The organism is Agarivorans sp. OAG1, from assembly GCF_037076485.1.
Classification (GTDB): Bacteria; Pseudomonadota; Gammaproteobacteria; order Enterobacterales; family Celerinatantimonadaceae; genus Agarivorans; species Agarivorans albus.
The window spans coordinates 944,014-1,001,684 of record NZ_AP028990.1 but is presented as its reverse complement, the minus strand read 5'-3'; the positions used below and the strand labels follow the sequence as shown (position 1 = coordinate 1,001,684).

The following is a 57,671-nucleotide window of genomic DNA, read 5'->3' as shown; positions in this document are numbered from 1 at the left end:
GGACGTTTGTACAAATGGCGAATCATCGCCCACTCCACCAGCGCACCCAGCGCTGCAGTGACAATAAACGCCAGCAGCATTGCCACAAAAAAGTAGCCATCAAATAGACCCGGAAGGTAATTGCTAAATAGCTGTGAAGTAAGGTAAGTAATGTAAGCTCCTAGGATCATAAACTCGCCATGGGCCATATTAATTACGCCCATTTGACCGAATATAATGGCTAGACCTAGGGCCATAAGAACAAATACAGAAAACAAAATAAGACCGGCAAATCCCTGCATGGCGAAAATGGCGGTTAGCTCTGAGCTGGTATAATCGGCAAACATATTCAGTCCCTCTTAAAAGCTAGCGAAAGAACAAGTGGCCCAGCGAGCTGAGCCACCTACAGCGGTTACTGATAACCTTTAGGGAATGGGTTTGGTTCAATTAAGTCTGCGGTTTCATAAACGATGTCGTATTGACCATCAGCTTGAGCGTGACCAATTCGCGTTTTAGACCATAGGTGATGGTTTTCGTGAACTTTCACATAACCTTCTGGCGCAGTGGTTAGCTCTAGGTTTGGCGAAGCAGCACGTACTTTGTCGATATCAAACGAGCCGGCTTTTTCTACCGCAGCTTTCCACAACCATGGGCCTAAGTAGGCAGCTTGGGTTACGTCGCCAATTACAATGTCGTCGCCCCAGCGCTTTTTAAAGGCTGCTACAAACTCTTCATTGTTTTGGTTGGTTAAGCTTTGGAAGTACTTCATGGCAGCGTAAGCACCTTGAATATTTTCACCGCCAATGCCCAAGATCTCGTCTTCGGTTACCGAAATAGTTAGTACCAGTGGCTTCTCTTTGTTCATATCGATGCCCGCGGCCTTAAGCTGCTTGTAGAAAGCAACGTTAGACCCACCTACTACAATGGCGTAAATCACATCAGGCTTTTTAAGCTTAATTTTGTTGATAACCGAGTTGAACTGAGTATGACCCAGTGGGTAGTACTCTTCGCCCACTACTTTTAAACCCAGTTTTTCAATGTGTTTGCGGGCAATTTTGTTAGAAGTACGTGGCCAAATGTAATCAGAACCCAGTAAGAAGAAACTCTTGGCATCTTTGGTATCGGTTACCCAATCAATCCCTGCAATAATTTGCTGAGTAGCTTCTTGGCCGGTGTAAATTACGTTAGGAGATTGCTCTAAACCTTCGTAAAACGTTGGGTAGTAAAGCATGCCGTTATATTGCTCAAACACTGGTAATACCGCTTTACGAGAAGCAGAAGTCCAGCAACCAAATACCGCCGCTGCTTTATCTTTAACTAATAACTTCTTCGATTTTTCGGCAAAGGTTGGCCAGTCACTGGCACCATCTTCTTGAATGTATTCAATCTGGCGCCCTAATACGCCGCCCATTGCGTTAATTTGCTCAATGGCTAGCATCTCGGCTTGCACCGAGCCAGTTTCACTAATGGCCATGGTGCCAGTTACCGAGTGCAGAATACCAACCTTCACCGTGTCGTCGGTTACGGCTAAGCCGGTAGTATTTACTTCAGCGGTGCTAGGCGCTGCTGCAAAGCTTAGTTGTGAAACCAGCATTGCGGCAGGCAATGCCATCATTCCTTTTAACAGATTACGGCGTAGCGAATTGCTTAAGCCTGTTTTCTTGAGATTTTGCATAGTGGTATCCCTACTGAGTGTGTAAGACAAAGTGTCCGTACTTGGTGAATACCATGATGCGAAATTGCAAGGCTGAGCAAAATTCGCCGTTCACCCTAGCGACCTACGTCATTTGACGCATAGCGGTGAATAAGAGATTGATTTAGGGTCAAGATATTAAAGAGAGTGGCAAACCGCTACCAACAAATAACTCAGTTAAACAAGCATAACAGTCTGATTTTAATAACCATTTTAACAAAAGGGTGATAAAGCCACGGCGCGAAAAATGCTTATAAAACCTGTGAATTCGCAAAGGAAGGCGTTTAAGGGATGAAAGACCAGCATGTATTTAAAGCCCGTAGAAACTATAACCGCTGGGTAGCCAACCAAACTTTAGAAGATTATGCGCTAAGGTTTACTTCTAAAAATGCCCGTAAGTGGTCGGTTGCACGCGTCTCCAATACCGCTTTGGGCGCAATATCTTTTTTAGCCCTAGAAGCCATTGGTGGTGCACTAATTCTTAACTTTGGTTTCAACAATTCTTTAATCGCCATATTGCTGGTTTCGGCAATTATATTTTTCTGCGGGCTGCCTATTTCTTATTACGCAGCACGCTATGGCGTCGACATCGATTTGCTTACGCGCGGCGCGGGTTTTGGCTACATAGGCTCTACCATTACCTCTCTCATTTATGCCTCGTTTACCTTTATCTTTTTTGCCATTGAGGCGGCCATTATGGCCTCGGCTTTAGAGCTGTTATTTCACATTCCTTTAAGCATTGGCTACTTAATTAGTGCCGTTGTAGTAATCCCCTTAGTGACACATGGGATCACCTTTATTAGCCGTTTTCAACTGTGGAGCCAACCCATATGGCTGGTACTACAGCTGGCTCCACTTATTTTTATTTTGTGGCATGAGTCCAGTGCTATTAACAACTGGCTACAGTTTGAAGGCAAGCTAGAGAGCGGCAATTCAGGTGAGTTTAACCTGCATTTATTTGGTGCAGCGTCGGGGATCCTTTTCTCGTTAATGGCGCAAATTGGAGAGCAAGTAGACTTCTTACGTTTTATGCCCGAGGCCAAGAAAAAACACCGAGCCTGTTGGTGGGTAGCCTTGTTATCGGCGGGTCCAGGTTGGATTATTGTTGGTGCACTAAAAATACTCTTAGGATCGTTTTTAGTGGTACTAGCCATTAATGCCGGAGTGGCCGAAGATGTGGCCGGAGATCCTATTCAAATGTACCAAGTGGCCTTTTCTTATATGGCTCAATCCCCATTGCTTGCGCTCTCCTTGGCGGGTATTTTTGTTTTGGTTTGTCAGCTTAAAATTAACGTAACGAACGCCTATGCCGGCTCTATCGCATGGTCAAACTTCTTCTCTCGCTTAACTCATAGCCACCCTGGTCGCGTAGTGTGGCTGGTATTTAACGTGATTATTGCCCTGCTGATTATGGAGTTAGGCATCTATGCCGCGTTAGAAGACATCCTCGGCATTTACTCGAATGTGGCGGTTGCTTGGGTTGGCGCATTGGTAGCCGATTTAGTGATAAACAAACCCTTAGGTTATAGCCCCAAGCACATTGAGTTTAAACGCGCCCACCTCTACGACATTAACCCGGTTGGGGTTGGCTCCATGGTGATTGCATCTGTTTTGAGCATTTATTGTTATACCGGAAATGCCGGCGACACAGCCCAAGCGCTGGCGCCTTACATCGGCTTAAGCACCGCTTTTGTGTGCTCTCCTATCATCGCTATTTTAACCAAAGGCCGCTACTACCTAGCTAGAGAGCCCAATCTACTGCAGGCTCACCAAGGAGAATGTACGGTTTGCCAAAACCATTTTGAAATAGAAGACTTAGCCAGCTGCCCAGCCTATGGCGGCGCAATATGTTCGCTATGTTGCACCCTAGATGCGCGCTGCCATGATCAATGCAAAGAAAACGCGCGCTTTGGTCAGCAACTAAGTCAATTTGTTAGCCTGGTGCTTCCTAAAGCCGTGTCATCCTTAATGAATACTCGCCTGCTGAATTTCTCTGGCTTAATGGCGCTCATTGCCTTGCTCATTGCCAGCTTGTTTTACCTAGTCTATTCGCGGATCCCGGTAACCGAATTTGCCACTAAAGCGGCAGTTTCAGCAACCTTAAGCCACGTATTTTTCTTATTGATGATTATCGTTGGCGTGCTGGTTTGGCTATTTGTTTTAGCCAACGACAGCCGCCAGTTTGCATTAGATGAATCGCAGCGCCAAACCGAGTTACTTAGCCGCGAAATATCTGCCCACGAGGTGACCGACCAAGCCTTGCAGCAGGCCAAAGAAACGGCCGAATCAGCCAACCAAGCTAAAAGCCGCTATCTCACTGGCATTAGTCATGAACTTCGCACCCCGCTTAACTCGGTGCTGGGTTACGCACAACTCTTAGAAAAATCGCCAAGTTTAGCGCCCGAGCACAGCGCTAAAGTCTCGCTTATCAAACGTAGCGGAGAGCACCTCGCCGATATAATTGAAGGCCTATTAGATATCTCGCGCATCGAAGCAGGCCGCATCGAATTACAACGTGACGAAGTGGCCATTGGTGAATTGCTGGATGACTTGGTAGATATGTTCAGCCTTCAAGCCAAAAGCAAAGGCATTTCCTTCGTTTACAATCCCAGCCCTTACCTGCCCAACTGGGTAACCGCAGACGAAACTCAATTGCGGCAAATACTCATCAACCTATTGTCCAACGCGGTTAAATTTACTCAACAAGGCTCGGTAACCTTAGACGTTTATTACCGTAATCAAGTCGCAGAATTCACCATTACCGACAGCGGCGTAGGCATTAGCGAACAAGATATCGAGCGAATATTCAAACCCTTTGAGCGAGTAGAGAAAAGGGACATACCCAGCTCTCCCGGCACCGGCTTAGGCTTAACCATTACTCAGTTACTTACCGACATAATGGGCGGCAACATTAGTGTAAGCAGTGAGATTGGCAAAGGTAGCAGCTTTAAACTGAGCATCATGCTGGCTAGCTTAAACAAAGATCAGCAGCCGCAGTCTGTGCAAGCGCCAGTAAACTCTATCAAAGGCCCTAGCAAAACCGTAATGGTGGTAGACGATGACCCTAATCACCGTAACTTAGTATCAGAAATACTATCGCCACTGGGTTTTGTGGTTCATGAAGCCAATGATGCTTTGTGTTGTTTAAGCAATACCTACTTAAGCGCCATTGATCTGTTTTTGCTCGACATCTCCATGCCAGATATGAATGGCTGGCAACTGCTTAAAAAACTTCGCAGCAATGGCATTAATGTACCGATCATCATGGTTTCGGCCGATGCCACAGAAGCGCCTTATTTTAATGCCGCTGAAGAAATTCACGAGCCAGCGTTACACAATGACTACCTGGCTAAGCCCATGCGCGATAACGCGCTACTAGAAAAAGTTGCCAAAGCCTTAGCCATAGATTGGAACTACCAAAACACCAGTACGCAAAGCGCCTCGCCCGAGCCGCAAGCGCTAAACATTCAACTAAACCAAAGCCAACGCGAACAGCTGCAAGAAATCGCCGAAATGGCGCAACTAGGCTTTGTACAAGGGATTGATAGACTAATAAAAAACCTAGAGAAAGACAGCGCGTTACACACCATAACTCGCGCCCTAAGAAAGGAATTAGAACAGTATCAATTTGCCAGCATTACCGCTTATTGTGAAAAGGTCGTAATCTAATGAACGCCACAAACTCAAAGGGACTAATCCTCGTTGTTGACGATGCTACCGAATCGGTGGCGATGCTTAACACCGCTTTAATTGAACAAGGCTACACCGTGTTAATTGCCATGGATGGGCAACAAGCTCTCAACATTAGCCAACGCATTACTCCAGACTTAGTACTCATGGACGCATTAATGCCAAATATGGACGGTTTTGAAGCCTGCCAGCAACTTAAAAAAAATACTCAACTTAGCGATATTCCAGTGATCTTTATGACCGGATTAAGCAGCAGTGAGTCGGTGGTTAAGGGGCTAGAATCTGGCGGAGTAGACTACATCAATAAACCAGTAAAACTTGATGAACTGTTTGCCCGGATAAAAGTACATATTAGCAATGCTCGCCTCACCCGCAGCGCCCATGGCGCCCTAGATGAAATAGGCCAAGCTAGCTTTACCGCCAATAGCCGAGGCGAAATGATTTGGGTAAGCGCCAAAGCAAGCGAAACATTGGCATCGCAGCAGGACTTATCCACCACAGCAGCTGAGGTGATTTGCCCTCAACTTAAGCAGTGGTTAGCCCATACACCTGCTAAACACAGCATGTTGTCGCTTAAAAACCTCAACACAGCGTTGCAAGTTCGCTACTTGGGGCAATCGTCACCGGGTGAGCACTTACTTCGCTTGGTAAATAACGACGACCAAAGCCAGCGCGACTCCTTGCGCCAGCGCTTCAGTTTAACCGAGCGCGAATCAGAAGTAGTGCTGTGGCTAGCTAGAGGCAAAACCAATCGAGAAATCGCGCAAATTTTAGACATGAGCCCACGTACCGTAAACAAACACCTTGAAGCGGTGTTTACCAAGCTGGCAGTGGAAAACCGAACCAGTGCAACAGCCGTTTGTTTGGCCCACTTAAACGATAGCTAACTTAAACTTTGCGGCTATTTGAGCGCTTTAGCGCAACTTAAAAAACCTAATTAGCCTTGCGCTTGGGCTCTCTATAACTGCTTTGTTGTAAACAAATGCAGACTACACTCAGCAACTCTCTAGCAGCTAAATAGCCATTTTTGTGCACTTGAATTTTTAAAATCTCCTTGCCCGCACTACGCTTATTAGGGTCTGTTGAACTTTCGCGGTTAAATTTTGTTCGAGATAAATTTATTTTAGGCGCGGCAAGGAGTGTGCTGCCTAGTTATTCTAAGCTAATACTCCTTAACAAAGCATAAAGCGGTTTTAGCCGAACCCTTCGGGCAGTGTTTGTGGCTCGTTTCTACTGCGTTATCGGCTTCTCATTTAGCTTAGCTACACATCAAAGCATCTGGCTGAATGAATAAGCCACAAACTGCTGCAAACATCAGCTCGAAAGATCCACAGACCCTAGTCAGCAAGGAGGCTTTATGAAGATTTCCCAAATCCGCATTGAGCAGCAACCCGACCACGCTATTCTTCGGGCCGATTGCGCTGGCTTCGACTTATGGTACAAATTCCCCGCCCCGCTACAACCTCGCTTAAGTGCCGACCCATTTATTGCCGCTTGTTTACTGATTTGCATGGCAAAAAACCAAGACTTGCAGCTAGAAGACAGCGCAACCTACTCCCCTACCTTGCTACGCAACCTCGAACAGCTGCAGGACATTTTTGCTTATTGGCAAGACTACCTTGGCCACAACATGCGCCATATTAAGATAAAGGGCGGCACCGCTAAGGAAGAGCCGTTTCCTTGCAATGATAAAGTGTCGTTTTTCTCTGGAGGGGTCGACGGTTACCATACTTACCAACAAAACCAACAAGACATCGATTACCTTCTATTTGCCAAAGGCATTGATATGCAGCTGTCTAGCGACGAGCTATACCAACAAGCCTTTGCGTGTAATCAACAGTATTTGGAAAAACACCACAAGCTACTTTATCCAGTCGAAACTAACGTTAGGTTTTTGGGTTACCACAACCAATTAAAATGGGGCGTATGTTTTGGTGGCGGCCTGTCCAGCATTGCGCTCGCCTTGGGGGTAAAGAAGTGTTTTATTGCCGCTGGATTAACCTACCAAAACAATGTTCCCGAAGGCTCTAACTACATTACCGACCATTTATGGAGTAATCACCACACCCAAATTGTCCATCATGGCGCCGAGGTAAGACGTATCGACAAACTTAAACAACTCACTCAAGACCAAGACTTTTTAAAAATTTTAAGGGTTTGCTGGCACGACCATGGCTACAACTGTGGTGAATGTGAAAAATGCCTTCGCACCATGAGCAGCCTGCGTTTATTAGGTATAAAGACCGACTCTTTTCCCCCGCTTAGCGACCAATTAGTTAAACAAAAACTGCGAGACCAAAAGCTTTATAACATTCACGATGTACAGTTTCTTGAGGAAAACCTCGACCAAGCCATCGCGGTAGACGACACAGTGATGATCGAAGCGCTGCAGCACATCAAACATGATTTTGATATGCGCGCTTTAATCAAACAAGCCGACGAACTTATCCTGCATGGCTATGCCCACAAGCTAAAACAATTATTCGTGCGGCATTAAAATCGATGAAAATCCACCAGCTCAACTTAGAAAAGCATAACAATTACCACAAAATATCGGCCATGCTGGGCCCTTTTCCCTTGTGGTTTAAAACCAGCAGTGAGTGCTTAATAGCCTGTAACGACGCCAGCCCATTTTTGTGCTCCGCGCTCATTCCTGCCATGCTTTTGGGCGAAGACATAGAGATCGACCGCCGGTATTACGTATCGGCAAGCTTGTTAGAAAAACTGCCGCTTATTCAAACCATGATGCACGCTTGGAACCCCATTTTTAAGTGCATTAAGGTAAACGCTAATACCCAAACCTTTAAGCCATCAGCTAGTCAATTAGGCCACAGCGCCTTTTTCTCTGGCGGAGTAGATGGCACCTACAATCTGATTAAGCACCAAGAGCAACTAGACAATTTAGTGCTAATTAATGGCTTCGACTTCTCCATGCCCCAGCCAGCCTGGCAACAGCTGGTCGCCCGCTGCCAAAAAACCGCCAAGCTGTTTAACAAAAGGCTAATTTGCGTAGAAAGTAACTTAAAAGAGTTTACCGGTTGGACAGGCCTAGCCCGCTTTGCCAACTTTGGCGCGTCTTTAGCCAGTGTTAGCTTGCTGCTCAATCCTAAAAGCATGGCAATTAGTGGGGCAGTTACCTACGATGCGATTAACCCTTCTAACAGCCACCCGTTGTTAGATCCCTTATGGTCTAGCGAGTCCTGCCAAATTTCACACCTTGGCTTAGAAGCCGATCGAGCCGCTAAAATCGCCTTAATCAAACACTACCCAGAAGCCTTAGACAACTTATGGGTATGCTGGGAAGACCCAAGCAGCAACTGTGGGCGCTGCTCCAAATGCCACCGCACCTACATGGCTCTGCAGCTCAATAACATTTCCCACTTTCAGTTCTCCCAAGAAGTCGAGTTTTCCGCACTAAGTAAACTTAGCCCCAAAAGTGACGAAGACCTTTCATTTTACGAATACCTCTACCAACTGGCGATAAAGCAGCACAACCGCCAATTAAGCCAAGTACTACGTAAGATAATTTGGCGTTATCGCGCCAAAGCCTTTGTACGCGAAACCGACCGCCTGCTATTGCATTCTGTTTGCAGCAAGTGGCGACAAAAGAAAATAGCCCATCATCAACTAGCCGACGTAAACGTATTTCCCAAATACAGTGACGCCATCCAACTAGAGCGCTTACATCAGCGAATAAAGCAAAACCCACGGTTTATCTCTAGCGTTAACATCGGCACTGTTTTTGATTAAACGCATGTAGCTTCGGCGGCACTGAGCAGCAACCATCCTCCTGCTTACTCTTAGCTTTAGTAAGTTCAAACCAATAAAGTACTGTGATTTTACACATGTAAATTGCTGTTCCTTCTTTCCCCAAATGCATTCCGTATTTCGTGCTGATGTTTTTGTTACTTTTGAAACTAGATGGCTGATGTAGTTTAGGAAAGATGGTAATCTTGGATTTATCAAATGCGTGAAAGAGGAAAAATCCCGTGTTTAAACAAGGAAATTTTCCTATTAATAAGCTGTTACATGCCCAAGCAACTAATGGAGTACTAAATGGAAGAGATTACTATAACGATAGATATGCTTTGGCTAGTTCTAATCGTTGCCGTACTTGGTCTTCTTGTTGTGGGAGCAATTGTATTCTTTGCGTGGAAGGCATTTTCTGATGACTCCCGAGGTTTTGTAAATTATGAATACTATTTGGATTTCCTAAGCACACACAAAATACGTTCTAACCTACCAGTATATGTGAATGAGGCTTATGCGGATTATCTCCAAAAAAGGAACGAATTTTGGTCAACTTATGGTCAGGTAGTTGTTGCAGTTTTTATAGTAATTATTCTCGCAATATTGATGCTAACCAAAACTATTACGGCGGAAGCGGGGTTGCCAATACTTTCAGCAGTTTCTGGCTTTGCTATAGCAAAAGGAGTGAGTTCATCGAAAAATTCACCCACAAACCCTAATGACCCAAACAATGGGTAAGCATGTAACAAGTAAAGGCAGCGGACGCTAAAAGCGCCGCTGCTTTAAGCGTTAGTTTACTAGGTGATAAATGGACTATATGAGCATGGCTATAGGTTTTCTTGCAGGTACGGCCACTGGTGCTGCAGGAACTTATTTTGGTAATAAATATACAGATATCCGCAAAGCTAAAGAGAGTAAAAAAACAGAGGAATCATTCTATAAAAAATTGTGGAATGAGCACGAAAAATTACTCTCGGAAATGAAGTCTGACTTGTCTAACCCGGATTTTAGTTACCACCGTGAATTTTATGTTTTGAGCAAAAGCTGGATGTTTAACGCTTCTGGTCCACATCTATCCTATTACCTCGAAGAGCATGATTCGCTAGAGCAGCAGCTAAAGTCACTTGCAGCCAAAGGGCTAATTATTGATGTAACGGAATTTGGTAAAAACGTCACAAAATATCAGTTCACAGACCAATTTGCCGAACACTTAAAATCTTAAACTAACAAGCAGGTCAAGGAGAGTTCGGTGAAACTTCCAACTCATACGAAAAACGCTTTATTGGCGACCCTGAAAATCAAAGAGCTTGGGGTTTCTATTGAAACACAACAAAAAATAGGTGTGTTTGCTGTTACTTGGGGAATGTTCGAGTCACATTTAGAAAGAGCTGTATGGGTTCTACAAAATGAACAAGTTGAAGGTGTTAGACCTTCAACGGATAAAAGCTCCGCTCATAAGTGGATCGAAATATTAGAAAAAGGTAGTAATGAATTAACGTCTAAAGCAAACGAAGTTTTGAAAATAGCTGCAACAGCAGCAAAAGACTTAATGAGTTATCGTCATTCGTTATTTCATGGGTATTTAGTTCCATTAGGTGACACAGCAATGTTTATTAGAAATCCTAGCTGGCATGGAGAAGTAAGAAATAGAGAATGCGGTGATGCACACCTTGACGATAATATTATTGATTTAGCAATTGATGCTTCATGGGTTTTATTCAGTATAATCATGTCGATTACCAAGTTAAATGAAGAACCTACTTCTAAAGCAGTAATTGAAAGCTTTGAAAAAGAAGCAAAGAGAATTCGTAGTAATGCCAATGAAGTCAGGCATATAGCGGCTCTAACGAATCACGAAAAGTATTAGTAGTTGAGGCCCTAACAATCCAATTCAGCAGGACAAAAAACAGTTGGTTTTGCTCCTGTGTCGCTAATGTTAACCAACAAATAAAAGGGACAAAGTCACTTTAAATACCCTTGCTTCCCTATCTAAGCTCTTCTTTCCAAAACAAGCAACTTACTATTCGAAACCAATCACGAACAAAAAGACCCAGCGAAGGCTGGGTCTTTTGATTTACTGATTTGCTTATTGGGCGATTAAATCTTTATAAGCGATGGTTTTACCTTGTGGCTTCTCGTTGGCTAACTTGGCTTTAGGTGAGCCAGGTTGGTTTAGCCAGTAAGAGGCATCTTGCTTAGGGTTAAGTTTAGGACCACACTCACCTTGCGCACCGCTGCGCTCTAAGCGTGTTAACACTTTGTCTTGTGCAGCGGCTAGGCCGTCCATTGCTTGTTGTGGAGTTTTCTCACCACTGGCGGCTTCAGCCACATATTGCCACCAAAGCTGTGCCAGTTTTGGATAGTCTGGCACGTTGGTACCGGTTGGTGTCCATTGTACCCGCGCATCGCTGCGGTAGAATTCCACCAAACCACCTAGTTTAGGTGCGGCGTCGGTCATCGCTTGCGAGTTAATATCCGACTCACGAATAGGCGTTAAACCCACCAAGGTTTTCTTAAGCGATACTGATTTAGACACTACAAACTGAGCGTACAACCAAGCGGCTTGGCGTCTGTCTAGCGGCGTTGAATTTAGGAACGTCCATGAGCCGGTATCTTGATAACCCAGCTTCATGCCCTCTTCCCAGTATGGACCGCGTGGTGAAGGTGCCATGCGCCATTTTGGCGTGCCATCTTCATTAACGACCGGTAATCCCGGTTTGGTCATGTCAGCAGTAAAGGCTGTATACCAAAAGATTTGTTGCGCCACACTGCCTTGGGCAGGAACTGGGCCTGCTTCACCAAAGGTCATGCCTGGGGCTTCGGGTGGCGCGTATTTTTTAAGCCATTCTACATATTTAGCGGTGGCATAAACGGCCGCTGGGCCATTGGTGGCACCACCACGTTCTACGCTTGAGCCAACAGGGTTACAGCCTTCTACCCGAATGCCCCATTCGTCTACCGGCACACCATTAGGAATGCCTTTGTCGCCCGCACCCGCCATAGATAGCCACGCATCGGTAAAGCGCCAACCTAATGATGGATCTTTTTTGCCGTAATCCATGTGGCCGTAAACACGCTCGCCATCAATGGTTTTTACTTTTTCTGAGAAGAATTCGGCGATATCTTCATAGGCAGACCAGTTTAGCGGTACACCTAGCTCGTAACCGTATTCGGCTTTAAATTTCTCTTTTAGATCGGCACGTTCAAACCAGTCGGCGCGGAACCAATATAAGTTAGCAAACTGTTGGTCTGGTAGCTGGTAGATTTTTCCATCTGGCCCAGTGGTAAAACTTAAGCCAATAAAATCTTCTAGATCTAAGGTTGGCAGGGTTACGTCTTTACCCTCGCCTTTTATAAAGTCACTAATGGGTACCACTTTGCCGTAGCGAAAGTGGGTACCAATTAAGTCTGAATCGTTTACGTAGGCATCATAAATATTACGACCCGACTGCATTTGCGTTTGCAGTTTTTCTACTACATCGCCTTCTTGGATCAAATCATGATTAACCTTAATACCGGTTATCTCAAAAAATGCCTTGGCTAAGGTCTTACTTTCATATTCATGGGTGGTAATGGTTTCTGAGGCTACATTAATTTCCATACCACGAAATGGTTTTGCCGCTTCTGTAAACCAAGCCATCTCATCCATTTGCTGCTGCTGACTCAAGGTAGAAGGCGTAAACTCTTCTCCCACCCATTGTTTAGCGGCATCACTGTATTGATCTGCTAAGGCTAAGCTACTACATCCGGCAATGACCATTGCTACACTAAGACGAGCTAGCTTAAACACTGATTTTTTGTTGTAGGGCATTTCTTCATTCCTTTTGTTTTTTTAAAGTGCATGTTGTTTTTTGAGGCACCTCTTGATGCCTTTGCACATCCATTTTTGCTCTCGAGTTTTGTGTTGCTTACCCCCATCTCATTACGATAAACAGCCACACCACAGCTACCGCAAAGGGCAGCCAAATGCTGAGTTCGGTCATCCCGATAAATCCAAGATGAATAAACGCACTGCTTAACAAGCCAATAAACAATCGATCGCCACGGGTAGTAGCTATCGGTAAAAAACCTTTTCGCGCCACGCAGGGGCTTTTTAGCTCCCAACAGGTCATCACAAACAAAATGCAGGCGATGCCGGTAAAAAATAATGCTGATGGAGTTGTCCATGCCATCCAGTTCATGTTGTTTCTCCTATACCCGTCCGAGGGCAAAGCCCTTGGCTACGTGGTTTCTAACAAACCAAATTACTAATACGCCCGGCAAAATAGTGAGCACACCCGCTGCCGCTAGCACTCCCCAATCAATGCCCGAGGCACTCACTGTTCTGGTCATTACTGCGGCAATCGGTTTAGCGTCTACCGAGGTTAAGGTTCTAGCTAACAGCAGCTCTACCCAACTGAACATGAAACAGAAAAAGGCGGTTACCCCAATGCCCGAGCGAATAAGCGGAATAAAAATTTTGGCGAAGAAGCGAGGAAAGCTGTAACCGTCGATGTAGGCGGTTTCGTCTATCTCGCGTGGCACACCCGACATAAAGCCTTCGAGGATCCACACCGCTAGCGGCACGTTAAACAAACAATGCGCTAGGGCCACAGCGATGTGGGTATCAAACAAACCCACCGATGAGTAAAGTTGGAAAAACGGCAGCAAAAATACCGCTGGCGGCGCCATTCGGTTCGTTAGCAACCAAAAGAACAGGTGTTTGTCGCCAATAAAACGAAAGCGCGAAAAGGCGTAAGCTGCCGGCAGCGCTACCGCTAAGGTAATCACCATATTGAGTGACACGTAGTAAATCGAGTTCACATAACCCATGTACCAGCTGGCGTCGCTAAAAATGGTGGAATAGTTAGCAAAGGTAAAATGCTCTGGCCAAAAACTAAGCCCGCCGAGTATTTCTTGATTACTCTTAAACGACATAATCACCAGCCAATAAATCGGTAACAGCAGGAACAAGATATAGGCACTCATCCCTAGTGTTTTTTTCATATTCATAATTGCATCCTTTCGCAGTACTTACTTGCTGTCGTTATGAGTCATAGCGGTGTAAAACAGCCAACTGACTAACAAAATGATTAAGAAATAAATGATCGAGAACGCCCCTGCTGGCCCAATATCAAACTGGCCTACCGCCATTTTGGTGAGGGTTTGGCTGAGGAAGGTGGTGGAGTTACCCGGCCCGCCGCCAGTAAGTACAAAGGGCTCGGTGTAAATCATGAAGCTGTCCATAAAGCGCAGCAGTACGCCAATTAGCAATACGTTTTTAAGCTTGGGAAGCTGGATAAAACGAAATACTGCCCAGTTGGAAGCGCGGTCTATTCGCGCTGCTTGATAATAGGCATCGGGAATAGCCCGTAAGCCGGAGTAACACAGCAAGGCAACCAGCGATGTCCAATGCCATACGTCCATCAGCAATACGGTAAACCACGCATCCATAGGGTTGGCAGCATAGTTATAATCGATGCCTAGGCTATTAAGTGCCCAACCAAATAGGCCAATATCGGCGCGACCAAAAATTTGCCAAATAGTACCCACAACATTTAGTGGCACCAGCAGTGGTAAGGCTAATACCAGCAAACACACTACCGAGCCGGGGCCACGGGAGGGCATCATTAAGGCCACCAAAATACCTAAGGGAATTTCGATTAATAACACCGAACCAGAGAAGATAAATTGGCGAATTAAGGAGTCGTGCAAACGGGTATCGTTAAGGATTTCGCGATACCATTCGGTGCCCACAAAGTAACGGGTATTGGCATCAAAAATATCCTGTATCGAATAATTCACCACGGTCATTAAGGGCACAATGGCGCTAAAGGCCACCAGCGCAAACACGGGCAGTACCAAGTACCACGCTTTATTGGTATAGGGTTTAATCATGATGTGCTTCCTTGGCGATCAAGTATTCGTCGATATAGAGCATCAACCATTGCTCGGGAAAACTGATATAGGCGGTTTGATGAGGGACTTTTTGGTCTTCTTGCAAGCGGGCTTTAATCACCTGCTCACCCAGTTTTAAACTTAGGATTTTGTAGGTGCCTAGGTCTTCAACAAACAGTACTTCTGCTTGGTAGGCATCGCCATTGGGTTTATCCCATACATGCACAAACTCGGGACGAATACCCACTTTTAAGTTGGTAGATTGGCTAGCATTAACCGCGTTTAGCTCGTGTTCATTTAAAGCAATACTTTGCTCACCAAAGCATACGCCCTGCTCGCAGCGTTCAACTTCCATTAAATTCATGCCTGGGCTGCCAATAAAGTAGCCCACAAAGGTATGATTAGGCTGCTCGAACAGCTCTCGAGGGGTGCCAAACTGCACCACTTGGCCGTTGTACATCACCGCAATTTTGTCGGCAAAAGTAGAAGCCTCTAGCTGATCGTGGGTGACGTACACCATGGTGATATTAAACTGCTCATGAATTTGCTTGAGCTTGCGGCGCAGCTTCCATTTAAGGTGGGGATCGATAACCGTAAGTGGCTCATCAAACAAAATGGCCGATACGTCGTCACGCACTAAGCCGCGGCCCATCGAGACTTTTTGTTTTTCGTCGGCACTTAAGTTGGCGGCCTTTTTATTGAGCACCGCGGTGAGATCGAGGATCTCGGCAATTTCGCCCACTTTAGACTGCACCTTGGCTTTACTAGCGCCCATGTTGCGCAGTGGAAAGGCCAAGTTATCAAACACCGTCATGGTGTCGTACACCACCGGAAACTGGAATACTTGGGCTATGTTGCGCTCTTGCGGCGGAATGTCGTTTACTCTTACGCCATCAAACAAGACCTCACCGTCTGAGGGTTCTAGCAAGCCTGAGATAATGTTTAATAGGGTAGATTTGCCGCAACCAGATGGACCCAGCAAGGCGTATGCACCGCCCTTTTGCCACACATGGTTCATTTCGCGAATCGCATATTGCGGTTGTTCGGCCTGTTTGTCGTAACAATGCGCTAAAGACTTAAGTTGGATCTCAGCCATGATAATGATCCTCTATACGACGGCTTGACGCTTGAATAAGCTCACCGGCATGGTCGAATACATGCAACTTATGGGTTGGCACATAAATTTTTATTTTTTCGTCTACGTGGTAGGAATGAACGCCGGAGAGATGCAGCACTAATTGGAAGTGCTCGTTACGCACGTGCAAAAAGGTTTCGGAGCCGGAGATTTCTGCTAGCTCAACTTGAACCGAAATCTCTAAATCGTCATCATTTTTGGGCAGTAAACTTAAATGGCTAGGGCGAATGCCAAACTGGTAGTTCCCTTCTCCCAAGGCTTTTAAGTCGGCATTTAGCGGGAAGTGCACTTTGTCATCAAAGGTCACTTCGGTGGCGCTCATTTTGCCGGCAATAAGGTTAATTGGCGGCTCGTTAAACAAAGCTGCTGCCGTAACATTGCAAGGCGAATGGTAGGTATCGGCCGTTGGGCCGCTTTGAATCACCCTGCCTTCGTGCAAAATAGTGGTGGTACCGCCTAGTGCGAGTGCTTCATTAGGTTCGGTGGTGGCATACACCGCAATGGTATTGCGCTGCGCAAATAACTCGCGCATTTCTTGGCGCAGCTCTTCACGTAACTTGTAATCTAAGTTCACCAAGGGCTCATCAAATAAAATGATGTCTGCATCTTTAATTAAGGCTCGCGCCATAGCGGTACGTTGCTGCTGTCCACCAGAGAGCTCCAAAGGCAAGCGAGACAAAAATGGCGTAATGCGCAGCATTTCGGCCGTTTCCATTACCCGCTTCTTAATGGTGGTTTCCGACTCATTGGCTAAGCGCAAAGGCGAGGCAATGTTGTCGTAAACGCTCATGTTGGGGTAGTTAATAAACTGCTGATAGACCATCGATACATTGCGCTCTTGCACCGATACGCCGGTAACATCTAGGCCATTCATTAACACTCGGCCTGTATTAGGTTTATCTAATCCGGCCATTAGCCGCATTAAACTGGTTTTGCCTGATAAGGTGCGGCCCAGTAGTACGTTAAACGAGCCGGGCTCAAAATTGAGATTGGCTTGGTTAATGTAATACTGGCCATCGACCATCCTTGTTACGTTTTCCAATGTCAGTGACATAGGCGGGGGATCTCCTTATTGTTCTGTGCTGAACAATGTTCGCACTCTGTTCAAATTCGCAAATCTACGAAGCTTATTGCCAGAGTTATGCCAAGCTCACCAATAAAAATTAACCCATTGTTTTAATTAAACTTAATAAACATAACAGCATTTACTTTAATAAAAACATGTTCATTTAGTGTGATCAATGTGAACATTTTGTTAATCGATTTTGACCAATTAATGTTCGTATGCGAAAGTGCCTGCCTAACACTGTTCACTGCTAAACAATGTGATGCTGATTTAAGGATTGAGATGAGCGAGAAATCACAGTGGTATATAGAGCATGAAGCCCTAATTAAGAGTTCTTGGCAGCGCTGTCGAGAATCTGGCTTAACCCATCATAGTGAGCCAAACGTAGAGCATAAGTCTGCGGGGGATTTGTCGTGCCTATTGGAACAGCATCATCAATTACTTGAGACAACCCACCATCAAGTACTGCCGTATTACGAGAACTTGCTAAGCAACAGCAATAGCCAAGTTATGCTGGCAGACCATCAAGGCTATGTATTAAAAAGTTGGGGGGAGCAACGCTTTAAACAGCAGCATCAAGAAATCTTCTCACCAGGCACTGGCTGGCAAGAACCGGTGCTAGGCACCAACGCCATTGGCACCGCCTTAAAAACCGGTAGCGTAGTGCAAATTCATCATGACGAGCACTTTTTAGTGGCCAACCGCTTTATGACTGGTTCGGCAGCGCCCATTTATGGGGTTGATAGGGAAATGGTGGGGGTGATTGATATCTCTAGCGATACTTATCTGCCGGAATCTCATACCCTAGGCATGGTTAAGATCATGTCGCAAGCGGTTGAAAATCAACTGATTATTTCCCACTTCAATAGCGAGCACTTTTTGCTGCGTTTTAATACCAGCCCGGAGAACATTGATAGCCAATGGTCGGCACTGATTGTATTTGATGAAACCGGCTTAGTGATTTCGGCCAATCGCCGTGCAGAATTAGTGCTAGCCACCGACTTAAAGCTGGTGAACATAAGTGAGCTATTTGAAGTAAGCGTTAACCAACTGATTAACCAGCCTGAGAGCTTTCAAGTTCCGTTGATTACACGTCAGCAGTTTAGGGTGCATGGCGTTTTACATAAACCTAAGCAAGCAAAACCACGAGTATTAGATTTTAGAACCTTGCTTAAGCCCGAGCAGAACAAAGCGCAACACTTTTCAGAAAAACAAGCATTCTTGCTCGACGACCTTAATTTAGGCGACCCGGTAATGGCTAAGGCCGTGGCACAAAGCAAACGCATTGTAGATAAAGAGATCCCCATTTTGATCCGCGGAGAAACTGGGGTAGGAAAAGAGGTGTTTGTAAAAGCGCTGCACCACTCAAGCCAGCGCAGCAAACAAAATATGGTAACGGTAAACTGTGCGGCGATTCCCCAAGAGTTGGTGGAATCGGAACTGTTTGGTTATGAAAAAGGCGCGTTTACTGGCTCTAGCAGCAAAGGCTATATAGGGCTGATCCGCAAGGCAGATAAAGGCACCCTCTTTTTAGATGAAATTGGTGACATGCCCTTGAATGTACAAGCGCGCTTATTAAGGGTGCTGCAGGAGCGCAGAGTTAACCCCTTGGGCAGTACCGAGTCTTACCCGGTAGATTTTAAGCTAGTTTCAGCGACGAACCGAAACTTAAAAGACGATGTAGAAGCAGGCAGTTTTCGTCAAGATTTATACTACCGCGTGAGCGGCTTAAACATTGAACTACCGGCGCTTCGCCATCGGAGTGATCGCCAACACCTTATCCAATTTTTGCTAAATTACTATGCAGAAACACCGCAAGATGCCTTAATTACAGAACGTGCAATGCATAGCTTTTGCCAGCACCCTTGGCCTGGCAACATTCGCCAGCTAGTGAGTGTTATTCAAATCGCCCAAGCGATGTCTGATAATCAAGCCATCGATTTACAGCACCTTCCCGACGACTTTTTTGCCGACCTTGATGGCCAAGTCACTAACGTAGAAGTGTTTACCCCAAGCTCTTCGCAAACTAACTCTGAGCCAGAACAAGTTAAACCGCCAAATAGTGATGACATAGTCGCGGTTTATCAGTTACTTTCTTGCAATATATCCAAGACAGCTCAACAGCTTGGTATCAGTCGCAATACGGTTTACAAGCGCTTACGAGAATCTGGATACAAATAGCCTTAGATGCCGCTCTCACCATCTTTTAGCTAAAGCATTAATATATAAAAGATTATATTAATATTATTTAACGCAAAACTAGCTTATCTGCTAAAGCTTTCCACTTTTCTCTATGTCATATTCACCTCTTTAGAGGTATTCAGTAAATCGAGAACAAGCAATCTCGCACTTTCAAATACCCGCTAAGCCTTTGGCAATTTAACCAGTTCTAACTCACTGACAATTTAAGGAGTAAATAATGTCAGAAATGCAAAATACAGTCACTGAAGCGCCTCTATCTGCTAGCGATGAAGCCGCTAAAACCAGCGCATTAATTGGCTATGGTTTAATGATTCTAGGTTTGTTTACCGGTCTGTTTTGGATCGTGGGCGCTATTTGGGCCATGGTGAAAAAAGCGGATGCAGCAGGTACCCTGTTTGAGGATCACTACTCAAATATTATTAAAACCTTTTGGTGGGGGTTTGGCCTATCGATTATTGGCTTTGTACTAGCATTTGTAATCGTAGGGTATTTTGTACTGTTAGGAGTTTGGATTTGGTCAATCTACCGAATCATTAAAGGCCTAGCGAAGATAACCTCTAACAAGTCATACTACTAGCATACAAAAAAGGGAGCACAAGGCTCCCTTTTAAATCTGCTCACAGCTCTAGTTTAGAACATCCAATTGCACTTGATAGTTACAAGCGCCACCCTCTAGATCTAACCTATAACGGTCTTCCTTGTATTCGACCGCATCAATGTCATTCCAGTTAATGATACTAATACTTGGTGTTGCAGGCGCTATTGGGGTGATTTTTAAGTTACCCGCAATAATAGAACCGTCGGCTTGTACAATCGGCTCTTCTGGCAGGTTAATTTGCCAAATAGTAGAAACTGTGTCGGCTACAACACATTGGTCAGTGACCATAACTTGATCAGCACTAAAACGAATCTCACGCTGCCACGAGGTAATTGAATCATAGGCGGGATACACACCGGTTAGGTCCATATTTATGGTTGTAACATCACCATTAACCTGATGAGTCATACTGCCCTCGGTACCGCGCTTCTGCGGAATGATTTCTCCAGCCTCTTCAAAACGTAAGATGTTGTGCTGATCACTAAGTTGATGAATTCCGCTGTGTGACCAAATATTTTGGGTTACGGCTAAAAACTCATTTTTAAACAAGGTGAATGAGCCTTGGTCTTGGTGGGCATGCGATTCATCGTAAATACCCGCCACAGCAGATAACCAGCTTGCATCGGCATCCCAAGACGATCGAACAAATAGGTGGCCTGCGCTAGAAGAGTAATACAGCAAATCACTTGGCACTATTTGATTGAGCTCTTGCTGTAACAAAGTAGTATGCAAGTTGAAACCATAGCGCATCGGGTTAACTGAATTATTAGCTAACCACCAACTGCCACGCTTCGCTGCGTCACTGCCAATATTTAACGAGGCAGCCCGCTGTATTAAGCTTTCGTGATAATCAAATAGTACCGGCAAAGATACCCGAGATTGGTCGCCAATTGGCGCAAAATGCGTTAAGTCTGGAGTTGTAGCGTGGATCCAGTAATCGATGGTTTGTTTTGTATGCAAAGACTCAAGTGATAGGTCTTCCCCGGTAGAGTCTCGCCAAATGATGTACAGTTCAAATAGCTTACCCTGAGCTACTCCATAGCCAGTCCCCTCACGGCTACCACCACCCGCAAACTGCGCATAATACTCCACTAGCTTCGGCAGTTTGTCATCTCTGAGTAGATTGAGCCAAGTTTCGTTTTCGTCCACTAAACCCCAAGTCATGGTGGCTTTTAAGAAACTGAAGTGATAATTGTTGCCTGGATTAGTGGTTGCCCAGCCGCTCCAAGGGAAACTATTACCGCCCCACTGTGCATCTGCATGGTTCCACACATTCCAAATAGCCTGCTCAGCGTAGTTTTTCCAACGCGTTTTTTGGCTATCGCTAAGCAAGTCATAACCATAGTCGTAAACGTAAGCCAGCTCAGAGATAAAATCGCCTACGTAAAGATAAGAATCAAACGAAGTTTTTGGTTTGTCGTTTGCAGCAATCAGGGCTTCTGCCGCAACGACTTGCTCTTCTACATCTTCAATTGCTAACTCAATGTATTTTTTATCTTGAGTCAGGTAATACATGTAAACCGCATCGGTAGGCGAAAATCCATACCCCGGATTACCATCAACCGCTTGGTCGACCCAACTTGCAAAGCGGCTATAATCTTGCCCGGCAAAGCGTAAGTGTTCTATCGATGCCAGAGACAGTTTGTGGTTAGTGGCAGCTGGCGCTAATACTTCAACTTGAATATCTGCTTGCTGGCCTTGCCAGCTAGCAGTGCAAATGGCTTGGCCAACCTGATTAGTGACGAGAAGCTGTTGAGCATCTACTGATACTACACTGCTATCGCAAGCCCACTGCACATCGCTTAATGAGGCTTTCACAGAGCCATCACTGTAGCTAGCGTTAACTTGTAAGCTTTGCTTCGATGCTAAAGGAATATCAATGGGTCCTGCAGGGTTAATGCTAATACTGCTTAAGGTAGCGGGCGCAGACACGACAACCTCAAGATCAGCACTCAGGTTTTGCCAAGTAACGCTGCACGTGGCTTGTCCTGCTAGTTCGGCGGTAAGTTGCTGAGCATTAATGCTCACTACATTGCTATCACAAAGCCACTGCGCATCACTGCTCACTGCTTGTTGAGAGCCGTCATTAAAACTGGCGATAACTTCTAAAGCTTGTTGATCGTTAAGCGTTAGAGCAACCGGACTAACTGGGGAAATAGTAAGGCTTTCAGCAATAATCTCATCAGAGCGAACCGTAAAATCCACTACCAAACTCAATGACGACCAAGCAAGGCTGCAGTTTGCTTCACCTTCTGAATTTGCTGTCACATAACTAGATTCACTAATGCTTACTGCTTCAGAGTTACATTGCCAATTAAGCTTGAATGGGGTGAGATTTCGAGTAACACCATTGTCGTAAACTAAGTCCAATTCCAATTGGCTAGTCGCGCCTTCGGCTAGGTTTGTTTCCCCAGCTCGCAGCACAATGGCTTGTGCCACAGCAGCAGCCCCCGTGTCTGGAGTTTGCTGTTGAGCAGATGGTTCATCTCCACCACCTCCACATGCCAAAAGTAACAGTGGCGAGCAAGCTAACGCAGCAACTCTAATACAATGTGCCAAAGGCTTGCTGACTTGAAAAATCATATAACTTCCCTGTTTACCTTTTATAACTAATGCTGTCGCCAACTATGACTCAACAATGTTAAATAATTGCTAACCAAGCCATCATGAATAATATGACCAGAGCTCTCTTGCCGCTCCAATAGCAACATTTAGCGAATCAAACATCAAACTTTGCTAAAAACAAATTATTAACAAAACACTCTAAACGTACCGAACAGTTGACGGAGTTTTTACTAAAAAACTTTCAGATGAACTGATAATCATTAGTGATTGCTTAATACCGCATAATAACTAATGTTAAGGTGAACAGGGATGATATGAGAGATAAGTCAATAGCGCAAACCAAAGGTTTACGCCAGTGATGAAAATTTGATCTTGGTTATACCATAGCATCTATTGCAGCTTGCGCTAGAGCAGCATCGTCTTGCTCACTCATGCCGCTAATACCAATGGCGCCAATCACATTTCCATCCTGGTAAATGGGCACCCCACCCTGAATACCGGTAAAGCGAGGGTCCGTCCAATACCCTATGTCTTTACCAGTTTCTTTTGCCCATGCCGCTAAGTTGGCTGTTGGCTGGCGGTCGCGCGCTGCGGTATACGCTTTGTTCTGAGCTAGTACTGCGGCATGAAAAGCCACATTATTCATACGAGAAAAGCTCACTAACTCGCCGTGAGCATCAACCACTGCAACAGCAATGCTCACTTGTTTTTCGTCGGCTAAACGTAAGGCTTGCACATTTAAGGCACTGGCTAATTCAAAGGTAATATCCATAAATAATCTCAAGAGTGATAGTTAAGTTATTCCAGAGTCTAGAAAGATTAGTGCTTAAAGCCAACGCTTAGGGCGCAAGTTTGTCGCACTATAGTATGGAATATAGTCATTTAATTCGTAACATAAAGGCTTTCTGTAGGCGGGTGATATTGCTAGCATGGTCTTTCTTCACCTAGCAGGGACAACGATGAATAAGGTTGCACTCGTCACCGGTTCTAGTCGTGGCATTGGCGCTGCTACCGCTTTGCTGCTGGCGCAACAAGGCTATGCCGTTTGTATTAACTATAAACAAAACCAAACAGCTGCTAACACGCTACTGAAGCAAATACATGCTTTAGGTGTTCCTGCAATGGCTTATGCTGCTGATGTAAGCCAAGAGCAGCAAGTTGATAAACTGTTCGCTGCCATTGACCAACAACTCGGCCCCATTACCGCCTTAGTGAACAATGCTGCCATGTTGCTACCACAAAGCTCGTTGGTGAATATGGATCAGGCCCGCATCAATCAGCTGCTAACTACTAACGTAACCAGTGCCTTTTTGTGCTGTAAATATGCCATTAAGCGCATGGGCACCAGTTATGGTGCTGCTGGAGGGGCCATTGTTAATGTGTCTTCGGCCGCAGCTCGCATAGGTTCTCCCTTCGAATACATCGATTATGCAGCCAGTAAAGGTGCCATTGATACTCTCACTAAAGGGCTTTCCCTAGAATTAGCCGAGCAAAAGATTAGAGTGAATGGGGTGCGGCCAGGCTTCATTGATACCGACATGCATGCCGATGGCGGCGAACCTAACCGGATTGAACGCGTCCGCAGCGCCATTCCAATGCAGCGCGCCGGTCAGCCAAGCGAAGTTGCCGAAGCCATTGCTTGGCTGCTTTCAGAACAAGCTTCTTATATCACGGGTAGTATTGTCGACGTGGCTGGCGGGCGATAAAACACTGAAATGCCAAGTGCTTAACAACACGAACAAGGACCATTAAATGGCCAAAGATCCTCGAATAATCGATAAACGCATTCCCTTTGTAATGGCTTTACTAATTGGCCTTTTTTGTTACTACACCTGGGCGCCTAATAGCCCTTTTAAGCAGACAGATAGCCTGTCTTTAGAACACGCCCTAGCACATCAACAATCAGCTTTGGTTGAAGGCGATATTCTGGTTATTGGCACCACCAATAACCAGCAAGAGGTCTTAGCTAAAAGTGTTGAAGGTAAATTACTCACTATCAACTTCAATCAACAACCAACACCCAGTATTGGTAGCTTTTGGCAGGTAAAAGGCATGCTCAGCTGGCCCGAAAACGCCCCCTTACTCAAAGTTTCTCAAGCAAGTAACCCAACTAAACAATCAGCAGATTGACGATAAACTGCGCTAACGCAAGGTTGTATATAAGCATGTGCTTAATAATGGCTTAAGTCGTTATTAAAAAGGGCTATATGATGACTCAGCAACAAGGAAAGTACCTATTATATGCCGTTATATGCATAGGTTTATTATTGGTGCTAGTGGGAGTAGCTTTAGCTATGTTCTCTAACATCAGCGTTTCCATGGGCGTAACTGGGGTACAAATAATCGCAGGTATTATTGGCTTAGGCTTGCTGTTAATGGTGCCCAGCAAAATTATCCTCACCCTAATACTGATGAAAGCAAAATCAAAAAGCTAAGCCCAGTTATCTATTGTTGATTTATAGGCTAGATCAGCGAGCAAACAACTCGACCATTGCCCGCAATTTGCCACTTTGTTCAGCCAACAGATGATTAGCTTCGCTAGTATGCTGGCAACGCTGCAAGGTTTGCTGAGTTTGCTGGCTAATGGCAGAAACATTGCCACCAATTTCACTGGCAACCGAAGCCTGCTCCTCAGTCGCATTAGCAATTTGACTTATACGGCTGCGAATTTCTTCCACTGTTTGGGTAATCTGCATAATTGCATCGCCAGCATGGGCCGCTTGATCAACACTGCCCTGAGCGGCCTTGCTACCTTGTTGCATCACTTTCACCGCTCTTTCAGCCCCGGTTTGCAGCGTTGCTACAATGCTTTGAATTTCTTCGGTTGAGCTTTGCGTGCGGCTGGCTAAGGTTCGTACTTCATCAGCCACCACCGCAAATCCTCGCCCCTGTTCACCCGCTCTAGCTGCTTCGATGGCAGCATTTAAAGCCAGTAAATTGGTTTGTTCGGCAATGCCTTGAATAACCGTTACAAAGGAGCCAATTTGCTCACTTTCTTGAGCTAGCGAAGCAATCACTTCACTGGCAGTATCAATTTCTTTAGCCAGCAAGTTTATTTGGGCGATGGTGTCGTTAACTTCTTGGTGGCCTTGGCGCACCTGCTGATCGGCTTGGCTGGTTTGCTCCACGGTTTGCTGGACGCTCGACGATACCTCTTCAACACTACTCGCCATTTGGCCAATGGCGCTAGCGACTTGCTCAACCTCATTTTGCTGCGAGTCCATATCGGTGTATACACCTTCGGTTGCGCTAGATGCTTGAGCCGCCACGTTATCCAGTTGCTGAGCAGAATCACTGACTCGCCAAATTAAAGTTTGTTGTTGGTGATCCAATAAAATATTGGCTAATTGCAATTGCCCCAGTTCATCGCAGCGCCCGGTGTAAATCCATTGCGCTACGGGATCATCAATAGTTTGTTTACTACTGGCGGCCAAACTGCGGATCGATGCACTTAGCATAGTGGCTAACAACACGCTTAGCCCAATAATCACTATGCCGGCGATAAGCCCACTGCCAAAAGACAATAGCGAGTTAAATAGGCAAAATGCCAACACCAGTAATCCAGGTAAGGCGAAACTTAAGCTATAGCGACTTAATATATTCATCCCTCGCTCCAAGCGGGAAATAGGTGCCTGACCTTGATTGATGCGTTGATACAAACGATCAGCGCGTTTTACTGCCTCGGCATTAGGTTTTACTCTCACCGACTGGTAACCCTCTATCTCACCTTTGCTAGAGAGCATGGGAGTGACAAATGCATCGACCCAGTAATTATCACCGTTTTTGCAGCGATTATTCACAATCCCCATCCATGGTTTGCCACCTTCAATTCGATCCCAAAGCATTTTAAAGGCCACTTTTGGCATCGCAGGATGGCGAACAATGTTGTGTCCATGAGTCACCAGCTCATCGTTGCTATAACCGCTAATGTCTACAAAGTCTTGATTAGCGTAGGTAATTACGCCTCGAGGATCGGTAGTTGAAACGATGTGTTGATGCTCAACCATCTTGCGCTCGTTTCCAGTAAGAGAGGTTCCCCTAGGCATAAACAATCCTTTAATCACTAGCCGTGTGTTTGGCTTATTTTTAGTTGATGTGTTTATAAATTATTGACAACAAATAGATAACTCGCCAACAACAAACACTTAAAAAACATAACTTTTTGGATTATCTCTATTTGGACAAGCAACACAATATTAGGCTGTAGAAAATGCGAAGGATAGAGCAAAAACTTTAGAGCTAAGAATAAGCCCTAAAGTTTTAAAGATATTGGATTTAGTTAAATGTGCTGTTCAAGCCACTGCTGCATAGCTTGAGCTGGCAATGCCCCCGCTTGTTGGCTTAATAATTTGCCATTTTTGAACACCATTAAAGTAGGAATAGAGCGAATTTGATAACGCTGCGCTAGCGCTTGTTGCTCCTCGGTATTCACTTTTAAAAACTGTGCGCGATGAGCAAACTGCTGAGCAGCTTGCTGGTAGGCCGGTGCCATGCTTTTACAAGGGCCACACCACGATGCCCAAAAATCGACAACCACCGGTAACTGGCCACCAAGGTGCTTACTAAAGCTTGTTTCGGTAACATCAATCGGCTCACCACTAAATAAGGCTTGCTTACATTTGCCACATTTGGCTTGCTCAGCAACTCGCGCCACAGGTAAGCGATTGCCTGCTTGGCAACTAGGGCATACCACAATCAGTGATTCAGACATCTATCTACTCCTATAAGGTTTATAAGGGGGCTAAGTGTTCAACCATAAGTTGTACGCTCCGCCGCCCTCTAAATTCATTTACGTCCAGCTTATAAACCAGTTGCACATGCTTGAGGCTGGCATTTGGCCAAATGCTACGATCCACATTAAAAGCAATGGCATCCACTTCTTGGCTCATGCCCGGTAGCTTCACACTCATCTTTAAATGCTTTTCGCCCACAACTCGCTGCGCACAGAGCTCAAACTCACCGTCAAACAAAGGCTCGGGAAAACCTTGGCCCCAAGGTCCCGATTCACGCAGCATTTCGGCAAACTCCAACACCAATTGCTCTGGTGCTAATTCCCCGTCACTAAGTAAGGTGTGAGTGAGGCATTCTTCATCAATAAAATCTTTGGCGGTGTTTTCTAAACAAGCTTGAAACTCGCTAAATCGCGATTGCGATAAGGACAAACCCGCAGCCATTGCATGGCCACCAAACTTAGCAATTAAACCTGGGTTTTGGGTATCTATGCGTTCCAGTAGATCACGAAGGTGCACTCCAGCCACCGAGCGCCCCGAGCCTTTTACTTCGCCATTATCGCCATCCGCAAAAGCAAACACTGGGCGGTAGTATTTTTCTTTAATACGTGAAGCCACTAGCCCTACTACGCCTTGATGCCAATCGGCCTGATACAAACATAGTGCTTTGGGCAGGCTTTGAGTATCTAAACTCAACTTGCTGACGCTTTGCTGGGCCTCTTGTTGCATGCTGGCTTCAATATCTTTGCGCTCACTATTCAAGCTGTCCATTTCGCTGGCCAATTGACGCGCGTGGTGAATATCGTCACTAAGCAAACAATGAATGCCTAAGCTCATATCGTCTAAGCGACCAACCGCGTTTAGGCGCGGACCAATTGCAAAACCTAAGTCACTGGCCACCATACTGGCTTTATTGCGGCCAGACACTTCAATAAGCGCTTGAATGCCGGGCCTACAGGCACCTGCTCGAATACGCTGCAGCCCTTGGTGCACTAAAATTCGGTTATTACTGTCTAGCGGCACTACATCGGCCACAGTACCTAGCGCTACCAAATCTAGTAGACTCGCAATATTGGGCTCTACCAAGCCTTGCTGGGCAAATAAATCTTGTTCACGCATTTTGCTGCGCAGCGCCATAAGCAAGTAAAACGCTACACCTACGCCAGCCAGGTTTTTACTTGGAAAAGCGCAGGCCGACAGATTTGGATTAACAATAGCTGCCGCTTTGGGTAATTGCTCACCTGGCAAGTGGTGATCGGTGATAAGTATCGGAATACCAAGAGACTGCGCCTTATCAACGCCATTGATACTGGAAATGCCATTATCCACGGTAATAATAAGCTCAGCACCTTTGGCTGCGGCTAGCTCTACAATCTCTGGACTTAAGCCATAACCATACTCAAAACGGTTAGGCACTAAAAAATCTACAGACCGAAAGCCAAACTGCGGTAAGCCAGCCATCAATAGTGCAGTGCTGGTTGCACCATCGGCATCAAAGTCACCAACAATCAGGATCTTCTTTCGTTGCTGCAGATTGCTTATTAGTAAGTTGACCGCATCATCCATGCCTTGCAAACCTTGAAATGGCAAAAGAGCTTGAGCGCGCCGTTCAACATCGGCCGCGGTTTTTACTCCGCGTCGCACATAAACTTGTTTTATCAGCTCTGGCCATTCGGCTGGTAGCGCTTGGGTATCGAGATTTTCGCGGCGGCGTAATAACACGTATAGGTTTCTCTAGGATGGTGAAATAAAAAAGGCTCCCCTTTTTAACAAAAGTAGGAGCCTATTTACAGCAGTGAAAGCTAGCTACGCTCTAAAAACTCTAACAAGGCAGCCGGTGGGCGATATCCCGGCAACATAGTGCCATCTTCTAGCACCATAGCTGGCGTACCACGAACACCAAACGCTTCGCCTAACTGGTACTGTTTAAGCACCGTGTTGTCACAGCTGGCTTTAGCCACAGAGCTGCCGTTTTTAGCTGCACTCATGGCACCGGCTTTATCATCAGCACACCATACGCTTTGCATCTCACCATAAACGGGTGAATCTACTCCACCGCGTGGGAAGGCCAAGTAACGCACAGTAATGCCTAAATCGGTATAACCCGCTAAGGTTTCAACTTTTTGAGTCTGCTGGTTTTTTTCTTTGTAAGTGTACATTTCATTATGCAACTTGCGACAATAACCACAGCTGGTATCGGTAAACACTGTTACAACGTATTTTTCATCTTTTGCTTTGAATACAATCATGTCGTTTTCAAAACTTGCTAACTGCTTAATTCGCACCTTAGCCATGCTTGCATCCGTTAGGTTCACTCGATTGACTAAATCAAACAAGCTACCTTGAATTAAATAACGACCATCTTGGCTCACATAAAACATGCCCTGGCTGGTGGCCACTTCATAAATACCAGCTAATGGCGTTTCGGCTACCGCATCTACTTTTACACCCAAACGCGCTTCAATCACCTGTTTGGTTTTTGTAGTATCCAATTTGTTGGTCATGTCTGCTTGAGCCACCTTGGTTTCAGGCTGCTCACTGGCATCGTCACTCCAGGCAGTGTTTAAGCTTAGGCCGAATAAACTCATCGACAACAATAAGGCCTTGGATAATTTCATTAAATTTTCTCCGAATTAGGGGTACACAAGCAGACCGTGCAAAGCTTGCAAAACTTACCGCCTATAGGCGGTAAATGCAAAAAATTTAGTTATAAACTGCTTAGTAGGTCGCCTAAGCGCGCGGGTGATGTTGCTGGTAAACACTGCGTAAACGCTCGTTTGCTACGTGAGTATAGATTTGAGTTGTAGACAAATCACTATGCCCCAATAACATTTGCACCACCCTTAAATCAGCGCCGTGGTTAAGCAAGTGAGTGGCAAAAGCATGACGTAAGGTATGCGGTGATAAGTGGTTGTTAATCCCAGCTAAGCTGGCATAGCGCTTAATGCGATGCCAAAAAGTTTGCCGGGTCATTTGGCTACCACGAGAGCTTGGAAATAATACATCGCTCTCTTGTTTTAGTAACAGCGGTCTCGCTTGCTTTAAGTAGCGCTCTAATACATCTACCGCTTGCTCCCCCAAAGGAACTAAGCGCTCTTTTCCACCTTTACCCACAACCCTTACCAAACCTTGGCGCAAGCTCACTTGCTCTATTTGCAGGCTAACTAACTCGGTCACTCGCAACCCAGTGGCATATAAAACTTCTAGCATGGCCAAGTCACGATGTTGAATGGGATCATCCAGCTGCGGCTCATTTAGCAAGGCATCTACCTCGGCTTCGCTTAGGGTACCCGGTAGTTTTTTCTCTAATTTAGGTTGTGCTAACAGCGCGCAGGGATCATCTTCTCGGCTTTTTTCTTGAATTAAAAAGCGGTAAAAACGCTTCAGGGTGGAAAGTTGTCTAGCCGCACTAGCCGGCTTTTGCCCTTGCTCATAGCGGTAAGCGATAAAGCCCTGCAAGTCTAAGGCTTCAGCTTGTTCTAGCGGGACTTCTTTCTGCAACAAAAAACTCGCTAGCTGGTTTAAATCATTGCGATAAGAATTAAGGGTATTCTCTGCAAGACTGTGTTCAAACCACAACTGTTCAATAAAGCGATTGATATGTGGATTATCAATCTCGCTGGCTTTAGGTTTGCTTTGCTTGCTTGGCATATTTCTCACTAATTAATCGGGCTAACACTTGGCTTATTGGTGTTAGTTAGCGCTTTTGATAAACTGCCCGCGCACACTGCAACGCTTAAGGAAGTTTTACATGCGCATTGGCCTGTTCTTTGGCTCGTCTACCTGTTACACCGAAATGGCAGCAGAGAAAATTCTCGCTGAATTTGCCGACCATGATATCGACATGTTCAATATTAAAGATTGCGACATAAGCCAAATGCACGACTATTCGCTGCTTATTCTTGGCATTTCTACTTGGGATTATGGCGAATTACAGGAAGATTGGGAAGCCGTATGGGATAACCTTGAAGGGCTTGATTTTAAGAACAAAACCATCGCACTGTTTGGCCTAGGTGACCAAGTGGGTTATAGCGAATGGTTTTTAGATGCTATGGGATTATTGTTTGAGCAACTGGCGCCCTCTGGCGCTAACTTTATTGGCTTTTGGCCAAACCAAGGTTATGAGTTTGAAGCCTCTAAAGCACTCACCGAAGACGGCGAATTCTTTTATGGCTTAGCGCTAGACGATGAACATCAATACGAATTAAGCGACCAGCGTATTCAACAATGGTGTGGCCAGTTAAAGCAGGAATTGGCAGAACTGCAACAAGCTTAACAAGCTTTAAACCGAGCCTGCTAATGCGACTTATTACGATAAATCGTATTAGCATCTTTTGATTTACTTTATACGTTTAACTCTTTAGTAAGCAGCTCTAATACCTCAACCTGCTCTAACAATGACTTGATTGCCTGATCAGAGCCTTGAACCAGCTCGGTGACTAACACGGTTTGGTCGCGCAGCTGGTGTGTATCATCCGAGATACCCGTGGCAACAACCCCTTGCTGTTCCGAGGCCGTGGCAATTTCTGAAATTTTTGCCGAAACCGTATCGGTACGCTGATGAATATCCGCGATGGTTTGATGCACACCGCCCATCATTTCTTTACTGGTTTCACCACGTTGTACGCTTTCTTTAACCGTTGAGCTTAAACCAAGGCTGGTAGCTTGCAGTTCTTCAATCATCGATTGAATCTCTACAGTGGCTTGCTGAGCTCGCCCAGCTAGGCTGCGCACCTCGTCTGCCACAACCGCAAAACCGCGACCTTGTTCACCAGCTCGAGCCGCTTCAATGGCGGCATTTAATGCCAAAAGATTAGTTTGTTCAGAAATGGAGTTAATGGTGGTCACCACTGCACCGATATCTTGAGTGCGCTTTTCCAATTGAGTGACCGCTTGCTCGGCACGCTGTACGTCCCCCATCAAGTGGTCAATCGCCTCTACTGTTAACTCTACCTTTTGCTGCCCTTCACTGGTGGCTTGATTGGCTTGACCTGTTTGCTCGGCGGTATCATTAGCATTGGCAGCCACGTTACGAATGGTTACTACCATTTGTTCAATGGCACTAGCTAAGGAATCTACCCGATCCTGCTGTTGTACACTTAGACAGTTACATTGCTCGCTGGTTTGGCTGAGTTGATGGCAAAGATCTTTAACTAGGGCATTGCTGGCATTGGTTTCGCTCACCAGCTGGTGTTCTCGTTCCGCTACTTTATCGATAATAATGGCGATAGAGCTGAACTCATCTCGCACCTGAAAGTAGTTAAGACGATTGGTTAAATCGCCCTTGGCTAACAAGTCCAATGCATTGTGAATTTGATACATTGCCCCGCCAATAAAGGTCATTACGTAGTAAAACAGTAAACCGGCAACAAACAATATCGCTGCAACGCTGGCGTATTGCAGCCCCGAAAACAGCGCAAATATTGACGTTTGCTGATGCTGAGGGCTTACTCGATTGCCACGTAATTCATAGCCAGCTTTTGACAATACAGTACGCAATTGCTCGGGCTCAGCTTGAATAATTTGATTTACTAGTTGGGCTTGTTGCTGATCAAGCTGTTGCAAATGTTGCTCTACATTACTAGACACAATCAATAAGATCGCAAGCAATGCCAACATAGGAAAAGCGAACATAAGTAGAAACTTTTCCTGCAAGGTAAGGTGAATATTAAAGCGATCAATCCACCTAAATGGGACTTCTTTCATGACAAACTCCATTTTGCATTGCAACAATCGAACAAATAGCGGGCTATGGTATTGCGCGTGACGGGGGAATACGAGGGATTGCGCGCCAAGATCTCAATGAGAAAATCAAAAAAAACAGGTATTAACCTGTTATGTTGTTTTTACTAAAGAAAAGCAGCGCCAAACTGTTGTTGGCGCTGCTTAAACTTATGCGGTTTCGGCTACTGTTTGCTTACTTGAGCGAGCAAATACACTAACCAATACTGCGGCTAGAGTAGGCAATAACCAAGCAAAACCTTGTGAGAAGCCCGGTAATACATTAAAGGCTTCCATGTTCACGCCAGTCGCTTTGATTGCATCGAGCACGCCAAAAATAGCCGCTACACCAATAATTAATCGAGCCGCCATTTGAGGTCGATTAAACCAATCCACCAACAGGTTAAAGGCAATCAATGCCACTGCTACCGGGTAAATACCAATAAGAATTGGAATAGAAACCACCAACAGTTGGTTCAAACCAATGTTAGCCACTAATGCACAGCAGGCAGCAGTAGCAATAGCGGTAAGTTTATAAGAGAACTTGCTGTTATCACTCACGTAAGTTGAGAACGACGAGATACCACCAATAGCCGTTGTGAAACAGGCCAAACTTACAATGGTAGATAACAATAATTGGCCTTTAGCGCCAAACAATACTGCTACGTAGGCAACAATAATTTCGCCACCATTTTGCGCCTCTGGCGCTACGCCAGTTGCGGTAGCACCTAAGTAAAACAGCACTACATAAAATAGGGTTAAGCCAATTGCCGCTATAATGCTGGCCTTAACCAAGTAGCCAAATTGTTCGCCTTTACCGCTTACACCCTTACCGTTAAGCGCATCAATCATCAACACACCAAACATCAATGCTGCAAGTGCGTCCATAGTGTTGTAGCCGTCGATAAAACCTTGACCAAAAGGCATGTCAGCAAAGCCTTTTTGTGCTTCAGCAATCTCTGCAAAAGGATTACTAAATACACTTACACCGATAACCGCAATACAAATTACCAACAAAGGAGTGATTATTTTGCCAACAGTATCGATTAAACCGCCACGGCGCAGAATAAAAAACAAAGCCGCCACAAAATAGAACAATGAGTAAGCAATTAAAGTGAGTTGGCTAGCGCTTTCAACCAGCGGTACCAAGCCAAGCTCATAAGCTACCAAACATGTACGGGGAATACCGAACATCGGAACCAATACTAGATAAATGGCGAGCGCAATAAAGTTAGCCACCTTTGAGGGTAAATAACGCCCAAGGTGAACAATACCGCCACCGGCTTTAGCAATTGCTAATAAACCCAGTAAAGGTAAACCTACCGCAGTGGCCAAAAAGCCAAGCATCGACATCGCTAAATTGTCGCCAGCTAACATGCCTGCCATAGGTGGAAAAATTAAATTACCTGCGCCTAAAAAAAAGGCAAAAACCATCATCCCTAAGCTGATTGTATTCCATGATCCAAGAGGTTTGGTCACGTGTTATCCCCGTTGTAGATTGCAATTGATTATATTTTTAAGCGATGGAGTATATAGCATGGCTTTAAAACATAAAACCAGTGAATAAATCTACATAAAGGATAATTGATCCAACTCAATAGTAAACAAATCTACATTTTTAAGTACAATTCTCTACACAACTCAACATATTGTTCAGTGTAAGTTCTATCCTCCTGATAGATAAGGATTTGCTCTTGCTTAAGTGACAACGAAGCGTGTTGAGAGAAGCGCATCAAACTACGAATGGCTGGTTTATTGGGAAGTGATTGCACCTCAGCTTGATGTATTAAACACCAATTGTTGCTTAAGGCTTGCTGTTGCCACAACTCTGCTACATCACACGGTAGCACTAATGCTAGTTCGGTGTTTGCATGGCATAACTTTTTCAAGGCAGCAAAAAACTGCCCTGCATTGAGCGAGCCACTGTGCCTAGCTAGCTGACGCTTTTCATCGAATTGCTGTCCGGCAGGAAAATACGGCGGGTTAGAAACAATAAGATCATAGGCATAAGGTGGTTGGTGAGTTTGCATACTGCTTAAAGTTACATTGATAGTTCCTGCCCATGGAGAGTTCGCCACATTAGATTTAGCTTGCTCACAGGCATCAGCGTCAATATCAATGGTATCAATACTCAGCTTGCCTTCACCACGTTGAGCCATGATTAAGCTAATTAATCCGGTGCCTGTTCCTACATCCAATATACGCTTAGCATTTGCCAGGTTAAGCCACGCCGCTAATAAGATCCCGTCGGTACCAACCTTCATTGCGCATTGATCGTGCGCCACATGAAACCGCTTAAAGGTGAATCCAGGACGCTGATTATGATCGATCACTTCTTGCTTGCCTCTGTTTGGCGCTATACTATGCCGCGAATGTAAATGACCCGCGCTTTTGGTTCAAGTCGATGGCGCCTCACAACTTGGTAGATTTATGACCTTCGAAGACCTCGACCTAGACCCGCAGATCCTAGCTGCAGTAAGCGATATGAGCTTACAAAAAGCCACAACTATTCAGCAGCAAACCATTCCGGCAATGCTTGATGGTCGAGATGTACTGGCTTCTGCGCCTACTGGCACAGGCAAAACCCTAGGCTTTTTGCTGCCAGCGATTCAACATTTGTTGGACTACCCTCGCCGTAAAGCCGGGCCCGGTCGAGTATTAATTCTGACGCCTACCCGTGAGCTTGCCATGCAAGTCGCCGAACAGGCTCGCTTAGCAACAGCGCACACCAAACTCACTACCATCGATATCACAGGTGGGGTTAAATACGATGTTCACGCTGAACAGCTTAAAGGCAATATTGATATCGTGATCGCCACTCCGGGCCGCTTAATGGAGTACATCACCTATAAGGTGTTTGATACCCAAGCCATTGAGGTATTGATTCTAGACGAAGCCGACCGAATGTTAGACATGGGCTTTATTAAAGACATGGAAACAATTAGCGACGCTACCAGTGAGCGTAGTCAAACCGCCTTGTTTTCCGCCACTTTAGAAGGCTCAGGATTATTGCGATTTGCCGACAAGGTAATGCAAGACCCCGTACAAATTGAAGTTGAGCCACCTCGCCGTGAGCGCGCTAAGATTCTACAAATTTTGCACTTTTGTGATGATGCTGCCCATAAATACCAATTGTTGCGTCACTACCTGCTTAACGAAGAGATTGAGCGTTGTGTAGTATTTGTAAAAACCCGTGAGCGTCTATATGCCCTAGCGGAACAGTTACAAAGCGATGAGATTAAAGCATCTTATTTGCGTGGCGAAATGGCACAAGATAAACGCAACCAAGCCATGCAAGCCTTTAGAGAGGGCGAAGTAAACATACTCATCGCTACCGATGTGGCAGCCCGTGGCTTAGATGTACCTGAAATTAGTCATGTATTTAACTATGACATGCCACGCACGCCAGATGTTTATGTACACCGTATTGGCCGCACCGCCCGTGCTGGACGCAAAGGCATGGCTGTAAACCTGGTTGAAGCACATGATATGGGAGCGTTGGCCAAAGCAGAGCGTTATACCGAAGAGCCAATTAAACGCCGAGTAATTGATGGCTTACGTCCAACTCACCGTGTTGCAGCGCCACCGGCTAAGAAGAAAAAACCTAAAACGGCGGAAGCTAAAAAAGCCGCTAAGAAAAAGGCTAAGGGTCGCGCGAAGAAGCTAGCTAAAAAAGCGAAGAAATAGCTAAGTAATAAAAATTAAAGCCACGCAATGCGTGGCTTTTTTGTGACTGTTATAACGTCGTATTAGTTATAAACTCGCACTTCTACACGGCGGTTATGCGCGCGACCTTCTTCGGTAGCGTTAGAAGCAATTGGCGCAGCAATGCCTTTGCCTTCTTCAACCGCTGCATCTCTGGTTACACCTGCAGCAAGTAAAGCAACTCCAACATTATGTGCACGGCGTTTGCTCAGCTCATAATTGTATTCGTCACTACCAATGTTGTCGGTATGACCCGCTACATCAATTTTTAAGTCATTTGCTATAACGGTTTTAGCGATACAATCAACTTTAGCTTGTTCATCAGCATCGTATTCGTCTTTGTTGAAGCCAAATAAGATATGTTCAAAGCCAACCACTTTGTCATCTTCAACCATGACATATTGTTCGCAAGACTCAGGAATTAGTACTGCAGCTGCTGCAGCAACCACGACCACCTCTTCTACAATCTCTTCCTCAACAACAACCACTTCTTCTACAACAACTTCTTCAACAATTTCGCAACCGCGTTCGTCAACTATTGCGCCTGCTGGTGTATCGGGGCATTCATCAACGCTATTAGCCACACCATCACCGTCTAAATCTGGATTAGAACAAACCAGCGCGCCACCGATAACACCGGCAACCATGCCACCACCGCCAGCAACAGAGCCAAAGGCACCGCCGATAATCGGACACAAAACCCTAATATCTCCTTCAGGAGGAGTTGAACACCCTGATAATGAAGCTGCGCCAACTAGCGCTAATACCACTGCAATCTTATTTTTCATATTATCTCCATATGGCCTAACTCGACTATTCATGTCGATTACCTTGAGTAAAAAATAAGTCACCCATTTACCAATTAAACCTATTCTAGGTAGGCTTTTTTGAGATATTGACAAGGCTGGAGCAAAAACTCAAGTGAATAAAAAGTTAAAAGTTTTACGGGCCTTTACTGTAAATCGCCTAAAACCATCATATAGTTTTACTTTTCACTTACTCTCTATCTGTAGGTGAGCGGTGACGAATGTCATGTGAGAACTCAAACTGTTGATGTGCAAAAAAGAGTTCATTCACGTCCAATGGCGCTTTAACTGATACCGAAGTATAGGGTTCTTCCACAATGAATCTACGGCGGTCCATCGAACGAAGGGCTACAAATTCAACTTCTAAGTTAGCACTTTCTCCGGGGTTGAGATCTCGACGAAAGTTCAAGCCCATAGAATCCCAAGCTTCATTATCTGGCCCCCAAGGTGCGGCATAGTCAGTCTTAATAATCTGTAAGTACGGGTTTAAAAAAACTATTTTAGCTTGGCGGGTGCTTCGAATGGTTGGGGCGGTATTGAGCAAGGTAAATTTAACCGTGAACAGCTCACTCACATTAACGTGCTGCCCATTGGTTTTAGTCACTTCAGCACTTAGATAAAGATACTGTGAATAGTGCTCTAAGATTGCGTCTAACATATTAGCTTTCCTTACTGATAAGTGAAAAGCTAAGCCTAGTAAAGACGATTTGTTTTAGTGGCTAAAAGCCTTAATCTCCCTCGGTTGCGCCGTAAACAATTATGCGCATAAAAAAAGCCCCAACTAAGTGGGGCTTTCTCAGGCTGTAAACCACCTTAGGTCTTAGCTTCGTCACGTAAAAAGACCAAAGTGCTAGCATCCGAGCTAGCTTCATCAAAATAGTAACCTTGATAATCAAACTGGCTCAGTTGCTCTAAGCTGGTGACCTGCTTATCGAACATATAGCGAGCCATTAAGCCACGGGCTTTTTTGGCATAAAAGCTAATGATCTTATACTGACCGTTCTTTTGATCTTTAAACACTGGGGTAATAACCGTGCCATTTAAAAGCTTGGGTTTAACCGCTTTAAAGTACTCATTAGAGGCTAAGTTAACCAGAATGTTGTCGCCCTGCTCGGCTAAGGCTTGATTCAGCTTATCAGTGATAATCTCACCCCAAAACTGATACAAGTTTGCCCCTCTTTCATTGGCAAGCTTAATGCCCATTTCTAAGCGATAGGCCATCATCAAATCCATGGGACGCAACAAACCATAAAGACCGGACAAAATTCGCAAATGCTGCTGAGCATAGTCTAATTGCTCAGCGCTTAAGCTGGCTGCATCTAAGCCCGTGTATACATCACCTTTAAAGGCAAACACCGCTGGGCGAGCCAAATCTTCTGGTAAGTCCTTGGTCCATTCAGCAAAACGGGCAGCGTTTAAGCCTGCCAACTTATCACTGATTTTCATTAAGCTAGCGATGTCGGCTGGGCTTAACTGCCTAGCTACATCGATTAGCTCGGCACTATGCTCAAGCAGCTCAGGGCGAGAAGATGAGTAACTCGCTAACTCAGAACTAAAATCCAAGGTTTTAGCTGGTGAAATAACCGCTAACATAATGCTCCTTTCAACTGTTAAAAATCGACGGTAACACCGTCTAACATTCCGCTGTCTAAATTATTCGATTTTTCGGTGCCATGCAATTTAATCATCAAACGAAGATCGTTAGGTGAATCAGCATGGGCAATAGCTTCGGTATAGCCAATTACGCCACTTTCGAACAATTCAAACAAGCTTTGGTCGAAGGTTAACATGCCCTGTTCGCGGGATTTACTCATTAACTCTTTGAGCTTATGCATATCACCTTTACGAATTAGATCCGCGGCTAAAGGTGTATTAAGTAAAATTTCAAATACCCCGCGACGGCCATTGCCATCTTTGGTTGGCACTAACTGCTGAGCCACAATCGCACGTAGGTTGAATGATAAGTCAAAACACAGTTGGCGATGACGCTCTTCTGGCACTAAGTGCATAATCCGGTCGAGGGCTTGGTTAGCGTTGTTGGCGTGCAAGGTAGCCATACATAAGTGACCCGTTTCAGAGAATTGCAACGCAAACTCCATGGTCTCGCGGGTACGGATCTCACCAATCAAAATCACATCGGGTGCTTGACGCAATGAGTTCTTCAAGGCTTCATCAAACGACGGCGTGTCAATGCCCACTTCACGCTGGTTAACAATACAACCAGCATGTTTGTGCATAAATTCTACCGGGTCTTCAATGGTAAGAATATGCCCACTGGAATTGTGATTGCGATAATCAATCATACTGGCCTGAGTGGTTGACTTACCAGCACCGGTCGCACCAACAAACAGAATCAAACCACGTTTCGACATACCTACTTCTTTGAGAATTTGCGGCAACTGCAGCTGCTCAAAACTGGGAATATCAGTTTCAATACGACGAATTACCATGCTTGGCTGTTCGCGTTGATAAAAAGCACTCACACGGTAGCGGCCCAAGCCTTGGCGAGCGATGGCAAAGTTTGCCTCACGACCAGTAACAAAGGCTTCTAGCTGAGCCTCTGAGCGAATGGCGGCCAGCATATCCATGACATGCTCTGGCATTAGTTTTTGCTCAGTTAGCGGCATTAAACGGCCACTCACTTTCGCGCTAGGCGGCACGCCAACTGATAGATATAAATCGGATGCTTTACGCTCCGACATATCGCTTAATAGCTCATCGAGTAACATAAACCCTCCTAGAAGTTATTCGGATCTGCAGCTTTAAGTTTAGCGTCTTCATACGACACCATGCCTTGGTTCACTAACTCTTTTAAGTTTTGATCCAAGGTCTGCATGCCGTGCGCCATACCGGTTTGAATAACCGAGTACATTTGCGCCACTTTGTCTTCACGAATCAAGTTACGAATAGCTGGAATACCGGTCATGATTTCGTGAGCAGCCACTCGTCCGCCGCCCAGTTTTTTAAGCAGAGTTTGAGCAATTACCGCACGCAGCGATTCCGACAACATGGAGCGCACCATGTCTTTTTCTGCTGCTGGGAATACGTCAATCACACGGTCAATGGTTTTAGCTGCTGAGGTGGTGTGCAAGGTGCCAAATACTAAGTGACCCGTTTCGGCCGCGGTGAGTGCTAGACGAATGGTTTCTAAGTCACGTAATTCACCAACCAGAATAATATCCGGGTCTTCACGAAGCGCTGAACGTAGCGCATTGTTAAAGCTATGAGTATCGCGGTGCACTTCACGTTGGTTAATCAAACAGTTTTTGTTTTTGTGCACAAATTCTATCGGGTCTTCAATGGTAAGGATGTGCTCGTGGCGCTGCTCATTAATGTAATCGATCATTGCCGCCAATGTGGTTGATTTACCAGAACCAGTTGGGCCAGTTACTAGCACTAAACCACGTGGGTGTTCCGCGATCTGCCTAAAAATGGCCGGTGCACCTAGTTGCTCTAAACTCAATACTTCTGAAGGAATGGTACGAAATACCGCTGCCGCGCCGCGGCTTTGTTGGAAGGCATTCACACGAAAGCGCGCTACGCCGGGAACCTCAAACGAGAAGTCAATCTCGAGGTTTTCTTCATACTCTTTACGTTGCTTATCGTTCATAATGTCGTAGATCAGACTATGAACTTGTTTATGCTCTAATGCCGGTACGTTAATTTTACGTACTTCGCCGTCTACCCGAATCATCGGTGGCAATTCTGCAGATAGGTGTAGATCCGACGCGTTATGTTTTACACTAAAGGCCAGTAATTCAGTAACATCCATTTAATTGTTTCCTCAATGTGAGTCTATGAGCAGTATTACCCAAGCACTTCAATTTGTTAACCAAGAAATTCAGCAAGCGTTAGCTAAAGCACATCGCCCCACTGATGCTGTTGATTTGTTAGCCGTTAGTAAAACCAAACCCTTGAGTGATATTGCCAGCGCCTATCAGGCAGGCCAGCGCAGCTTTGGTGAAAACTATGTGCAAGAAGGCGTAGATAAAATCATCGAAAGCCAACAGCAGAGCTGGTTAAAAGAGCCCATAGAATGGCACTTTATTGGCCCCTTGCAGTCCAACAAAACTCGCCTTGTGGCGGAGCACTTTGATTGGATGCAAACCCTAGAGCGGGCCAAAATTGCCGATCGCTTAGCAGCGCAGCGCCCTAGCAATATGGCGCCCTTGCAAGTGTGTATTCAAGTCAATATTAGCCAAGAACCGGCTAAATCTGGAGTGTTACTGGAAGATGTAGATGCATTGGCTGCACACATTGCGAAACAGCCAGCCTTAACCTTGCGTGGTTTAATGGCCATTCCGCAAAAGCTTGAGCAAGGCCAAGAACTGGCAACTCAATTTGCTGCCATGCAACAAAAATTTAGCGAATTACAGCAACAATATTCTAGTGTTGATACTCTTTCCATGGGGATGAGTGGCGACATGCAAATGGCAATCAATAACGGCAGTACCATGGTTAGGGTGGGCAGCGCGATATTTGGCCAACGAAACTAATACCAATCACACTAAGTAAGTGATCAGAAATAGCACAGGAAAAATACTCGAGAATAAGACAGGATTTTTCGATACGTAGTTATTCTACAATCAAAAATGCTAACGCAATTATCGAGGTTTTTAACCAGCTAGAATGACCAGTGACTTAGTACGATTGGTATAAGAACAATAATAAGGAAAATTGAACATGACAGCTCGAATTGCGTTTATTGGCGGTGGTAACATGGCCAGCAGTTTGATTGGCGGCTTACTCGCTAATGGCGCAAACCCAAGCAACATTACCGCTAGTGATCCTAATACTGAGCAGCAGCAAAATCTTAAGCAGCAATTTTCAGTAAATGTAACTGGCGATAACAATCAAGCCATTGCCCAAAGTGATGTGATTGTATTGGCGGTAAAACCGCAACTTATGGCTGTGGTTTGCCAAGCCATTGCCGATGCAGGCAATGACTTAAGCAATAAACTGTTTGTCTCTATTGCTGCAGGTGTCAGCGTTAAACGCTTGAAAGGTTTACTGGGTGAGCAGGTTGCCATTGTGCGCACCATGCCTAATACTCCTGCATTGGTTGGCCGCGGTATGACGGGCTTATTTGCTCCAGCAGATGTAAGCGAAGAGCAAATTGCTAGCGCCGAGCAGCTAATGCAAGCAGTAGGTGAAACCTGCTGGGTGGCAAACGAAGATGATATCAACCATATCATCGCAGCTGCAGGCAGTGCCCCCGCTTACTTTTTCCTATTCATGGAAGCTATGCAGCAGCAGGCAGAGCAACTAGGCTTTAGCCCTGAACAAGCGCGAAGCTTGGTTCAACAATCAGCTTTAGGAAGTGCCGAACTGGTTGCAGCTAATCCAGACCTTGATTTAGCGACACTTCGGGCCAATGTTACTTCTAAGGGAGGAACGACTGCCGAGGCGATTCGTGTTTTTGAAGAGCAAGGCTTACGTAAAGTAGTCGCCAATGCCATGGACGCCGCCGTTGAACGCGGACGCGAAATGGAAAGTTTGTTTTAAATTATTCTGAGGACCTTATGCAAGCGCTTAGTTACTTGATTGAAGTTGTATTCAACCTCTACTTGATGGTGGTTTTACTGCGTGTGTGGCTACAAATGGCGCGCGCCGATTTTTACAACCCGCTTAGCCAGTTTGTGGTTAAAGCAACTAACCCCATTGTCGTTCCGCTACGCCGGGTTATCCCAGGATTCGCTGGAGTAGATTGGGCAGCAGTGTTCTTGGCATTAGTCATATCCTTTGCCAAATGGGCTATTTTAATGCAGCTACGTGGCGGTTTTGATTTAACTGCGGTAGCGATTCTGGCCTTGTTTAGCACCCTAAAAGAAGCAGGAATGTTGTTGTTCTGGGTATTGTTACTGCGCGCAATCCTAAGCTGGGTAAGCCAAGGTCGCAGCCCAATAGAGTATGTATTAGGCCAATTAACTGAACCGCTACTTTCACCGATCCGCCGAATTCTTCCTTCCATGGGAGGATTGGATTTATCTGTATTGGTGCTATTTATTGCGCTTAACTTTCTTAACTTGTTAATCGCTGGCTGGGTACCATTCTGGAGCTCATTGTAATTGCCTAAGCCCGTTAGCTTTGATGACGTAAACCTGCTGTTGCAGGTTTACGTGCAACCTAAGGCCAGCCGCGAGGCAATTATTGGCCTGCACGGTGAAGAGCTTAAAATCGCCATTACTGCTCCACCTGTTGATGGAAAAGCCAATCAGCACTTGAGCAAGTTTTTAGCGAAACAATGTAAAGTGGCCAAGTCCCAAATCTCTATCCTTCGCGGAGAACTAGGTCGCCACAAAACCATTAGCATTGCTCAGCCAAAACAAATCCCTGAGATAATCGCTGGTTTGCTGTAACTTTTATCGCGCAGAATCTTTCTATACTTAAACCATGCATGTAAAAAAGGTCGTCCTCATGAGTAAGTTTTTCTTGGTCAACTTGATCGCCAGCATAATGCTATTTTCTCTACCCAGTCAGGCGGAACAAAAGGTTCAACTGGGTAACTATGAAGTGCACTATGTGGCCTTTAACTCCACCTTTATTCCAGCAGAAGTCGCCAAAATTTACGGTTTGCAGCGTAGCCGATATAACGGCCTGATTAACATTACCGTGCTCGACAACAAATCAGCTAACAAGGCTCCAGTCGCAGTAAACATATCAGGAACAGCACGTAACTTAATTGGTAATCAAAAAAACCTAGAGTTTAAAGAAATTCGCGAAGGCGAGTCGATTTACTACATTGCCGAATTACGTCACAGCAACGAAGAGACCTTTCGTTTCAAGCTCACCATTGATGATGGCAAAAGCCAACAGCTACTAGAGTTTCAACAAAAGTTCTACGTAGATTAGGGGCTGTTAATCTTTGCTGATGGTTTTTACAGCAATTTATTAGCCATTTAAGCAAGGCAGTGAGTGTGAAGTTAAGTGGGCTTAATAATCACTCGCTAACGCTGAATAAATGGCTAAGAAATGCTGCCCGAAGGGTTCAGATAAGCGAACTTTACTCTTTGTTGAACACTTCTCGCTTAGCCCACTAAGATTCTAAGTGCTCGCCGCGATTAAAGCCCGCTTATCTCGAATAAAATTTCAACACCAAAGATCAACACCCCCTAAACAATCTAAAATACCCAGCCTTAACTGTTAGTTAAGGCTGTTTCAGCACAGCCCCTTCGATTAAACTACACCTGCCTCTTGTTACTCTAGGACTCAGTATGCAAAAAGTTGTACTTGCCACCGGCAACCCCGGCAAAGTGGCCGAGCTTTCGGAATTACTTAAACCACTAAACAAGCAAATTATTGCCCAAAGTGAGTTTGCCATAGAAGACGCCGCCGAAACCGGCACCACCTTTGTAGAAAATGCCATTATTAAAGCCCGCCACGCGGCTAAGATTACTGGGCTCGCTGCCATTGCCGACGATTCAGGTTTAGCCGTAGACTACTTAAATGGAGCTCCCGGTTTATACTCGTCTCGCTACGCTGGCGAAGATGCTAATGATTACGACAACGTGCTAAAACTATTAGATGCTATGAAACAGGTACCGCCAACCCAGCGCGGCGCAGAATTTCACTGCGTATTGGTTTACTTGCGCCATGCCGATGACCCAGCGCCGCTAATTTGCCACGGTAAATGGCGCGGTAGCATTACCGAAGAAATTCATGGTGCTGGCGGCTTTGGCTATGACCCGGTATTTTGGGTTGAACAACATCAAGCAACGTCTGCTCAAATCAGCAAAGCAGAAAAAAACGCCCTTAGTCATCGCGGCATTGCGTTACGCCAATTGTTAGCGCAGATGGAAGCGCAAGCATGCTAAGGCTTAGCCCAGCACTTAGCCTTTATGTGCACGTGCCTTGGTGCGTGCAAAAATGCCCCTATTGCGATTTTAACTCTCATGGTCTCAAACAAGACTTACCTGAAGCCGACTACATACAAGCCCTGTTGGCCGATTTAGATGCCGACTTAGCCCGTTTCCCCGCCTTACATGGCCGAGCATTGCACAGTATTTTCATTGGCGGAGGTACCCCTAGCCTGCTATCTGCCCAAGCTATCAGCGATTTATTGCAAGGCATCAAACAGCGCTTGGTTTTAAGCCCTGAGACCGAAGTGACCATGGAAGCCAATCCCGGCACCGCCGAGGCAGAGCGCTTCGCTGGTTATTTTCAAGCAGGGGTAAACCGCTTATCCATTGGCGTACAAAGCTTTCAAGCTGAGCACCTCACCAAGCTTGGCCGCATTCACAGTGGTGACGAGGCCATCAAAGCCTTTGAGTTTGCCCAACAAGCCGGTTTTAAGCGCATTAACCTTGATTTAATGCACGGCTTGCCAAATCAAAGCCTCGAGCAAGCAATGAGCGACTTACAACAAGCGTTTGCCCTTGGCCCAAGCCATTTATCTTGGTATCAACTAACGATTGAAGCCAATACCGCCTTTGCTTCTCGCCCTCCCAAATTGCCTAACGAGGATCTGTTATGGGATATTTTTGAGCAAGGCCACCAGCAACTGCAACAAGCAGGCTTTGAGCAATACGAAGTCTCGGCCTACTGTAAAAATGGCGACCGCTCACAACACAATCTTAATTATTGGCGTTTTGGCGACTACCTGGGCATTGGCTGTGGCGCGCACGGCAAAATAAGCGACCTAACTCAACAAGCCATCATACGAACAGAAAAAGTTAAACACCCTAAGGGTTATTTAGCACCAGAGCGCGAATTTATGTTTAAGCACTGGGCAGTGGAGCAAGATGATTTAGCCTTTGAGTATTTCTTAAACCGCCTACGTTTGTTTGAAGATATTCCCAAGGCTGAGTTTATTAACTTAAGTGGTTTGCCGCTTAGCAAGCTTGAGTCATCGCTTAAAAAGGCAAGGCAACAAGAGCTATTAGATGAACATGATCAGCATTGGGCGGTAACACAAAAAGGCCGTTTATTTCTAAACGACCTTCTCAATTGCTTTACTGATTAAGCGGGTAATTAAGACTCACGAGCGAATATCAAATCCCACACACCGTGGCCTAAGCGATGGCCGCGGTTTTCAAATTTAGTTAATGGGCGCCATTCTGGGCGTGGCACATAATCGTTAGTGTCTGAGGTATTGCTATAACCCGATGCAGCCTGCATGACTTCTAACATGTGCTCAGCGTAGTTTTCCCAGTCTGTCGCCATGTGGAATACACCACCAATCTTTAACTTCTTGCGTAGCACTTCAACAAACTCAAGTTGCACGATACGGCGTTTGTGGTGACGCGCTTTGTGCCATGGGTCTGGGAAAAATAATTGAACAGTATCTAAACTATTGTCTGGAATACTGTCATTCAATATTTCTACTGCGTCGTGTTCAAATACGCGTAAGTTTGTAATGCCCGCTTCAACAGCATCTGCCATGCAAGCGCCAACTCCAGGGCGATGTACTTCAATACCAATAAAGTTGGTTTCTGGGGCGGCCTTGGCCATCTCTACCAAAGAAGCTCCCATGCCAAAACCAATTTCTAGTACGGTTTTAGCCTCGCGACCAAAAACCTCTGCCAATGAGTAGTTGCTGGCTTGATGGTCTAAGCCCATTTGCGGCCAAAACTCTGTTAATGCCTTTTCTTGGCGTTTAGTTAAACGGCCTTCGCGCTTAACAAAGCTGCGAATTTTACGAAGACGTTTATCTTCAACTTGCTCTTGAGAAGCCTCAGGTGCTTGGTTTTGGTCTTGCTCGCTCATGATATTTCCAGACTAGATATTGCAGGGACATTCTAAATGTAGAACAGGGCTGGCATTATCCAAAGTTCTCGCCGTTGTGCAAGCTTTGCACGCTAAAGCTTGCAATGTTTTGCAGCAAAAATCAGCTCGAAAGGTAAACAGCCCCTAACGTTTATTTGGCGCTAGCGTCCCTACTCGCTCAACTAAACTTTTTTGCTGACTGAGGTTTACCGCTTTAATCACCACTCGCTTACCCGCCGGATAATGGCTCAAATTATTGCCATTCACCCAATCAGCTTCTGGCCTAATAGGCCTAGCACAAAAACCGCCACCGCAATTTGGGCAAACATTAGCTAAAACGGTTTCCACACATTCTTTACAAAAAGTGCACTCGAAGGAACAGATCATCGCATTGGTTGCATTAGCTGCTAAGGGTGTTTCGCAGTGCTCGCAACAAGGTCTAAGTTCTAACATAGCGCCTCCACTATTAGGTTTCCTATAATAAACAGGTAATGATGTTAAAGCCCAAGCAAAGAGGGTTGATTATTCACAATGTTGGCTATCTCCAAACAAAGCGGTTTTACCCTAATCGAGCTAGTGATGGTTATTGTGATTTTAGCCATATTAGGTGTAGTAGCATTACCGAAGTTCCTCAACTTACGCTTCGATAGTAAAGCTGCCACATTAGAAACTATTGGTGGAGCAATGAGAGAAGGCTTGCATTTGGTCTATAGTGAAGCGGCCTTGCAAAATAAAACTAATGGCAACAGCGAAATAGACTATTTGGGTACTCAACTTCCTGTTTACCAAGGCTATCCCGCGGTAGATGGCAGCGATAGTTTTCAGCAACTGAATACTCAAGTGCAAGCATGGTTGGATATAGATTCTGTGGCCTTACCTTCGATCATTGCCAATAATGATGCCGCTCCCTTTTTTGTGGACAAATCGACTGCATTGAATCGAATTTACATCTTCTTTTCTGATGATTTAGCCGATAAAAGTGTATTCTTTGATTGCCATGTTTTATATACCAATCAAGAAAATGGCAGCGGCCCTAGCGTTACTGTTAAAACATCAGATTGTTGATCAAGCAACATTAATGGAATGTACTCAGCAAAAACATTTAGGATAATTTAATGACCTCCAAACCAAAATCTCGGCAGTTTAATGACCAAGAGTTTCATGGCGGTGATACTCCACTCTACGAGGGCCAAGGCTATAGTTTTAAACAAGCACAGCATATGGCTACCGTAGTTTATCAACCTGCCCACCTTAATCCTTCAGCTCCCGCGGGCATGCAAGGCAAAGGGCGTTTAGATGGCACCTGGATTTACAGTGAAGAGCCAGACAAAGCCGAAGGCATTTTAGCCAGTGGTATAGAGCTGGTGATGGATTCAAGCCTAGAAGCCAATGGCAGTATCGGTTTGCATCAACATACTCATACCGAAGAGCTTTATTACCTGCTCAGTGGCGAGCTTGTTATTACCGTGGTTGAAGGAGAAGAGCAGCAAACCCAAACCCTTAAAGTTGGAGACTCCCACTGTATTCACCCAGGACAAAGTCACTTTGTGCAAGCTGGCTCTACTGGCGCTCGCTTTATTGTGGTTGCCGCCAAAGTTAACAATTAGGACTTCGTAAATTGCTTTTCAACAACACGCCCGTCGCCATTAACAGTGCAGCGATTATTGGCTGTAACTGGGGTTTAGCGCACTTAGGCGCTTTGCAGCAAAGCCAAGTAGAGGTTAAAGCCTTACTTGATTTAGACATAAACAAAGCCCAGCACCTAGCAAAGCAACATGGCATTGCTGCAGCTTGCAATAACATCAACCAACTACCGCCGGTAGATTTAGTGATTATTGCCAGCCCCGCAGCCTCGCATTTAACGCTTATCGAGCATTTTAAGAACACCGCCATCATTTGTGAAAAGCCACTAATGGGCTTAAGTGCAACCCAGCCCTTATCGAGCTGGCCACAAAACCTATGGGTGAACTATGCCTTTAATTACTTAGCAAGCGCCCAGCTTATCAATAGCTTGCTGGAGGCCGAGCAACCAGTTAAGGCGCACTTAAGTTCACAGGTAAACTTGCCGCTTAACTTTACTTTAGAACAGTGGTTTTTAGAGACAGCTAGCCATCCCCTATCTTGGTTACTCCATAAACTCGGCGAACCAAAGCAGCTCTCTTCTACAAAATGCCAGAGGCAGCATGACAATCAGCACTTAAGCTTAAATCTCGCATGCAAGCAGCATCAAATTGAGGTGGATTTTAGTTTGGGAGGATCTCCCGGCATATATCATCAAATACGCTTAACGCAAGGCGACAATAGCATTGAGTTGCAAGGCGAATATGTACCTGGTCATGCTTGGCGTTTTGCGCCGGTGTTGTTAAATGGAGTAGCACAAAATCAAGGGGAATATCATCCACAAGATTGTTGGTTACAAGCCAATCATCGCTCTACATCCGCCATCATCGAGCACTTACGTGGCCACACCAGTAAACAGGAACTACTCGCTGCTGGCGGATTTAGCCCCAATAAAGCGCTTTGGTTAGAACAAAGCCTAATGGACGAGTAGCCACACAAAGATAGCGGTTGTTTCTTAGGCTTAAGCGCGGGAAAATAGCAGCAACTTTCATTATTTGAGCAAAGTGTGAAAAATGAAACTCGATAGTAAAGACAAGTTAATACTCGATTTGCTGCAACGAGACGTAAGCATCCCGCTCAACGACATCGCCGAACGGGTGGGTTTATCGGCAACCCCTTGCTGGCGTAGAGTGCAAAAACTAGAGCAAGCAGGCTTTATTCGCCACAAGGTCGCCTTACTCGATAGAGCTAAACTCAACCTAGGCGTAACCGTGTTTGTAAGTGTGCGCACCTCGCAGCACGACCAACAATGGTTGGATCAATTCAAGCAAGCCATTCAAGATATTCCAGAGATCATTGAAGCTCACCGCATGAGTGGCAGTATCGACTACTTGTTGCAGGTTGTAGTGCCCAGTATCGACGACTACGACAAAGTATATAAGCAACTGATCGAACGCTTAGCTTTTACCGATGTAAGCTCTGCCTTTTCTATGGAAGTCATGAAATCGACAACCTCGCTGCCAACCCACTATTTAAACTAAGCACTTTTAATGACCAACAATCTCGCAAACTTTTCCAGCCGAGTGGTTACTTGGTATCACCAAGCTGGGCGTAAACACCTGCCTTGGCAGCAAGACAAAACACCCTACAAAGTTTGGCTGTCGGAAATCATGCTGCAGCAAACTCAAGTGGCTACGGTTATTCCCTACTTTGAACGTTTTATGCAACGTTTCCCTACGGTGAGTGACTTAGCTAAAGCCGACACAGATGAAGTGTTGCACCTTTGGACCGGCCTCGGTTATTACGCACGAGCGCGTAATTTACACAAAGCCGCTAAAGAGATTGCCGAGCAACATAATGGGCTATTTCCCGAAGATATCGACCAAGTTATTGCTCTACCAGGCATTGGCCGTTCAACCGCTGGCGCGGTATTGTCTTTATCCTTAGGACAACGCCATGCCATTCTAGATGGCAACGTAAAGCGAGTACTCGCTCGTCACCAAGCGATAGCAGGTTGGCCAGGTAAAAAGCCGGTGGAAAACCAACTATGGGAACTGGCCGAAGCCAATACGCCAGAGCAACAAACCACCGAATACAATCAAGCAATGATGGATTTAGGCGCCATGGTCTGTACTCGCAGCAAACCTAGTTGCGAGGTTTGCCCTGTAGCCGAAGACTGCCAAGCGCTTAAGTATCAGCGTCAAGGCGACTTCCCCGGTAAAAAGCCCAAAAAAGTATTGCCAGAAAAACCCACTCAAATGCTGATTTTGCATTGGCAGCAGCAGTTTTTGCTCTATCAACGTCCCATGCAAGGGCTTTGGGGAGGCCTATATTGCTTCCCTGAAATTAACATTGAAGACAGCATTAGTGATTGGTTAAATCAGCATCAAATGAGCGCCGATGCCATTTATGAGCTCTCGCCGCTAAGGCACACCTTTAGCCACTACCATTTAGACATTCAACCTTCGCTCATCGAGCTTAGCGAAGCGCCTAACTTACAAGTCATGGCAGACAATCAACAACTTTGGTATAACATGCAACAAGCACCCAAAGTTGGCTTAGCTGCCGTTACAGAAAAGCTGTTAAAAATAGCGCAACAAGCACTTTAATTTAGCCTTTGCCTCCCTTAGGCAAAGCAAGGAAAAAGGACCTATTATGGCTAGAACCGTATTTTGCCAACGTTTAAAAAAAGAAGCCGAAGGCTTAGATTTTCAACTGATTCCTGGTGATGTGGGCAAGCGCGTTTTTGACAACATCAGCAAAGAAGCCTGGACCGAGTGGCAGAAAAAACAAACCATGTTCATCAACGAGAAAAAACTTAACTTGATGAATCAAGATGACCGCGAGCTACTGCAAGCAGAGATGGTTAAGTACCTGTTTGAAGACGGTGAAGTGGATATTGAAGGTTACACACCACCAAGCCAATAAACTCCGAGGCTAAACCCAAAAAAAACAGAGCACTAGCTCTGTTTTTTATTTCTAGTAATTAGGGTCTGTTGATCTTTGGTGTTGAAATGTTGTTCGAGATAAGCGGGCTTTAATCGCGGCGAGCACTTAGAAGCCTAGTGGGCTAAGCAAGAAGTGCTTAACAAATAGTAAAGTTCGCATATCCGACCCCTTCGGGCAGCATTTCTTAGCCATTTATTCAGCGTTAACGAGTGTTTATTAAGCCCACTTAACCGCACACTCACTGGCTTGCCTAAATGGCTAAGAAATTGCTGCAAAAACCATCAGCAAAGATCAAAAGACCTTACAGTTTAACGATTAGGCGGCACTTGAAAATAGGCATTTTCAGTGTCTTGGTAAGCGCTTAAATCCACTTCTTTACCTTGGTAACTAAGCGCTATCTGCGCCGGCTCACTAACAGTGACAGCAAATGGAGCTTGCCCCTGCCATTGCTGGTAAGTGCCAGCTTCTAAGGTTTGATTAACTAAAGTACGCTGCTGGCTATCCACAATCCGCAACTTAAGCTCACCATTCACCCTCACGCTAATAGTCGCCGGGCGATAGTAATGGCGCGGATAGTCATGTGGATACCAATAGTCCCAAGGATCATCTAACCAATATATCGGTGGTGGTAGCACAATGATAGGTGGCAATATTTCCTCAGGTGGGATCACCTCTTCTGGCGGCGGAGCAATCGGTAGCTCCACCTCTGGCTGATCAACTTCGGGCAATACTTCAGTGATTGGAGGCTCAGGCTCTAACTCAGGCAGTTGTTCTGGTTCCGGAAAGTCCGGCTCAGGGAAATCTGGCTCTGGAAAGTCCATATCCATATCCATGTCCATGTCAAACTCATCTTCGGCAATAGCCGCCGTTGGCATTTGGCCAGCTATAACAAGCAAGATCATAGCGAGGTAGAGCTGTTTCAACATAATCGACTCAAACTTTGGTGAACTCTTTATTAGCCTAGCCATTCAAGTCAGTTAAAGCCATAACACTTATTGTTAACTAGCCCCAACACACTTTTCTGATAAGCTTAATTCTCACTCGATGAAGGACTGATGCCGTGGCTTGGCAAATCTTAAGTATTGTTGCACCGCTAATTATTATTGTGGTGTTAGGCCTAATTTATGGCCGTAAACACCGACCCGACATTAGCGCTGCCAATCGCATGAATATGGAGATATTCTGCCCCGCCCTAATCTTCTCGGTGCTAGCAAATACCCAGCTAGAGCTAGCGGATTATAGCGAATTGCTACTAGCATCAATTTGGGTAGTGTTAGGTTCCGGCCTAGTATTGCTTCCTCTGATTAAGCCTTTAGGATTAAAAGCGCGTACCTTTTTGCCACCAATGATGTTCAACAACGCCGGTAACTTGGGGCTACCACTGATTATTTTAGCCTTTGGCGAAGCTGCCATGCCAATTGCTGTGATTCTATTTGTAGTTGAAATGGTCTTACATTTTTCGGTAGGCCTGTATTTTATTGATACCAAAGCAAAATTACTTTCAACATTGCGCATTCCGGTGATTGTTGCTGCCATTGCCGGCATAGTTTGGGGTGCCTTAGATCTCTCTCTACCCAAAGTCATTGCCACGCCAATAGAAATGCTCGGACAAATCTCAGTTCCGCTAATGCTGTTTACCCTAGGAGTAAGATTAATCGATGTAGATTTAAAAGATTGGCGCATCGGCATGATTGGCGCTATCGCTTGCCCCCTTAGTGGCCTATTGTGTGCCTTCATCGCCATTGCTATTTTGCCGCTCAATAGCTTGCAGCAATCTTGCTTAATTTTGTTTGCAGCTTTACCGCCCGCCGTACTCAACTTTATTATTGCCGAACAGTATCAAATTGAACCGCAACGGGTAGCCTCCATTGTAATGCTGGGCAACATCGCCAGCTTAGTGTTTATCCCGTTAGCCTTATTGTGGGTATTACCTGCTAGTTAACTGCAAGCTAAGCTGCGTTCTTTACACCGCATTTACCGCTAAGTTATTCAAGGCAAATTAGAATTCCTGTCTAAGTCCACTATATTTATCTTAATACGCGCTCGCATAGTGGACTTAAAAATGAAAATAAGAACAAAGTTTTTGCTGTTGTTACTCGCAGGGGTGGTTATCCCAGTATTGGTGATTTCCATCATCACTGTTTGGAGCGTGCGCAATAGCGCTGAACTCAACTTTGAACAAAGAAGTACTGCAGAGCTCGGGCACATTGACACCACCTTTTCCATCTACCTGAACGGCCTAGCCGAAGATGCTAAATTTCTCGCTACCTCTAAAGTCATCCGACAACTGGACCATAGTGTAACCACCTACATGGGCAAACCTAGTACCATGATGACTCCTGATAAAGTTGGCGGCGTAGAGCAAGAAGCCTTTCACTTTATGCGTGAATTTGGCGAAGCGCGGCCCGACTTAGCCTATGTCTACTTGGCGATGGACCATGGTGGTTATATTCAATGGCCCTTAGGTAAAAACTCTGCCGACTACGACCCAAGAGTGCGGCCTTGGTACCCTTTATCTATAAACTCGACAACCCCGGTACGTATTCCCGCCTACCAAGATTTAATCTCTAAAACCCCCTTGGTGGACTACATGGTGCGTTTTGAAGGCGCCAAAGGAGCATTTGGTACTATTGGCGTAGATGTCACGCTAAGTAAACTCACAGACCTAATTAAAAAAGTGAAGTTTGGTGAACAGGGCTACATCATCATGATTGAAGACAGCAACACGATTTTGGCTGACCCATCAAATGAAGAAAACCTGTTTAAAGCGATTGGTGACGTGGCAAGCTATCAGGCAATTCAAAGCGCATCGCCAGGCTTACACACCATAGAAAAAGACGGTGAAACGTGGTTAGCCAACGTGTACTTATCTCCTGATCTTAACTGGCGCTTTATTGGCTTTATGCCTGCCAGCGAAGTGTATCAGCAAGCCAACTCGCTAATCACTCTGATAATAGGCGTTGCCATTTTGATGATGGTGGTATTTATCGCGATAGGTTTTACCTTGATGAACGTGATCACCAAACCGATGATTACCATCACAGAAGGCTTAGAGGGTATCGCATCTGGTGAAGGCGACCTAACTCAGCGTTTAGATATCCAATCTAACGATGAATCAGGGCAAATGGCCAATGCCTTCAACCGCTTTGTCGAATCAATTAACTCACTGGTTGCCAGCATTAAGGGCAATAGTGAACAAGTAGATAACTCCGCAGCGCAAGCTAGTGAGCTGTCCAGCACCATGAAACAAATTGCAGAGGGGCAGTTAGCCGCTGTAGAACAAGTTTCAACGGCATTCCATGAAATGGTAGCCACCTCTAATGAAGTGGCGTCAAACTGTAGCCAAGCGGCTTCTAGCGCCGACGACAGCCAGCAACAGGTAGAAGAAGGTCATCAACTTATTCAAGATACGGTGCGCGCCGTTAGCCAACTAGAAACCACCTTGAATGAGTCCAATCAAGCCATGGATGAACTGTCGCAAGAATCAGCTAACATCACTGTAATCTTAGATACCATTCGCGGCATTGCTGAACAAACCAACTTGTTGGCCTTAAATGCCGCCATTGAAGCCGCCCGAGCGGGTGAGCAAGGTAGAGGATTTGCAGTAGTTGCAGACGAAGTGAGAACCCTGGCTGGCCGCACTGCTGAATCTACAGAAGAAATCGACAAGCTATTGAGCAACTTGCGCCAACAAACTTCCAATGTAGCCACTAAGCTTTCTAGCAGTATTGAACACTCCACCACCTCGGTAACTGCCACCAACCAAACCAGCACAGTGTTTGAGGCTATATTGCAATCGGTACTTACCATTCGAGACATGGCCACGCAAATTGCAGCCTCAGCAGAAGAGCAGCACTTGGTAGCAGAAGAAATCAATCGCAACATCACCGATATTCATGACGGCTCAAGTCAAGCAAACGAGGTTTCTCAACAACTAGAACAAAGCGCAACCGCTCTTAACTCTTTAGCGGGAAGCTTACAAGAAATGGTATCGCGATTTAAAACAAACTAACAAAACGGAAAATTTAAAAGCCCAAGCACTTTGCTTGGGCTTTTTGTTAGATAAATCTAGCGGTTCTCTAGGCGACTGTAATCCAACACGCCCGATTCCAAAGGCTCAGCTTGGAGGTAAACTTGATGTAAGCGGTCACTAAATGGCCAAAACTCGTTATTGGTTCTGCGAATGCCATATCGTTTCATAAATGCTTGATAGCCTTGTTCGTTATACACTTGCACCAAAGTTTGTTGTAATTGTTTCAATTCTGACTTTTCTACTTGCCAAAATGCACCAGGATAAGCCCCTACTAAGCCAGGCAAAACAGATATGGTGTCTTGATCTGGCAAACGGTTATTATCTTCTAAGAACAAGCTAGAAATGTTGGTATGAGCGTTATGCCTCAATAGCGTGTAGTACTCAGGCTCCTCTTTCTCTACGTCGTCAACCTGAATAAACACCACTTGCGGCAACAGCTTAATCGCGCCACCGCGCCAAGCACCTACTTGAATGGCAAAATCAGTCACTTCTCGTGAATATTGCGGCCAGGTAATTTGATGTTTTTGGCTTAATACAGGCGCCAATTTCTCACCAATCATGTCAAACAACTGCTGTTTGTATGGTCCGTCTCCGCTATATTCCACTGCACTTTTAAAGAAAGCCTCTTGTGGGCGAGACTCAACAAATTCGATAATATTTTTGTCTGCACCTATATACCAGCTACGTAGTTCATCATAACGCATTTCAGCTGGTAAGAATGAGGCAAAGCTGCCCTCACCTTCCATACGTAAAAAGTCCATGTATAAACGGGTTACTAATTGATGGCCCAAGTTTCCGTAAGGGTCAAACCCAGCCACTAACAAGTAATGAATTCGCTCAAACAAGGAGTAATCAATAACCCAAGCGGTTTTTGGCTGCCTGCCTACGGTGCCTTTTACAACGCTGGCACTGTCAAAGTGACGGAAAATGGTAAGTGCGGCATTTTGGTTTACCCCGTCACCATCCCACAGTAAATCTAAATTGAGTATCGAGCTGTCTTTACTCAGCCATTGATTCACATGGTCGATACTCGCATCCATAAATTTGCGGTGACGCTTAGAGTAGTTAAGCCAAGCGCTAATTGGCAGCACATTACTTTGCTCAACCGATGGCATTCTTAAGTGGTCGCTCTGTTCAACTAAGAACTCTGCTTGCTCTTGTTCATAGCGATTATCAGGGTTGGCGAAATATACCCAGAAGTGGTCTTGAATAACATTTAAAGCCACCTGCCCGCGACAAACAGGCCCTTTCATAAAGCCCATAATAAAGGTTTCGGCATCATCCAACATAAAACGATAACGACCGTTCACAGTAAGATCCTGAAAAGCCACAAAAGGATTACCCGCCACTCTAGGCTCGTAACTCGGTAAGCTGTCTACGTTAGTATCGTCACCTAAAAACCACTCGGTCCAGCGCTGCTGGCGAGCCTTGTCTAAACGATAAGGAATATGGGTTTTCACCACAATGGTTTCGCGCTCTGGAGCCAAGCGGTAATACACGCGGCTTACATCTGGGTCATCGTAAGGGCGACGGGTTGCTATTTCATCAATGGGTGTACCTGGGGCGGTTCGAGAACGCACCAGTTTAAAAAAGGCAGGGCGTCTATTTGGGTCATCACCAAAATATAAATGGGTAATGAACAAGTGTTCGTAAATATAACGCGCCATTAATTGCTCTTTGAGCGAGTCACCGTTTAGAAAAGACTCCCAATAAGCAACCTGCTCAGCAAGCTGATTATGTGCGCTTAAGTCATCGGCCATCGGCGCGCCACTGGCTAGCCAAGCAGTTAACGTATCGAACTCGGCATCGCTAATTGCCGGCAGCCCATAGGGCATTCCCCATTCAGGATGTGAAGCCTGCACCTTAGCGTAGCCTTCAATTCCAACACACTGCTGGGCTCGATCTAA

56 protein-coding genes (2 of these 56 only partly in view) are annotated in these 57,671 nt (G+C 45.4%); 29 read left to right on the top strand and 27 right to left on the bottom strand.

From position 1 onward, the window contains the following. Positions 1 to 326: the 5' end (the start) of an urea ABC transporter permease subunit UrtB gene (urtB, locus tag OAG1_RS04650; protein ID WP_016401336.1), read on the bottom strand. Its footprint begins 601 nt before the window's first position; 326 of the gene's 927 nt are visible here — the first part of the coding sequence; it begins with the start codon at positions 324 to 326; its stop codon lies beyond the left edge, outside the window. Positions 327 to 391: 65 nt separating this feature from the next. Next, positions 392 to 1,654, bottom strand: coding sequence for an urea ABC transporter substrate-binding protein (gene urtA, locus OAG1_RS04645; protein WP_016401337.1), 1,263 nt, complete (start codon positions 1,652 to 1,654; stop codon positions 392 to 394). A 309-nt stretch (positions 1,655 to 1,963) separates the two neighbouring features. Here urtA and OAG1_RS04640 point away from each other — a divergent pair, with 309 nt between their 5' ends. From OAG1_RS04640 to OAG1_RS04610, 7 genes are all read left to right on the top strand, one after another. Then, positions 1,964 to 5,341, top strand: coding sequence for an ATP-binding protein (locus tag OAG1_RS04640; RefSeq protein WP_338624388.1), 3,378 nt, complete (start codon positions 1,964 to 1,966; stop codon positions 5,339 to 5,341). Continuing rightward, positions 5,341 to 6,249, top strand: a complete 909-nt coding sequence (locus tag OAG1_RS04635; protein WP_338624386.1) for a response regulator — start codon at positions 5,341 to 5,343, stop codon at positions 6,247 to 6,249. Before OAG1_RS04640 ends, OAG1_RS04635 begins: the two co-directional genes overlap by 1 nt. Before the next feature lie 470 nt (positions 6,250 to 6,719). Further along, positions 6,720 to 7,859 carry a hypothetical protein gene (locus OAG1_RS04630; protein ID WP_338624384.1) on the top strand — a complete coding sequence of 380 codons (1,140 nt, stop codon included), beginning with the start codon at positions 6,720 to 6,722 and terminating at the stop codon, positions 7,857 to 7,859. A 5-nt stretch (positions 7,860 to 7,864) separates the two neighbouring features. Further along, complete coding sequence (locus OAG1_RS04625) at positions 7,865 to 9,112, top strand: hypothetical protein (protein WP_338624382.1); 1,248 nt, start codon at positions 7,865 to 7,867, stop codon at positions 9,110 to 9,112. 306 nt (positions 9,113 to 9,418) lie between these two features. After that, positions 9,419 to 9,850, top strand: a complete 432-nt coding sequence (locus tag OAG1_RS04620; protein ID WP_338624380.1) for a hypothetical protein — start codon at positions 9,419 to 9,421, stop codon at positions 9,848 to 9,850. Positions 9,851 to 9,920: 70 nt separating this feature from the next. Next, a complete protein-coding gene (locus tag OAG1_RS04615) occupies positions 9,921 to 10,334 on the top strand; it encodes a hypothetical protein (protein ID WP_338624378.1) in 414 nt (137 codons plus the stop codon). Between the two features lie 27 nt (positions 10,335 to 10,361). Then, on the top strand, positions 10,362 to 10,979 hold the full coding sequence (locus OAG1_RS04610) for a hypothetical protein (RefSeq protein WP_338624376.1): 618 nt from the start codon (positions 10,362 to 10,364) through the stop codon (positions 10,977 to 10,979). A 219-nt stretch (positions 10,980 to 11,198) separates the two neighbouring features. Here OAG1_RS04610 and OAG1_RS04605 read toward each other — a convergent pair whose 3' ends face one another. The 6 genes from OAG1_RS04605 to OAG1_RS04580 all read right to left on the bottom strand — a co-directional run bounded on the left by OAG1_RS04605 (position 11,199) and on the right by OAG1_RS04580 (position 17,178). Continuing rightward, positions 11,199 to 12,923 (bottom strand): ABC transporter substrate-binding protein, encoded by a 1,725-nt coding sequence (locus OAG1_RS04605; protein ID WP_016401344.1) that lies wholly within the window; start codon positions 12,921 to 12,923, stop codon positions 11,199 to 11,201. Between the two features lie 97 nt (positions 12,924 to 13,020). Next, positions 13,021 to 13,293 (bottom strand): DUF2160 domain-containing protein, encoded by a 273-nt coding sequence (locus OAG1_RS04600; RefSeq protein WP_016401345.1) that lies wholly within the window; start codon positions 13,291 to 13,293, stop codon positions 13,021 to 13,023. A gap of 10 nt (positions 13,294 to 13,303) precedes the next feature. After that, entirely contained in the window at positions 13,304 to 14,104 is an 801-nt protein-coding gene (locus OAG1_RS04595; RefSeq protein ID WP_338624373.1) for a carbohydrate ABC transporter permease, read from the bottom strand. Positions 14,105 to 14,125: 21 nt separating this feature from the next. Further along, complete coding sequence (locus OAG1_RS04590; protein WP_016401347.1) at positions 14,126 to 14,989, bottom strand: sugar ABC transporter permease; 864 nt, start codon at positions 14,987 to 14,989, stop codon at positions 14,126 to 14,128. Next, positions 14,982 to 16,085 (bottom strand): ABC transporter ATP-binding protein, encoded by a 1,104-nt coding sequence (locus tag OAG1_RS04585; protein ID WP_338624370.1) that lies wholly within the window; start codon positions 16,083 to 16,085, stop codon positions 14,982 to 14,984. The genes OAG1_RS04590 and OAG1_RS04585 overlap by 8 nt, the downstream gene beginning before the upstream one ends. After that, positions 16,078 to 17,178, bottom strand: a complete 1,101-nt coding sequence (locus tag OAG1_RS04580) for an ABC transporter ATP-binding protein (RefSeq protein WP_152784455.1) — start codon at positions 17,176 to 17,178, stop codon at positions 16,078 to 16,080. Before OAG1_RS04580 ends, OAG1_RS04585 begins: the two co-directional genes overlap by 8 nt. A gap of 294 nt (positions 17,179 to 17,472) precedes the next feature. On the opposite strand from OAG1_RS04580, the gene OAG1_RS04575 reads away from it, so the two are divergent. Next, positions 17,473 to 19,371, top strand: a complete 1,899-nt coding sequence (locus OAG1_RS04575) for a sigma-54-dependent Fis family transcriptional regulator (RefSeq protein WP_338624366.1) — start codon at positions 17,473 to 17,475, stop codon at positions 19,369 to 19,371. 238 nt (positions 19,372 to 19,609) lie between these two features. Continuing rightward, positions 19,610 to 19,969: a hypothetical protein gene (locus OAG1_RS04570; protein WP_338624364.1), complete on the top strand. Its 360-nt coding sequence runs from the start codon at positions 19,610 to 19,612 to the stop codon at positions 19,967 to 19,969. Positions 19,970 to 20,017: 48 nt separating this feature from the next. Here the strand turns inward: OAG1_RS04570 and OAG1_RS04565 are convergent, their stop codons facing one another. Both OAG1_RS04565 and OAG1_RS04560 read right to left on the bottom strand, forming a co-directional pair. Continuing rightward, complete coding sequence (locus OAG1_RS04565; RefSeq protein ID WP_338624362.1) at positions 20,018 to 22,573, bottom strand: hypothetical protein; 2,556 nt, start codon at positions 22,571 to 22,573, stop codon at positions 20,018 to 20,020. Between the two features lie 358 nt (positions 22,574 to 22,931). Further along, entirely contained in the window at positions 22,932 to 23,327 is a 396-nt protein-coding gene (locus tag OAG1_RS04560) for a heme-binding protein (protein WP_338624360.1), read from the bottom strand. Between the two features lie 187 nt (positions 23,328 to 23,514). Here OAG1_RS04560 and OAG1_RS04555 point away from each other — a divergent pair, with 187 nt between their 5' ends. From OAG1_RS04555 to OAG1_RS04545, 3 genes are all read left to right on the top strand, one after another. Continuing rightward, complete coding sequence (locus OAG1_RS04555; protein WP_338624358.1) at positions 23,515 to 24,261, top strand: SDR family oxidoreductase; 747 nt, start codon at positions 23,515 to 23,517, stop codon at positions 24,259 to 24,261. 46 nt (positions 24,262 to 24,307) lie between these two features. Continuing rightward, complete coding sequence (locus tag OAG1_RS04550) at positions 24,308 to 24,685, top strand: hypothetical protein (RefSeq protein ID WP_338624356.1); 378 nt, start codon at positions 24,308 to 24,310, stop codon at positions 24,683 to 24,685. Between the two features lie 80 nt (positions 24,686 to 24,765). Continuing rightward, the gene (locus OAG1_RS04545; RefSeq protein ID WP_016401356.1) at positions 24,766 to 24,990 is read left to right on the top strand and encodes a hypothetical protein; all 225 of its coding nucleotides are present in this window, start codon (positions 24,766 to 24,768) and stop codon (positions 24,988 to 24,990) included. Positions 24,991 to 25,023: 33 nt separating this feature from the next. On the opposite strand, the gene OAG1_RS04540 is transcribed toward OAG1_RS04545, so the two are convergent. The 5 genes from OAG1_RS04540 to xerD all read right to left on the bottom strand — a co-directional run bounded on the left by OAG1_RS04540 (position 25,024) and on the right by xerD (position 30,936). Next, positions 25,024 to 26,601 carry a methyl-accepting chemotaxis protein gene (locus tag OAG1_RS04540; RefSeq protein WP_338624353.1) on the bottom strand — a complete coding sequence of 526 codons (1,578 nt, stop codon included), beginning with the start codon at positions 26,599 to 26,601 and terminating at the stop codon, positions 25,024 to 25,026. A 233-nt stretch (positions 26,602 to 26,834) separates the two neighbouring features. Continuing rightward, entirely contained in the window at positions 26,835 to 27,266 is a 432-nt protein-coding gene (trxC, locus tag OAG1_RS04535) for a thioredoxin TrxC (protein WP_016401358.1), read from the bottom strand. Between the two features lie 19 nt (positions 27,267 to 27,285). Beyond that, the gene (gene recJ / locus OAG1_RS04530) at positions 27,286 to 29,007 is read right to left on the bottom strand and encodes a single-stranded-DNA-specific exonuclease RecJ (protein WP_338624351.1); all 1,722 of its coding nucleotides are present in this window, start codon (positions 29,005 to 29,007) and stop codon (positions 27,286 to 27,288) included. A gap of 80 nt (positions 29,008 to 29,087) precedes the next feature. Continuing rightward, positions 29,088 to 29,903 (bottom strand): thioredoxin fold domain-containing protein, encoded by an 816-nt coding sequence (locus OAG1_RS04525; protein ID WP_016401360.1) that lies wholly within the window; start codon positions 29,901 to 29,903, stop codon positions 29,088 to 29,090. 112 nt (positions 29,904 to 30,015) lie between these two features. Beyond that, a complete protein-coding gene (gene xerD / locus OAG1_RS04520) occupies positions 30,016 to 30,936 on the bottom strand; it encodes a site-specific tyrosine recombinase XerD (protein WP_016401361.1) in 921 nt (306 codons plus the stop codon). Positions 30,937 to 31,036: 100 nt separating this feature from the next. On the opposite strand from xerD, the gene fldB reads away from it, so the two are divergent. Then, a complete protein-coding gene (fldB, locus tag OAG1_RS04515) occupies positions 31,037 to 31,561 on the top strand; it encodes a flavodoxin FldB (protein ID WP_152784442.1) in 525 nt (174 codons plus the stop codon). Positions 31,562 to 31,629: 68 nt separating this feature from the next. Here fldB and OAG1_RS04510 read toward each other — a convergent pair whose 3' ends face one another. From OAG1_RS04510 to OAG1_RS04500, 3 genes are all read right to left on the bottom strand, one after another. Continuing rightward, positions 31,630 to 32,991, bottom strand: a complete 1,362-nt coding sequence (locus OAG1_RS04510; RefSeq protein WP_338624347.1) for a methyl-accepting chemotaxis protein — start codon at positions 32,989 to 32,991, stop codon at positions 31,630 to 31,632. 186 nt (positions 32,992 to 33,177) lie between these two features. Continuing rightward, positions 33,178 to 34,485 (bottom strand): branched-chain amino acid transport system II carrier protein, encoded by a 1,308-nt coding sequence (gene brnQ / locus OAG1_RS04505; protein ID WP_338624345.1) that lies wholly within the window; start codon positions 34,483 to 34,485, stop codon positions 33,178 to 33,180. A 131-nt stretch (positions 34,486 to 34,616) separates the two neighbouring features. After that, positions 34,617 to 35,339 (bottom strand): methyltransferase, encoded by a 723-nt coding sequence (locus OAG1_RS04500; RefSeq protein WP_338624343.1) that lies wholly within the window; start codon positions 35,337 to 35,339, stop codon positions 34,617 to 34,619. A 97-nt stretch (positions 35,340 to 35,436) separates the two neighbouring features. Between OAG1_RS04500 and srmB the strand changes: the two genes are divergently transcribed. Continuing rightward, the gene (gene srmB, locus OAG1_RS04495) at positions 35,437 to 36,693 is read left to right on the top strand and encodes an ATP-dependent RNA helicase SrmB (RefSeq protein ID WP_016401366.1); all 1,257 of its coding nucleotides are present in this window, start codon (positions 35,437 to 35,439) and stop codon (positions 36,691 to 36,693) included. 62 nt (positions 36,694 to 36,755) lie between these two features. Here srmB and OAG1_RS04490 read toward each other — a convergent pair whose 3' ends face one another. From OAG1_RS04490 to OAG1_RS04470, 5 genes are all read right to left on the bottom strand, one after another. Further along, positions 36,756 to 37,499 (bottom strand): OmpA family protein, encoded by a 744-nt coding sequence (locus OAG1_RS04490; protein WP_016401367.1) that lies wholly within the window; start codon positions 37,497 to 37,499, stop codon positions 36,756 to 36,758. A gap of 208 nt (positions 37,500 to 37,707) precedes the next feature. Further along, complete coding sequence (locus OAG1_RS04485) at positions 37,708 to 38,175, bottom strand: hypothetical protein (protein ID WP_338624340.1); 468 nt, start codon at positions 38,173 to 38,175, stop codon at positions 37,708 to 37,710. Between the two features lie 155 nt (positions 38,176 to 38,330). Continuing rightward, positions 38,331 to 39,110 (bottom strand): peroxide stress protein YaaA, encoded by a 780-nt coding sequence (gene yaaA, locus OAG1_RS04480; protein ID WP_338624338.1) that lies wholly within the window; start codon positions 39,108 to 39,110, stop codon positions 38,331 to 38,333. 17 nt (positions 39,111 to 39,127) lie between these two features. Beyond that, positions 39,128 to 40,246: a PilT/PilU family type 4a pilus ATPase gene (locus OAG1_RS04475; RefSeq protein ID WP_338624336.1), complete on the bottom strand. Its 1,119-nt coding sequence runs from the start codon at positions 40,244 to 40,246 to the stop codon at positions 39,128 to 39,130. A gap of 8 nt (positions 40,247 to 40,254) precedes the next feature. After that, positions 40,255 to 41,289 carry a type IV pilus twitching motility protein PilT gene (locus tag OAG1_RS04470; RefSeq protein WP_016401371.1) on the bottom strand — a complete coding sequence of 345 codons (1,035 nt, stop codon included), beginning with the start codon at positions 41,287 to 41,289 and terminating at the stop codon, positions 40,255 to 40,257. A gap of 25 nt (positions 41,290 to 41,314) precedes the next feature. On the opposite strand from OAG1_RS04470, the gene OAG1_RS04465 reads away from it, so the two are divergent. From OAG1_RS04465 to hemW, 7 genes are all read left to right on the top strand, one after another. Then, the gene (locus OAG1_RS04465) at positions 41,315 to 42,013 is read left to right on the top strand and encodes a YggS family pyridoxal phosphate-dependent enzyme (RefSeq protein WP_338624334.1); all 699 of its coding nucleotides are present in this window, start codon (positions 41,315 to 41,317) and stop codon (positions 42,011 to 42,013) included. Positions 42,014 to 42,200: 187 nt separating this feature from the next. Beyond that, positions 42,201 to 43,022, top strand: a complete 822-nt coding sequence (gene proC, locus OAG1_RS04460; RefSeq protein ID WP_338624332.1) for a pyrroline-5-carboxylate reductase — start codon at positions 42,201 to 42,203, stop codon at positions 43,020 to 43,022. A gap of 17 nt (positions 43,023 to 43,039) precedes the next feature. Continuing rightward, positions 43,040 to 43,585 (top strand): YggT family protein, encoded by a 546-nt coding sequence (locus OAG1_RS04455; protein WP_016401374.1) that lies wholly within the window; start codon positions 43,040 to 43,042, stop codon positions 43,583 to 43,585. Continuing rightward, positions 43,586 to 43,876 carry a DUF167 family protein YggU gene (gene yggU, locus OAG1_RS04450; protein WP_338624330.1) on the top strand — a complete coding sequence of 97 codons (291 nt, stop codon included), beginning with the start codon at positions 43,586 to 43,588 and terminating at the stop codon, positions 43,874 to 43,876. A 58-nt stretch (positions 43,877 to 43,934) separates the two neighbouring features. After that, positions 43,935 to 44,369 carry a DUF4426 domain-containing protein gene (locus OAG1_RS04445; protein ID WP_338624328.1) on the top strand — a complete coding sequence of 145 codons (435 nt, stop codon included), beginning with the start codon at positions 43,935 to 43,937 and terminating at the stop codon, positions 44,367 to 44,369. A gap of 362 nt (positions 44,370 to 44,731) precedes the next feature. Next, a complete protein-coding gene (gene rdgB / locus OAG1_RS04440) occupies positions 44,732 to 45,331 on the top strand; it encodes an RdgB/HAM1 family non-canonical purine NTP pyrophosphatase (protein ID WP_338624326.1) in 600 nt (199 codons plus the stop codon). Next, positions 45,325 to 46,479 carry a radical SAM family heme chaperone HemW gene (gene hemW, locus OAG1_RS04435; protein ID WP_338624324.1) on the top strand — a complete coding sequence of 385 codons (1,155 nt, stop codon included), beginning with the start codon at positions 45,325 to 45,327 and terminating at the stop codon, positions 46,477 to 46,479. Before rdgB ends, hemW begins: the two co-directional genes overlap by 7 nt. An 8-nt stretch (positions 46,480 to 46,487) precedes the next feature. Here hemW and trmB read toward each other — a convergent pair whose 3' ends face one another. Together trmB and OAG1_RS04425 are read right to left on the bottom strand one after the other, a co-directional pair. Then, the gene (trmB, locus tag OAG1_RS04430) at positions 46,488 to 47,222 is read right to left on the bottom strand and encodes a tRNA (guanosine(46)-N7)-methyltransferase TrmB (RefSeq protein ID WP_338624322.1); all 735 of its coding nucleotides are present in this window, start codon (positions 47,220 to 47,222) and stop codon (positions 46,488 to 46,490) included. A 144-nt stretch (positions 47,223 to 47,366) separates the two neighbouring features. After that, positions 47,367 to 47,675: a DUF1272 domain-containing protein gene (locus OAG1_RS04425; RefSeq protein ID WP_338624320.1), complete on the bottom strand. Its 309-nt coding sequence runs from the start codon at positions 47,673 to 47,675 to the stop codon at positions 47,367 to 47,369. A 78-nt stretch (positions 47,676 to 47,753) separates the two neighbouring features. On the opposite strand from OAG1_RS04425, the gene OAG1_RS04420 reads away from it, so the two are divergent. The 6 genes from OAG1_RS04420 to OAG1_RS04395 all read left to right on the top strand — a co-directional run bounded on the left by OAG1_RS04420 (position 47,754) and on the right by OAG1_RS04395 (position 51,710). Next, positions 47,754 to 48,287: a type II secretion system protein gene (locus OAG1_RS04420; RefSeq protein WP_338624318.1), complete on the top strand. Its 534-nt coding sequence runs from the start codon at positions 47,754 to 47,756 to the stop codon at positions 48,285 to 48,287. Between the two features lie 50 nt (positions 48,288 to 48,337). Next, the gene (locus OAG1_RS04415) at positions 48,338 to 48,829 is read left to right on the top strand and encodes a cupin domain-containing protein (protein WP_338624316.1); all 492 of its coding nucleotides are present in this window, start codon (positions 48,338 to 48,340) and stop codon (positions 48,827 to 48,829) included. An 11-nt stretch (positions 48,830 to 48,840) separates the two neighbouring features. Next, positions 48,841 to 49,773: a Gfo/Idh/MocA family oxidoreductase gene (locus tag OAG1_RS04410; RefSeq protein WP_338624314.1), complete on the top strand. Its 933-nt coding sequence runs from the start codon at positions 48,841 to 48,843 to the stop codon at positions 49,771 to 49,773. Positions 49,774 to 49,855: 82 nt separating this feature from the next. Further along, positions 49,856 to 50,323, top strand: a complete 468-nt coding sequence (locus OAG1_RS04405) for an Lrp/AsnC family transcriptional regulator (RefSeq protein WP_016401384.1) — start codon at positions 49,856 to 49,858, stop codon at positions 50,321 to 50,323. 9 nt (positions 50,324 to 50,332) lie between these two features. Further along, on the top strand, positions 50,333 to 51,391 hold the full coding sequence (gene mutY, locus OAG1_RS04400; protein ID WP_338624311.1) for an A/G-specific adenine glycosylase: 1,059 nt from the start codon (positions 50,333 to 50,335) through the stop codon (positions 51,389 to 51,391). Positions 51,392 to 51,437: 46 nt separating this feature from the next. Then, the gene (locus OAG1_RS04395) at positions 51,438 to 51,710 is read left to right on the top strand and encodes an oxidative damage protection protein (RefSeq protein WP_016401386.1); all 273 of its coding nucleotides are present in this window, start codon (positions 51,438 to 51,440) and stop codon (positions 51,708 to 51,710) included. A gap of 329 nt (positions 51,711 to 52,039) precedes the next feature. On the opposite strand, the gene OAG1_RS04390 is transcribed toward OAG1_RS04395, so the two are convergent. Next, positions 52,040 to 52,657, bottom strand: coding sequence for a DUF4115 domain-containing protein (locus tag OAG1_RS04390; protein ID WP_338624309.1), 618 nt, complete (start codon positions 52,655 to 52,657; stop codon positions 52,040 to 52,042). A 134-nt stretch (positions 52,658 to 52,791) separates the two neighbouring features. Here OAG1_RS04390 and OAG1_RS04385 point away from each other — a divergent pair, with 134 nt between their 5' ends. Together OAG1_RS04385 and OAG1_RS04380 are read left to right on the top strand one after the other, a co-directional pair. Next, positions 52,792 to 53,673 (top strand): AEC family transporter, encoded by an 882-nt coding sequence (locus OAG1_RS04385; RefSeq protein ID WP_338624307.1) that lies wholly within the window; start codon positions 52,792 to 52,794, stop codon positions 53,671 to 53,673. Between the two features lie 120 nt (positions 53,674 to 53,793). Then, positions 53,794 to 55,743, top strand: coding sequence for a methyl-accepting chemotaxis protein (locus OAG1_RS04380; protein ID WP_338624305.1), 1,950 nt, complete (start codon positions 53,794 to 53,796; stop codon positions 55,741 to 55,743). Between the two features lie 56 nt (positions 55,744 to 55,799). On the opposite strand, the gene OAG1_RS04375 is transcribed toward OAG1_RS04380, so the two are convergent. Next, a protein-coding gene (locus tag OAG1_RS04375) for a fatty acid cis/trans isomerase (RefSeq protein ID WP_338624303.1) crosses the window boundary here: on the bottom strand, positions 55,800 to 57,671 show its 3' portion. It continues 498 nt past the right edge of the window; 1,872 of the gene's 2,370 nt are visible here — the last part of the coding sequence; its start codon lies off the right edge, out of view; the stop codon is at positions 55,800 to 55,802.

Bases quoted from the DNA above. Each gene is read 5' to 3' on its own strand.
- OAG1_RS04475 (WP_338624336.1), bottom strand. From the start codon at position 40,246: ATGTTACTCGATGAGCTATTAAGCGATATGTCGGAGCGTAAAGCATCC.
- OAG1_RS04595 (WP_338624373.1), bottom strand. From the start codon at position 14,104: ATGAATATGAAAAAAACACTAGGGATGAGTGCCTATATCTTGTTCCTG.
- proC (WP_338624332.1), top strand. From the start codon at position 42,201: ATGACAGCTCGAATTGCGTTTATTGGCGGTGGTAACATGGCCAGCAGT.
- mutY (WP_338624311.1), top strand. From the start codon at position 50,333: ATGACCAACAATCTCGCAAACTTTTCCAGCCGAGTGGTTACTTGGTAT.
- OAG1_RS04555 (WP_338624358.1), top strand. From the start codon at position 23,515: ATGAATAAGGTTGCACTCGTCACCGGTTCTAGTCGTGGCATTGGCGCT.
- OAG1_RS04590 (WP_016401347.1), bottom strand. From the start codon at position 14,989: ATGATTAAACCCTATACCAATAAAGCGTGGTACTTGGTACTGCCCGTG.
- hemW (WP_338624324.1), top strand. From the start codon at position 45,325: ATGCTAAGGCTTAGCCCAGCACTTAGCCTTTATGTGCACGTGCCTTGG.
- OAG1_RS04420 (WP_338624318.1), top strand. From the start codon at position 47,754: ATGTTGGCTATCTCCAAACAAAGCGGTTTTACCCTAATCGAGCTAGTG.
- OAG1_RS04405 (WP_016401384.1), top strand. From the start codon at position 49,856: ATGAAACTCGATAGTAAAGACAAGTTAATACTCGATTTGCTGCAACGA.
- OAG1_RS04525 (WP_016401360.1), bottom strand. From the start codon at position 29,903: ATGAAATTATCCAAGGCCTTATTGTTGTCGATGAGTTTATTCGGCCTA.
- OAG1_RS04390 (WP_338624309.1), bottom strand. From the start codon at position 52,657: ATGTTGAAACAGCTCTACCTCGCTATGATCTTGCTTGTTATAGCTGGC.
- OAG1_RS04565 (WP_338624362.1), bottom strand. From the start codon at position 22,573: ATGATTTTTCAAGTCAGCAAGCCTTTGGCACATTGTATTAGAGTTGCT.
- OAG1_RS04445 (WP_338624328.1), top strand. From the start codon at position 43,935: ATGAGTAAGTTTTTCTTGGTCAACTTGATCGCCAGCATAATGCTATTT.
- OAG1_RS04615 (WP_338624378.1), top strand. From the start codon at position 9,921: ATGGACTATATGAGCATGGCTATAGGTTTTCTTGCAGGTACGGCCACT.
- rdgB (WP_338624326.1), top strand. From the start codon at position 44,732: ATGCAAAAAGTTGTACTTGCCACCGGCAACCCCGGCAAAGTGGCCGAG.
- OAG1_RS04625 (WP_338624382.1), top strand. From the start codon at position 7,865: ATGAAAATCCACCAGCTCAACTTAGAAAAGCATAACAATTACCACAAA.
- OAG1_RS04550 (WP_338624356.1), top strand. From the start codon at position 24,308: ATGGCCAAAGATCCTCGAATAATCGATAAACGCATTCCCTTTGTAATG.
- OAG1_RS04380 (WP_338624305.1), top strand. From the start codon at position 53,794: ATGAAAATAAGAACAAAGTTTTTGCTGTTGTTACTCGCAGGGGTGGTT.
- OAG1_RS04570 (WP_338624364.1), top strand. From the start codon at position 19,610: ATGTCAGAAATGCAAAATACAGTCACTGAAGCGCCTCTATCTGCTAGC.
- OAG1_RS04395 (WP_016401386.1), top strand. From the start codon at position 51,438: ATGGCTAGAACCGTATTTTGCCAACGTTTAAAAAAAGAAGCCGAAGGC.
- OAG1_RS04575 (WP_338624366.1), top strand. From the start codon at position 17,473: ATGAGCGAGAAATCACAGTGGTATATAGAGCATGAAGCCCTAATTAAG.
- OAG1_RS04545 (WP_016401356.1), top strand. From the start codon at position 24,766: ATGACTCAGCAACAAGGAAAGTACCTATTATATGCCGTTATATGCATA.
- urtA (WP_016401337.1), bottom strand. From the start codon at position 1,654: ATGCAAAATCTCAAGAAAACAGGCTTAAGCAATTCGCTACGCCGTAAT.
- srmB (WP_016401366.1), top strand. From the start codon at position 35,437: ATGACCTTCGAAGACCTCGACCTAGACCCGCAGATCCTAGCTGCAGTA.
- OAG1_RS04425 (WP_338624320.1), bottom strand. From the start codon at position 47,675: ATGTTAGAACTTAGACCTTGTTGCGAGCACTGCGAAACACCCTTAGCA.
- fldB (WP_152784442.1), top strand. From the start codon at position 31,037: ATGCGCATTGGCCTGTTCTTTGGCTCGTCTACCTGTTACACCGAAATG.
- OAG1_RS04470 (WP_016401371.1), bottom strand. From the start codon at position 41,289: ATGGATGTTACTGAATTACTGGCCTTTAGTGTAAAACATAACGCGTCG.
- OAG1_RS04415 (WP_338624316.1), top strand. From the start codon at position 48,338: ATGACCTCCAAACCAAAATCTCGGCAGTTTAATGACCAAGAGTTTCAT.
- OAG1_RS04560 (WP_338624360.1), bottom strand. From the start codon at position 23,327: ATGGATATTACCTTTGAATTAGCCAGTGCCTTAAATGTGCAAGCCTTA.
- OAG1_RS04585 (WP_338624370.1), bottom strand. From the start codon at position 16,085: ATGGCTGAGATCCAACTTAAGTCTTTAGCGCATTGTTACGACAAACAG.
- OAG1_RS04640 (WP_338624388.1), top strand. From the start codon at position 1,964: ATGAAAGACCAGCATGTATTTAAAGCCCGTAGAAACTATAACCGCTGG.
- yaaA (WP_338624338.1), bottom strand. From the start codon at position 39,110: ATGTTAGCGGTTATTTCACCAGCTAAAACCTTGGATTTTAGTTCTGAG.
- OAG1_RS04600 (WP_016401345.1), bottom strand. From the start codon at position 13,293: ATGAACTGGATGGCATGGACAACTCCATCAGCATTATTTTTTACCGGC.
- trxC (WP_016401358.1), bottom strand. From the start codon at position 27,266: ATGTCTGAATCACTGATTGTGGTATGCCCTAGTTGCCAAGCAGGCAAT.
- xerD (WP_016401361.1), bottom strand. From the start codon at position 30,936: ATGCCAAGCAAGCAAAGCAAACCTAAAGCCAGCGAGATTGATAATCCA.
- trmB (WP_338624322.1), bottom strand. From the start codon at position 47,222: ATGAGCGAGCAAGACCAAAACCAAGCACCTGAGGCTTCTCAAGAGCAA.
- OAG1_RS04455 (WP_016401374.1), top strand. From the start codon at position 43,040: ATGCAAGCGCTTAGTTACTTGATTGAAGTTGTATTCAACCTCTACTTG.
- OAG1_RS04630 (WP_338624384.1), top strand. From the start codon at position 6,720: ATGAAGATTTCCCAAATCCGCATTGAGCAGCAACCCGACCACGCTATT.
- OAG1_RS04485 (WP_338624340.1), bottom strand. From the start codon at position 38,175: ATGTTAGACGCAATCTTAGAGCACTATTCACAGTATCTTTATCTAAGT.
- OAG1_RS04465 (WP_338624334.1), top strand. From the start codon at position 41,315: ATGAGCAGTATTACCCAAGCACTTCAATTTGTTAACCAAGAAATTCAG.
- OAG1_RS04620 (WP_338624380.1), top strand. From the start codon at position 9,419: ATGGAAGAGATTACTATAACGATAGATATGCTTTGGCTAGTTCTAATC.
- OAG1_RS04635 (WP_338624386.1), top strand. From the start codon at position 5,341: ATGAACGCCACAAACTCAAAGGGACTAATCCTCGTTGTTGACGATGCT.
- OAG1_RS04580 (WP_152784455.1), bottom strand. From the start codon at position 17,178: ATGTCACTGACATTGGAAAACGTAACAAGGATGGTCGATGGCCAGTAT.
- OAG1_RS04490 (WP_016401367.1), bottom strand. From the start codon at position 37,499: ATGAAAAATAAGATTGCAGTGGTATTAGCGCTAGTTGGCGCAGCTTCA.
- OAG1_RS04510 (WP_338624347.1), bottom strand. From the start codon at position 32,991: ATGAAAGAAGTCCCATTTAGGTGGATTGATCGCTTTAATATTCACCTT.
- OAG1_RS04605 (WP_016401344.1), bottom strand. From the start codon at position 12,923: ATGCCCTACAACAAAAAATCAGTGTTTAAGCTAGCTCGTCTTAGTGTA.
- OAG1_RS04540 (WP_338624353.1), bottom strand. From the start codon at position 26,601: ATGCCTAGGGGAACCTCTCTTACTGGAAACGAGCGCAAGATGGTTGAG.